At 66.0% G+C, this 55913-nt stretch carries 57 protein-coding genes and 1 pseudogene (1 of these 58 running past the window's edge); 41 read left to right on the forward strand and 17 right to left on the reverse strand.

The annotated features are described in order from the left end of the window. Positions 1–121: hypothetical protein (locus ACP69S_RS16945; protein ID WP_425999331.1), on the forward strand; the 121-nt coding region annotated here is incomplete at its 5' end. A gap of 734 nt (positions 122–855) precedes the next feature. Here ACP69S_RS16945 and ACP69S_RS16950 read toward each other — a convergent pair. Next, positions 856–2379, reverse strand: coding sequence for an aldehyde dehydrogenase family protein (locus tag ACP69S_RS16950; protein ID WP_425999220.1), 1524 nt, complete (start codon positions 2377–2379; stop codon positions 856–858). Positions 2380–2481: 102 nt separating this feature from the next. On the opposite strand from ACP69S_RS16950, the gene ACP69S_RS16955 reads away from it, so the two are divergent. From ACP69S_RS16955 to ACP69S_RS16970, 4 genes are read left to right on the forward strand one after another with little or no spacing between them, the layout of a single operon-like run. Further along, the gene (locus tag ACP69S_RS16955; RefSeq protein ID WP_425999222.1) at positions 2482–3390 is read left to right on the forward strand and encodes a polyprenyl synthetase family protein; all 909 of its coding nucleotides are present in this window, start codon (positions 2482–2484) and stop codon (positions 3388–3390) included. Continuing rightward, positions 3387–4331, forward strand: a complete 945-nt coding sequence (locus tag ACP69S_RS16960) for an ABC transporter ATP-binding protein (RefSeq protein WP_425999223.1) — start codon at positions 3387–3389, stop codon at positions 4329–4331. Before ACP69S_RS16955 ends, ACP69S_RS16960 begins: the two co-directional genes overlap by 4 nt. Continuing rightward, positions 4328–5536, forward strand: coding sequence for an ABC transporter permease (locus ACP69S_RS16965; RefSeq protein ID WP_425999225.1), 1209 nt, complete (start codon positions 4328–4330; stop codon positions 5534–5536). The genes ACP69S_RS16960 and ACP69S_RS16965 overlap by 4 nt, the downstream gene beginning before the upstream one ends. Positions 5537–5544: 8 nt before the next feature. Beyond that, complete coding sequence (locus ACP69S_RS16970) at positions 5545–6018, forward strand: sterol desaturase family protein (protein WP_425999227.1); 474 nt, start codon at positions 5545–5547, stop codon at positions 6016–6018. On the opposite strand, the gene ACP69S_RS16975 is transcribed toward ACP69S_RS16970, so the two are convergent. From ACP69S_RS16975 to crtY, 3 genes are read right to left on the reverse strand one after another with little or no spacing between them, the layout of a single operon-like run. After that, positions 6015–6944, reverse strand: a complete 930-nt coding sequence (locus ACP69S_RS16975) for a phytoene/squalene synthase family protein (protein ID WP_425999229.1) — start codon at positions 6942–6944, stop codon at positions 6015–6017. The two genes, ACP69S_RS16970 and ACP69S_RS16975, sit on opposite strands and share 4 nt — an antisense overlap. Further along, positions 6941–8443 carry a phytoene desaturase gene (locus ACP69S_RS16980; protein ID WP_425999231.1) on the reverse strand — a complete coding sequence of 501 codons (1503 nt, stop codon included), beginning with the start codon at positions 8441–8443 and terminating at the stop codon, positions 6941–6943. Before ACP69S_RS16980 ends, ACP69S_RS16975 begins: the two co-directional genes overlap by 4 nt. Continuing rightward, the gene (gene crtY / locus ACP69S_RS16985) at positions 8440–9627 is read right to left on the reverse strand and encodes a lycopene beta-cyclase CrtY (RefSeq protein WP_425999233.1); all 1188 of its coding nucleotides are present in this window, start codon (positions 9625–9627) and stop codon (positions 8440–8442) included. Before crtY ends, ACP69S_RS16980 begins: the two co-directional genes overlap by 4 nt. A 148-nt stretch (positions 9628–9775) precedes the next feature. Here crtY and folD point away from each other — a divergent pair, with 148 nt between their 5' ends. Genes folD through ACP69S_RS17000 form a run of 3 tightly spaced genes read left to right on the forward strand, consistent with a single transcriptional unit; the run spans position 9776 to position 12445 of the window. Beyond that, positions 9776–10672, forward strand: a complete 897-nt coding sequence (gene folD / locus ACP69S_RS16990) for a bifunctional methylenetetrahydrofolate dehydrogenase/methenyltetrahydrofolate cyclohydrolase FolD (protein ID WP_425999235.1) — start codon at positions 9776–9778, stop codon at positions 10670–10672. Further along, positions 10672–11028 (forward strand): c-type cytochrome, encoded by a 357-nt coding sequence (locus tag ACP69S_RS16995; RefSeq protein ID WP_425999236.1) that lies wholly within the window; start codon positions 10672–10674, stop codon positions 11026–11028. Before folD ends, ACP69S_RS16995 begins: the two co-directional genes overlap by 1 nt. A gap of 13 nt (positions 11029–11041) precedes the next feature. After that, the gene (locus tag ACP69S_RS17000; RefSeq protein ID WP_425999238.1) at positions 11042–12445 is read left to right on the forward strand and encodes a D-arabinono-1,4-lactone oxidase; all 1404 of its coding nucleotides are present in this window, start codon (positions 11042–11044) and stop codon (positions 12443–12445) included. Positions 12446–12451: 6 nt separating this feature from the next. Here the strand turns inward: ACP69S_RS17000 and ACP69S_RS17005 are convergent, their stop codons facing one another. From ACP69S_RS17005 to ACP69S_RS17015, 3 genes are all read right to left on the reverse strand, one after another. Further along, entirely contained in the window at positions 12452–12934 is a 483-nt protein-coding gene (locus ACP69S_RS17005; protein WP_425999240.1) for an Hpt domain-containing protein, read from the reverse strand. Between the two features lie 90 nt (positions 12935–13024). Continuing rightward, the gene (locus ACP69S_RS17010) at positions 13025–13807 is read right to left on the reverse strand and encodes an NAD kinase (protein ID WP_425999242.1); all 783 of its coding nucleotides are present in this window, start codon (positions 13805–13807) and stop codon (positions 13025–13027) included. Between the two features lie 32 nt (positions 13808–13839). Beyond that, the gene (locus tag ACP69S_RS17015; protein ID WP_425999333.1) at positions 13840–14925 is read right to left on the reverse strand and encodes a DUF2336 domain-containing protein; all 1086 of its coding nucleotides are present in this window, start codon (positions 14923–14925) and stop codon (positions 13840–13842) included. 168 nt (positions 14926–15093) lie between these two features. Here ACP69S_RS17015 and glpK point away from each other — a divergent pair, with 168 nt between their 5' ends. From glpK to ACP69S_RS17035, 4 genes and pseudogenes are all read left to right on the forward strand, one after another. After that, positions 15094–16587: a glycerol kinase GlpK gene (glpK, locus tag ACP69S_RS17020; RefSeq protein WP_425999244.1), complete on the forward strand. Its 1494-nt coding sequence runs from the start codon at positions 15094–15096 to the stop codon at positions 16585–16587. Between the two features lie 86 nt (positions 16588–16673). Next, on the forward strand, positions 16674–17711 hold the full coding sequence (locus ACP69S_RS17025; RefSeq protein ID WP_425999246.1) for an SMP-30/gluconolactonase/LRE family protein: 1038 nt from the start codon (positions 16674–16676) through the stop codon (positions 17709–17711). Next, positions 17621–18830, forward strand: a pseudogene (locus ACP69S_RS17030) (Gfo/Idh/MocA family protein). Before ACP69S_RS17025 ends, ACP69S_RS17030 begins: the two are co-directional and overlap by 91 nt. After that, positions 18827–19666 (forward strand): alpha/beta hydrolase, encoded by an 840-nt coding sequence (locus ACP69S_RS17035; protein ID WP_425999247.1) that lies wholly within the window; start codon positions 18827–18829, stop codon positions 19664–19666. The pseudogene ACP69S_RS17030 and the gene ACP69S_RS17035 overlap by 4 nt, the downstream one beginning before the upstream one ends. Here the strand turns inward: ACP69S_RS17035 and ACP69S_RS17040 are convergent. Next, the gene (locus ACP69S_RS17040; protein WP_425999334.1) at positions 19663–20340 is read right to left on the reverse strand and encodes a uracil-DNA glycosylase; all 678 of its coding nucleotides are present in this window, start codon (positions 20338–20340) and stop codon (positions 19663–19665) included. The two genes, ACP69S_RS17035 and ACP69S_RS17040, sit on opposite strands and share 4 nt — an antisense overlap. Continuing rightward, positions 20336–20935 carry an NYN domain-containing protein gene (locus tag ACP69S_RS17045; protein WP_425999248.1) on the reverse strand — a complete coding sequence of 200 codons (600 nt, stop codon included), beginning with the start codon at positions 20933–20935 and terminating at the stop codon, positions 20336–20338. Before ACP69S_RS17045 ends, ACP69S_RS17040 begins: the two co-directional genes overlap by 5 nt. 40 nt (positions 20936–20975) lie before the next feature. On the opposite strand from ACP69S_RS17045, the gene folK reads away from it, so the two are divergent. The 3 genes from folK (at position 20976) to ACP69S_RS17060 (ending at position 24297) form a co-directional block, all read left to right on the forward strand. Then, a complete protein-coding gene (gene folK, locus ACP69S_RS17050) occupies positions 20976–21464 on the forward strand; it encodes a 2-amino-4-hydroxy-6-hydroxymethyldihydropteridine diphosphokinase (protein ID WP_425999249.1) in 489 nt (162 codons plus the stop codon). A 137-nt stretch (positions 21465–21601) separates the two neighbouring features. Continuing rightward, the gene (rpoZ, locus tag ACP69S_RS17055) at positions 21602–21961 is read left to right on the forward strand and encodes a DNA-directed RNA polymerase subunit omega (protein ID WP_035049486.1); all 360 of its coding nucleotides are present in this window, start codon (positions 21602–21604) and stop codon (positions 21959–21961) included. A gap of 68 nt (positions 21962–22029) precedes the next feature. Further along, the gene (locus ACP69S_RS17060) at positions 22030–24297 is read left to right on the forward strand and encodes a RelA/SpoT family protein (RefSeq protein WP_425999335.1); all 2268 of its coding nucleotides are present in this window, start codon (positions 22030–22032) and stop codon (positions 24295–24297) included. 110 nt (positions 24298–24407) lie between these two features. On the opposite strand, the gene ACP69S_RS17065 is transcribed toward ACP69S_RS17060, so the two are convergent. Continuing rightward, positions 24408–24809 (reverse strand): NUDIX domain-containing protein, encoded by a 402-nt coding sequence (locus ACP69S_RS17065; RefSeq protein WP_425999252.1) that lies wholly within the window; start codon positions 24807–24809, stop codon positions 24408–24410. A 76-nt stretch (positions 24810–24885) separates the two neighbouring features. On the opposite strand from ACP69S_RS17065, the gene pyrE reads away from it, so the two are divergent. Continuing rightward, positions 24886–25473 (forward strand): orotate phosphoribosyltransferase, encoded by a 588-nt coding sequence (gene pyrE / locus ACP69S_RS17070; RefSeq protein ID WP_425999253.1) that lies wholly within the window; start codon positions 24886–24888, stop codon positions 25471–25473. 1 nt (position 25474) lies between these two features. Here pyrE and ACP69S_RS17075 read toward each other — a convergent pair whose 3' ends face one another. Further along, positions 25475–27094, reverse strand: coding sequence for an amidohydrolase (locus ACP69S_RS17075; protein WP_425999255.1), 1620 nt, complete (start codon positions 27092–27094; stop codon positions 25475–25477). A 206-nt stretch (positions 27095–27300) separates the two neighbouring features. On the opposite strand from ACP69S_RS17075, the gene ACP69S_RS17080 reads away from it, so the two are divergent. The 16 genes from ACP69S_RS17080 (at position 27301) to ACP69S_RS17155 (ending at position 43910) form a co-directional block, all read left to right on the forward strand. Continuing rightward, positions 27301–28059, forward strand: coding sequence for a pyridoxine 5'-phosphate synthase (locus tag ACP69S_RS17080; RefSeq protein WP_425999257.1), 759 nt, complete (start codon positions 27301–27303; stop codon positions 28057–28059). Next, positions 28056–28454, forward strand: a complete 399-nt coding sequence (gene acpS / locus ACP69S_RS17085; protein ID WP_425999259.1) for a holo-ACP synthase — start codon at positions 28056–28058, stop codon at positions 28452–28454. The genes ACP69S_RS17080 and acpS overlap by 4 nt, the downstream gene beginning before the upstream one ends. Before the next feature lie 144 nt (positions 28455–28598). Continuing rightward, a complete protein-coding gene (lepB, locus tag ACP69S_RS17090) occupies positions 28599–29450 on the forward strand; it encodes a signal peptidase I (RefSeq protein ID WP_425999261.1) in 852 nt (283 codons plus the stop codon). Positions 29451–29459: 9 nt separating this feature from the next. Then, entirely contained in the window at positions 29460–30155 is a 696-nt protein-coding gene (gene rnc / locus ACP69S_RS17095) for a ribonuclease III (protein ID WP_425999263.1), read from the forward strand. A gap of 42 nt (positions 30156–30197) precedes the next feature. Further along, on the forward strand, positions 30198–31175 hold the full coding sequence (gene era, locus ACP69S_RS17100) for a GTPase Era (protein WP_425999265.1): 978 nt from the start codon (positions 30198–30200) through the stop codon (positions 31173–31175). A gap of 97 nt (positions 31176–31272) precedes the next feature. Further along, positions 31273–32127, forward strand: a complete 855-nt coding sequence (locus ACP69S_RS17105; RefSeq protein WP_425999266.1) for an arylamine N-acetyltransferase family protein — start codon at positions 31273–31275, stop codon at positions 32125–32127. Beyond that, a complete protein-coding gene (recO, locus tag ACP69S_RS17110; protein ID WP_425999267.1) occupies positions 32128–32859 on the forward strand; it encodes a DNA repair protein RecO in 732 nt (243 codons plus the stop codon). A gap of 60 nt (positions 32860–32919) precedes the next feature. Next, complete coding sequence (locus ACP69S_RS17115; protein ID WP_425999269.1) at positions 32920–34509, forward strand: alkaline phosphatase D family protein; 1590 nt, start codon at positions 32920–32922, stop codon at positions 34507–34509. Positions 34510–34570: 61 nt separating this feature from the next. After that, positions 34571–36847, forward strand: coding sequence for a DNA topoisomerase IV subunit A (parC, locus tag ACP69S_RS17120; RefSeq protein WP_425999271.1), 2277 nt, complete (start codon positions 34571–34573; stop codon positions 36845–36847). After that, positions 36844–38184 (forward strand): serine hydrolase domain-containing protein, encoded by a 1341-nt coding sequence (locus ACP69S_RS17125; RefSeq protein ID WP_425999273.1) that lies wholly within the window; start codon positions 36844–36846, stop codon positions 38182–38184. Before parC ends, ACP69S_RS17125 begins: the two co-directional genes overlap by 4 nt. Before the next feature lie 60 nt (positions 38185–38244). Continuing rightward, positions 38245–39438: a saccharopine dehydrogenase family protein gene (locus ACP69S_RS17130; RefSeq protein WP_425999275.1), complete on the forward strand. Its 1194-nt coding sequence runs from the start codon at positions 38245–38247 to the stop codon at positions 39436–39438. Positions 39439–39472: 34 nt separating this feature from the next. Then, positions 39473–39763 (forward strand): DUF1330 domain-containing protein, encoded by a 291-nt coding sequence (locus ACP69S_RS17135; protein WP_425999277.1) that lies wholly within the window; start codon positions 39473–39475, stop codon positions 39761–39763. Between the two features lie 111 nt (positions 39764–39874). Beyond that, positions 39875–41197: a serine hydrolase domain-containing protein gene (locus ACP69S_RS17140; protein ID WP_425999279.1), complete on the forward strand. Its 1323-nt coding sequence runs from the start codon at positions 39875–39877 to the stop codon at positions 41195–41197. Positions 41198–41236: 39 nt separating this feature from the next. Then, positions 41237–42199, forward strand: coding sequence for a quinone oxidoreductase family protein (locus ACP69S_RS17145; protein ID WP_425999281.1), 963 nt, complete (start codon positions 41237–41239; stop codon positions 42197–42199). Next, a complete protein-coding gene (locus ACP69S_RS17150) occupies positions 42196–43131 on the forward strand; it encodes an NAD(P)H-dependent flavin oxidoreductase (RefSeq protein WP_425999283.1) in 936 nt (311 codons plus the stop codon). The genes ACP69S_RS17145 and ACP69S_RS17150 overlap by 4 nt, the downstream gene beginning before the upstream one ends. A gap of 11 nt (positions 43132–43142) precedes the next feature. Continuing rightward, complete coding sequence (locus ACP69S_RS17155; RefSeq protein WP_425999285.1) at positions 43143–43910, forward strand: SDR family NAD(P)-dependent oxidoreductase; 768 nt, start codon at positions 43143–43145, stop codon at positions 43908–43910. A gap of 3 nt (positions 43911–43913) precedes the next feature. On the opposite strand, the gene ACP69S_RS17160 is transcribed toward ACP69S_RS17155, so the two are convergent. Together ACP69S_RS17160 and ACP69S_RS17165 are read right to left on the reverse strand one after the other, a co-directional pair. Next, positions 43914–44756: an arginyltransferase gene (locus ACP69S_RS17160; protein ID WP_425999286.1), complete on the reverse strand. Its 843-nt coding sequence runs from the start codon at positions 44754–44756 to the stop codon at positions 43914–43916. Between the two features lie 100 nt (positions 44757–44856). Next, positions 44857–45756 (reverse strand): flagellar motor protein MotB, encoded by a 900-nt coding sequence (locus tag ACP69S_RS17165; RefSeq protein ID WP_425999288.1) that lies wholly within the window; start codon positions 45754–45756, stop codon positions 44857–44859. A 54-nt stretch (positions 45757–45810) separates the two neighbouring features. Between ACP69S_RS17165 and ACP69S_RS17170 the strand changes: the two genes are divergently transcribed. The 4 genes from ACP69S_RS17170 (at position 45811) to ACP69S_RS17185 (ending at position 49120) form a co-directional block, all read left to right on the forward strand. After that, a complete protein-coding gene (locus ACP69S_RS17170; protein WP_425999290.1) occupies positions 45811–46725 on the forward strand; it encodes an NAD(P)-dependent oxidoreductase in 915 nt (304 codons plus the stop codon). A gap of 3 nt (positions 46726–46728) precedes the next feature. Further along, positions 46729–47811 (forward strand): alpha/beta fold hydrolase, encoded by a 1083-nt coding sequence (locus ACP69S_RS17175; protein WP_425999292.1) that lies wholly within the window; start codon positions 46729–46731, stop codon positions 47809–47811. 89 nt (positions 47812–47900) lie between these two features. Beyond that, positions 47901–48686 carry a TIGR02587 family membrane protein gene (locus ACP69S_RS17180; RefSeq protein ID WP_425999293.1) on the forward strand — a complete coding sequence of 262 codons (786 nt, stop codon included), beginning with the start codon at positions 47901–47903 and terminating at the stop codon, positions 48684–48686. A gap of 2 nt (positions 48687–48688) precedes the next feature. Further along, positions 48689–49120, forward strand: a complete 432-nt coding sequence (locus tag ACP69S_RS17185; RefSeq protein ID WP_425999295.1) for a hypothetical protein — start codon at positions 48689–48691, stop codon at positions 49118–49120. Here ACP69S_RS17185 and ACP69S_RS17190 read toward each other — a convergent pair. The 4 genes from ACP69S_RS17190 to ACP69S_RS17205 form a co-directional block, all read right to left on the reverse strand. After that, the gene (locus ACP69S_RS17190) at positions 49102–49509 is read right to left on the reverse strand and encodes an NUDIX hydrolase (RefSeq protein WP_425999297.1); all 408 of its coding nucleotides are present in this window, start codon (positions 49507–49509) and stop codon (positions 49102–49104) included. The two genes, ACP69S_RS17185 and ACP69S_RS17190, sit on opposite strands and share 19 nt — an antisense overlap. Beyond that, the gene (hemB, locus tag ACP69S_RS17195) at positions 49509–50525 is read right to left on the reverse strand and encodes a porphobilinogen synthase (RefSeq protein WP_425999299.1); all 1017 of its coding nucleotides are present in this window, start codon (positions 50523–50525) and stop codon (positions 49509–49511) included. Before hemB ends, ACP69S_RS17190 begins: the two co-directional genes overlap by 1 nt. A gap of 64 nt (positions 50526–50589) precedes the next feature. Further along, positions 50590–51051, reverse strand: coding sequence for a DUF2147 domain-containing protein (locus tag ACP69S_RS17200; RefSeq protein ID WP_425999301.1), 462 nt, complete (start codon positions 51049–51051; stop codon positions 50590–50592). Between the two features lie 87 nt (positions 51052–51138). After that, complete coding sequence (locus tag ACP69S_RS17205; protein ID WP_425999303.1) at positions 51139–51561, reverse strand: DUF2147 domain-containing protein; 423 nt, start codon at positions 51559–51561, stop codon at positions 51139–51141. A gap of 246 nt (positions 51562–51807) precedes the next feature. On the opposite strand from ACP69S_RS17205, the gene ACP69S_RS17210 reads away from it, so the two are divergent. From ACP69S_RS17210 to hemA, 5 genes are all read left to right on the forward strand, one after another. Then, positions 51808–52947: an isobutyryl-CoA dehydrogenase gene (locus ACP69S_RS17210; protein ID WP_425999304.1), complete on the forward strand. Its 1140-nt coding sequence runs from the start codon at positions 51808–51810 to the stop codon at positions 52945–52947. Positions 52948–52984: 37 nt separating this feature from the next. After that, on the forward strand, positions 52985–53587 hold the full coding sequence (locus ACP69S_RS17215; protein WP_425999306.1) for a histidine phosphatase family protein: 603 nt from the start codon (positions 52985–52987) through the stop codon (positions 53585–53587). Further along, the gene (locus tag ACP69S_RS17220) at positions 53581–54636 is read left to right on the forward strand and encodes an enoyl-CoA hydratase/isomerase family protein (RefSeq protein ID WP_425999308.1); all 1056 of its coding nucleotides are present in this window, start codon (positions 53581–53583) and stop codon (positions 54634–54636) included. Before ACP69S_RS17215 ends, ACP69S_RS17220 begins: the two co-directional genes overlap by 7 nt. Positions 54637–54693: 57 nt before the next feature. Beyond that, complete coding sequence (locus ACP69S_RS17225; protein ID WP_425999309.1) at positions 54694–55500, forward strand: class I SAM-dependent methyltransferase; 807 nt, start codon at positions 54694–54696, stop codon at positions 55498–55500. A 286-nt stretch (positions 55501–55786) separates the two neighbouring features. Further along, positions 55787–55913 carry the start of a 5-aminolevulinate synthase gene (hemA, locus tag ACP69S_RS17230; protein ID WP_425999311.1) on the forward strand. It continues 1100 nt past the right edge of the window, so 127 of the gene's 1227 nt are visible here — the first part of the coding sequence; its start codon is at positions 55787–55789; its stop codon lies beyond the right edge, outside the window.

The following is a 55913-nucleotide window of genomic DNA, read 5'->3' on the forward strand; positions in this document are numbered from 1 at the left end:
CTATATCGACGACGTGATCATGCCCCACGGCACGCGGCGCCGGATCGTGCGGGGCCTCAAGAGCCTCAAGGGGAAAGAACTGTCGAACCCCTGGAAGAAGCACGACAACATCCCGCTATAGAGGCTGCATCCCCGCGAACGAGGATTGGCGGGGTTGACCGACACGGTCCCAACGGGCGACGAGGGGGCTCCACACCTGCCGATACAATCCCCGTCATCCCGGGTCTCGTCCCCGGGACCCATCGTTCCGCTGTTCAGCAAGGGTTTGATGATCCCCCGACCGTGCGACGGACCCATTGGTCCCGGGAACAAGTCCCGGGATGACGAAGTTTTGTTGGGAGTTTGAGCGTCACGCTCCGGGGGACCCAGACGGGCGTCCAGACAATCGACGCAGCCGGGCTCAAACCTCCCGTATTCTGTCCCCACCTCGTCGTTGGGAAGGGCGCATGGCCAGCGACCAAGCGACGGCGGGGTGTGATCGAGCGGGAAACGCTCTGTCCGATGGCGGGTGAAAGCCGCCAACCTCGTTGTCTCTGGCGGCGGTCGGCCGTGGAACACTAAAACGACGTGACCTCGAGGGTCGGCTGGGTGGCAGGCGGGCTGAAAGGTCCGCGTTCCGGGTGGGAGTCGCTCTCTCATTCGCCCGTCGGAGGCGTGGACGAGGAGGCGCTAACACCGCCGAGCCGGAAGCGCTTTCGCCAGAACGGTCACGCGGAGCGGACGGCTTCGTCGAAACGGTATTTTCTAACTCTCATCCGGACGTCGTCCGGACGCTCCGCGACCCTTTCCATCAACTCGGCATTTCCGCGCGAGGGCGCGAAGCTGTAGCTGCTCCCCCGAGGGGGAGGATCTTAATCAGAGATCGAACTTCACCCCCTGCGCCAGCGGCAGGGCCCCAGAGTAGTTCACCGTCGCGGTCTGCCGACGCATGTACTGCTTCCAGCTGTCGGACCCGCTCTCGCGACCGCCGCCGGTTTCCTTCTCGCCGCCGAACGCGCCACCGATCTCGGCGCCTGAGGGGCCGATATTGACGTTGGCGATGCCGCAGTCGCTGCCGGCGGCTGACAGGAAGGCCTCGGCCTCGCGGACGTCGTTGGTCATCACGCAGGAGGACAGGCCCTGAGGCACATCGTTCTGGATCGCCACGGCCTCGTCGAAATCGCGATAGGGCACGACGTGCAGCAGAGGCGCGAAGGTCTCTCGTTGCATGCCGGCGCTGGGGGCGGGCAGGCGGGCGAGGGCCGGGCGCACATAATAGGCCTCGGGGTGCTCGTCGATCAGCAGGCGCTCGCCGCCGCTGACGGTTCCGCCGTTGGACCGGGCCTGGTCCATGGCGGCGACGAAGGCCTCATAGGCGGCCTTGTCATGCAGCGGACCCAGCAGGACGCCGTCTTGGCGCGGATCGCCGACCGGCAGGCGGCTGAAAGCGCTCTCCACCGCGTCGGCGACTTTGTCGACCAGGGTCTCGTGAACGATCAGGCGGCGCAGGCTGGTGCAGCGCTGGCCGGCTGTACCCGCCGCGGAGAAAACGATGGCGCGGACGGCCAAAGAGAGGTCGGCGCTGGGGGTGACGATCATGGCGTTGTTGCCGCCGAGCTCGAGGATCGAGCGGCCAAAGCGGCCGGCGACGATGGGGGCGATAGCTTGGCCCATCCGGGTGGAACCCGTGGCGCTGACCAGCGGGATGGCCGGATCGCGCACCAGCCGCTCGCCGGCGTCGCGGCCGCCCAGGACGACCGAGCACAGGCCCTCGGGCGCGTCGCCGAAGCGAGCCAAGGCGCGTTCCAGGATCGCCAGGGTGGCGATGGCGGTCAGCGGCGTCTTCTCCGACGGCTTCCAGATCACCGGGTTGCCGCAAACGAGCGCCAGGGCCGCGTTCCAGGCCCAGACGGCGACCGGGAAGTTGAAAGCGCTGATCACCACGACGGGACCCAGCGGATGCCAGGTCTCGCGCATGGCGTGGCCGGGGCGTTCCGACGCGATGGTCAGGCCGTAAAGCTGGCGCGACAGGCCAACGGCGAAGTCGCAGATGTCGATCATCTCCTGAACCTCGCCGGCAGCCTCCGAAGCGATCTTACCGACCTCCAGGGTGACGATGGCGGCCAGTTGATCCTTGGCGGCGCGCAGCTCCTCGCCCAGCAGACGGACCAGCTCACCACGACGCGGGGCCGGCACACTGCGCCACTCGCGGAAGGCTTTCGCAGCGGCCGAAACCTTGGCGTCTATGGTCCTGGCGTCGTCATAGGCGACCTGGGTGAGGAGCGAGCCGTCGAGGGGGCAGCGCACGGCGACGCCGCCATCGGCGGGCAGGCCGGCGACGCCCAGGTCGGCCAGAACGGCGCGGGCATGGGCGGCGGGGGATTGGAAGGACTGGGTCATGACCGTGGAAAACGCCCACCCGGCCCTCGGGTCAAGTGCCGGCTGCTTGACGCCCCCGGCGGGCGCCTTCAAATGGGCCGGCCCACATCGGGGCGTCGGGGCATGTCGCGATCGCGTATGGACGATAACGCCGCCTATCTTCAGCGACTTGAGGCCTTGCGGGCCGGCGTCGACCGACGTCTGGCCGAGCTCGCGCCCAGGCCTGGGACGGCCCCGGAGCGGCTGGTCAAGGCGGTGCGATACGCCTTGCTGGCCCCCGGAAAACGCTTCCGACCGATGCTGACCCTTCTGACCGCCGCCCAGTTCGGCGCCGCCGAGGGCGTGGCGCTGGATACGGCCTGCGCTTTCGAGATGGTCCACGCCTCGTCGCTGATTCTCGATGACCTGCCCTCGATGGACGACGCCGGCCTGCGCCGGGGGCTGCCGACCATTCACCGCGCTTTCGATGAGGCCACCGCTGTGCTGGCGGGCGTTGGCCTGCTGAACCAGGCCTATGCTGTGGTCGCCGCCGATACCCAACTGGACAGTGAGCGACGGGCTGAAATCACCGGACGGATCGCCGACTCCATAGGCTTTCGCGGCCTGATCGCCGGCCAGGCTCGGGACCTGTTTGACCGCCACCAGCTGCGCGACCTGCCATCGCTGGACCGGCTGAACCATGAAAAGACGGGCGTCCTGATCATGGCCGCGGCCCAGTCCGGCGCCCGGATCGCCGGCGCTTCGGATGACGCCGTGGCGGCGGTGGGCGAGTTTGGACGTCGCATGGGCCTGGCCTTCCAGATCCGTGATGACCTGATCGACGCCGAAGGCTCGGTCGAGGGCGCCGGCAAGGATGTCGGCAAGGACGCCGGCATGATCACGGCTGTCTCCCTGCTGGGTGTCGCCGGGGCGCGGGCTGCTATGGAAGCCCACCTCGTGGCGGGCCGCGCGGCGCTCGAAACTGTCGGCGGCTGCGATCTCGTCGCCGGATATGTCGGCCGCCTCTTCACCGGACGCAAGGCGGCGGCGTGACCACCTCCCCCATTCTGACGGTAGCTGGCGTCGTTCACGCCTATGGAGACAAGACCGTGCTGCACGGCGTGGACTTGAGCCTGTCGCCCGGCGAGATTTACGCCCTGCTGGGTCCCAACGGGGCTGGCAAGACAACCCTGATCAAGACCATCTGCGGCCGCTTCCGGCCCGACAGCGGCTCTGTGCTGCTGAATGGCGAGGATCCGGCGCGGGTGCACGCGGCGCGGGCCAGCCTTGGCCTCGTACCGCAGGAGATCGCCCTCTACGCCCACCTGACCGTGGCCGAGAACTTGGCCGCCTTCGCCAGCCTGGCCCAGGTGCCGCGCAAGGCTGTGCCAGCCGCTGTCCAGCGGGCGATGGAACTGACGCGCACCGTTGATCGCGCCCATGTGCCGGTCCGTCACCTTTCGGGCGGTTATCAGCGCCGCGCCAATATCGCCGCCGCCATCGTGCATCGGCCGGCCCTGCTGATCCTCGACGAGCCGACGGTCGGCGTCGATATCGACGCCCGCGAGGCGCTGGACGCGGTGATCCGGGGGCTGCGCGACCTTGGCGTGGCGGTGCTGCTGACGACGCACGATCTGGAACAGGCCGGAGCGCTGGCCGACCGGGTGGGCTTCCTGCGTGAAGGCTCCTTGGTGCTCGAAGGCCAGCCCCGCACCCTGATCGCCAAGGCTTTCGGCCTCCAGATGGAGGTGCTGGTCGAGTTTTCCGGCGAGCCGGACGCCGCTGGCGAGATCTTGCTGGCAGCTGAAGGGTTGGTCAGGACCGCTCACCGCGCCAAGCTGTGGACCCGCCTCGACGCCGACGGCTACGCCGCCGCCGGACGGCTGGACAAGCGGCTGCGCAAGGCAGGACTGGTCCCGCGCGAAATTCGGGTGCGGGAGCCGTCGCTGCAGAACCTCTTCAGCCTAGTGGCCGAGCGGAAGCTGGCGGCATGATCCGGCTGGAAATGACGCTGGCCATGGTGCGGGTCATGCTGCTGGAGCTGTGGCGTGATCGCGCGGCTCTGGTAATGACCTTCCTGCTGCCGCCGCTGGTCTTCCTGATCTTCTCGTCGGTGTTCGCCGGGGCGACGGGCGAGGACATCAAGCCCAAGCTGGCGATCGTCGACATGGCGCGCACCGAAACCTCGGGACGGGTAGCCAGGGCCTTGCTGGCCAGTTCCGAGATCCGCGCCGAGGCCACCACGCCTGCCACGGTCGATGCGGTTCGGGCGCTGGTGAAATCCGGCCAGGCCGATGTGGGCCTGGTGATCCGCACCGATCCCGCCGCGCCCGGCCGTCCGTTCCTGATCATTTCCGATCCCGGCCGCGCCGTCGCCGCGCCCTTGACTCAGGCCCGGGTGCAACTGGCCATGGCCCGCGCCACGCCGGACGCCGCTTTGCGTCGCAGCGTCGATCAGCTGACCCCCGCGCTCGGCGCTCTGACGCCGAGCCAGAACGCGCGGCTCGACGCTGCTGCCGCCGCACTTAAAGCTAAGCCACCGACCGTAACCGGCGGTGATCTGTTCGACCGCGAGGACCTGCTGGGCGCCAGGAAAGGCGGGGCGACCATCGCCTATTACGCCGGCGCGGTGATGATCCTGTTCGCCCTGTTTTCGGCCATGCAGGGGTCGTTGGGCTTGATGGACGAGCGCCGCACGGGTGTCGCCGACCGGTTGCTGGCAGGCGTCGCCGGCATGGGGCCGGTGGTGACCGGAAAGTTCGTCTTCCTGGTCGCCCAGGGGATCGTCCAGGCCGTGGCGATTTTCGCCACCGCCCAGATCGTCTATGGCGTGGCGGTGGTCGAGCACTTCGGCCTGTGGGCGCCCACGACCCTAGCGACGGCCGTCTGCGCGGCGGGTCTGGCCCTGGGCCTCGTCTCGGTGTGCCGGACGCGGGAACAGGCCCAGATGCTGTCCACCTTCGTGATTCTGGTTCTGGCGGCGATCGGCGGCAGCATGGTGCCGCGCTTCCTGATGCCGGTCTGGCTGCAGACGGCGGGCTGGTTCACGCCTCACGCCTGGGTCATTGACGCATATCAAGGCTTGCTCTGGCGCGACGCTTCACTTTCGCAGGTGTATAAGGCTTGGGGCGTGCTGACCGCCGCCGGCCTGGCCGGCCTGGCGCTGGCCCAGACCCTGGCGCGACTGTCGCGTCGATAGGACCCTCGATGGCGACCCTGGCCTTTCATCTCGCGCTGTTCCTGGCGGCCTTCGCTTTCATGGAAGCCTTTGCCTGGGTCACCCATCGCTATGTGATGCACGGTTTCATGTGGGTCTGGCACAAGTCGCATCACGAGCCGCGCGAAGGCGCCTTCGAGCTCAATGACCTGTTCGCTGTGGTCTTCGCCGCGCCGGCCATCGTGGCCATCTATTTCGGGGCGAACGGCACGCCGTGGCTGTTGCCGGTGGGGCTGGGGATAACGGCCTATGGCTTTGTCTATTTCATCTTCCACGACGGCATGGTGCACCGACGCTTCAAGACACCGTTCGGCAAGTCGGCCTTCTGGAAGCGCGCGATTCAGGCGCACCGTATCCACCACGCTGTGCATACCAAGGAGGGCGCCGTGTCGTTCGGCTTCCTGGTTGCCCGGCCGGTGCGGGTGTTGAAGGCGCAGTTAAAGGCGCGAGGGGGCGAAGCCTAGATCTTTGACCACATGTCGGGGCGCGCCGGCGGCTTGATCGCCCGGTCCCAGACTGCCGATCGCAGGGCGATGAACCCGCCCTCAAGCGCTCGCCAGGCCTTCATGCGGCCGCTGACCACCACGCGCTCGTCCCAGGCTTTGTCGCCCTCGCGGACCACGTCCAGCCCGATCTGGCGATAGACCCCCCGCGCCGCGGCAATGGCCCAGGCGCAGCGGACGGGGAGGTCGCGCAGACCCCAGCGCGCCGAGGCGTAATAGGGCTCAGCGGCGTCGACCAACCGCTTGGCCATGATCGCCACCGCGCCGCGATGGGCAGGATCGGCGACCGCCGTCTCGGCCACGCCCAGTTCGGCCAGCCAGGCGCGGGGCAGATAAACCCGATCGTTGCGGGCGTCCTCGACGATGTCGCGAGCGATATTGGTCAGCTGGAAGGCCAGGCCAAGGTCCTGGGCGCGGCGCAGGGTAGGCAAGGCGTCAGGCTTCGTGCCCATGACCAGCGCCATCATCGTCCCGACCACGCCGGCCACGCCCCAGCAATAGTCCAGAAGTTCATCCAGCGTCTGATAACGGCGGCCTTCGACGTCCATGGCAAAGCCGTCGATCATGTCCAGGGCGTAGCGCTCAGGAATCTGACGACGCCGAGCCACGGTCTGAAATGCCGCGAACTGCGGATCGGCTGGCGGCTCGCTAGCCAGGGCGGCGCGGGTCTGGGCGTAGAGGGCGGCGAGACGGGCCGGCGCGTCTTCCACGGGGCTCATGCCGTGGCCCAGGGTCTGACCGTCGATCACGTCATCGCAGTGCCGGCACCAGGCGTAGAGCATCTCGGCGTCGGCGCGGGTCTCGGCGTCGAACAGGGCGGCGGCGGCGGCGAAGCTCTTGCTGCCCTTCTGGATCGCCTCGCGGCTTTGCGCCTCTAGGTCGCTCACGCGGTTTCCGTCTGGAAGTCGTCGATCATCAGCCCGGCCGTGGCCTTGGCCGAACCCACCACGCCCGGGATCCCCGCGCCCGGATGGGTGCCGGCCCCGACAAAATAGAGGTTGGGGATGACGTCGTCGCGATTGTGGGTGCGGAAAAAGGCGCTCTGGGTCAACAGCGGCTCCAGGGAGAAGGCCGCGCCGTTCCAGGCGTTGAGCTCGGTCGTGAAATCGTCCGGCGTGAAGATTCTGCTGGTTACCAAATCGCGCGACAGGTTGGGGATATAGCGCTCTTCCAGATAGTTCAGGATCCGGTCGCGATAGGCCGGGCCTTCCTTGGACCAGTCGATCTGGGCTGTCTCCAGGTTGGGCACGACCGACAGGACGTAGAAGCTGCTGCAGCCCGGAGGGGCCATGCCGGGATCGGTGGCGCAGGGCGAGTGCAGGTAGAGCGAGAAATCGTCGGCCAGGGCGCCCTTGTTATAGATCTCGCCGATCAGCTCCCGATAGCGCGGGCCGAAACAGATGGTGTGATGGCGGATCTCGGGGTGTTCCGCCTTGAGCCCAAAATAGATCACGAACAATGAGGGGCTCCAGCGCTTGCTCTCCAGCGCCTTGCCCACCTTCTTGCCGCGCGGATCATCGACCAGCAGCTCGCGATAGGTGTGCATCACGTCAGCGTTCGAGGCGACCGTGTCGAAGGCTTCGAAGCTTCCGTCGTGATTGATGATCCCAGTAACGCGGCCGTCTTTCGTCGTGATCTTCTGCACTGGCGCGTTGAGTCGGATCGTTCCGCCTAGGTCCTCCAGCAGACGAACGAGGCCACGGATCAGCGCGCCAGTGCCGCCGCGCGGGAACCAGACGCCACCGCGCCGCTCCAGAGCGTGGATCAGGGCATAGATCGACGAGGTGGCGAACGGGCTGCCGCCGACCAGCAGGCTATGGAACGACAGGGCCTGGCGGACGTGCTCGTCCTTCACGAAGGACGAAACCTTGTCATAGACGCTGCGCCAGGCCTGCAGCTTCATCAGGGCGGGGGCCGACGAGATCATGCTGCGGATGTCGAGGAAAGGAACGGCGCCCAGCTCGACATAGCCCTTCTGGTACAACTCTTCGGAATAGGCGTGGAAGCGGCGATAGCCCTCGACATCGGCCGGGTTGCGGGCGGCGATCTGCCGGTCGAGCTCGACTTGGTCGTTGACGTAGTCGAAAACGTCGCCGTCTTCCCAGACCAGACGGTAGAACGGATTGACCGGCATCAGCTCGACATAGTCCTCGATCTTGCGACCGCTGATCGTGAACAGCTCTTTCAGGCAGTCCGGATCGGTGATCACCGTCGGGCCAGCGTCGAAGATGAAGCCTTCGTCCTCCCAGACATAGGCTCGGCCGCCGGGCCTATCGCGCCCCTCGAACACGGTCACGTCGAAGCCGGAGGACTGCAGGCGGATAGCTAGGGAAAGGCCGCCGAAGCCGGAACCGATGACGGCCGCGCGAGGCTTGGGATGAGTCATGCAGTCTTGTCCTGGGTCACGGATTTTTCGGTCAGATAGCCAACCGCGAGGGAGATGGGAACCGGCGGCTTGCCGATCAATATGCGGGCCTTGTCCCAGAGGGTGAGCCGGGCCGCGTAGAAGCGCTGGATGAGCGGCGCGCGCAATCGATAGAAGCGCTCCAGCACCTTGTAGCGCTGATCGGGTTCGCAGGCCTTGAACAGCATGCGGTTCAGCAGCCGGAAGTACCGGCGCTTGCGCCACGCCGCCTTGGAATGGGCCTCGGCGCAGGCGCGGACATGGGCGCTGGTGATGTGGGGCAGGGCAGCGATCTGGTCGGCCAAGCGCGCTGCGTCGGGCAGGGAGTAGCCGGTGGTGGGCTGGAACAGGGCGGCGCGCAGGCCAACCTCCGCAACTTGGGCCCGGGCTTCGCGCCAATAGGCGTCGATGTCGCCGGCCAGGGCGATGGGCAGGACGCCGTGCTCCTCGCGCTCGACCTTGGCGATGGTCCAGCCCTGTTGGCTGGCATAGGCGGCGATGGCGGTCCGCAGGTCGGCGTGGTCGAGATCGGAGCCGTCGCTGTAGCGCGTATCCTCGATCAGCAGGCGAGTCGCATCGAGCGGCAAGGCATAGAGGAAGCGATAACCGTCCAACTGGGAGACAGTGGCGTCCATCACGATGGGGCGCGTCAGACCGTGGGGCTCAGTGAGACGCACGCCCTGGCCCAGGAACTTCTGCCAGCCCAGCACCAGGCTGCGACTGCGACGGGGGCCGCGTCCGTCGATCACGGCGGCGGCGGTGATCCGGCGACCGTCCGCCAAGGCGACCTGATGGGGCGACACCTCCGAGACTGTCGCGCCCAGCCAGACATCGGCGCCAAGGACGGCCATGACGGCTTCGTGCAGGCGCTGCGAGGTGATGGCCAGATAGGGCGTTTCCAGGACGCGTCGATGGGTGGGAAAGCGAACCTCATAGCCAGACCAGCGATGCACGATCAGTGGTTTCAGCCAACCGCCGATCGCGGGGCTGACATCGGTCTCGAAGTGGCACCAAGTGTGTTCGCCGCCGATTCGCTTGTCGCGCTCCAGCACAATCACTTTCAGGTCCGGACGCAGGGCCTTCAGGCGCAGGGCGATCAGGCCATTGGCCAGCCCGCCGCCCACCAGGACGACGTCTGCGCGTGAGGTGGAAGACGTTGGGGCCATGCTCCTGCGTCTAACATGATTGTGCTGCCGCCACGCCAGCGTTGCGCGCAGCAAAACGACCGGTTAGGCACGGCGAACTGGAGTGTGGCAGCCGAAGTGTGAGCAGTTTCGGCGCCCGCCACGCTCCACATGTTCTAGGGAGACGCCCATGTCCGCGGCCAGGATCATCGACGGCAAGGCATTCGCGGCCGATCTGCGCGAGCGGGTCGCCGAGGATGTGAAGGCTTTGAAGGCTGACCATGGCCTCACGCCGGGTCTGGCCGTGGTGCTGGTCGGCGAGGATCCCGCCAGCCAGGTCTATGTCCGCAACAAGGGTGAGCAGACCCTGGCGGCGGGCATGCATTCCGAAACCCATCGCCTGCCGGCCGATGTCAGCCAGGACGAGCTTCTGGCTCTTGTCGGCAAGCTCAACGCCGATCCGGCGATCCATGGCATTCTGGTGCAGTTCCCGGTGCCCGATCACCTCAAGCAGGCCGACATCGTCGCGGCCATCTCGCCGGACAAGGATGTCGACGGTCTGACCGTCACCAATGCCGGGCGCCTGGCCAGTGGCCTGCCGGCCCTGACGCCCTGCACGCCGCTGGGCTGCATGCTGCTGCTGAAGGATGTGCTGGGCGACCTGCGCGGCAAGACCGCCGTGGTTATCGGTCGCTCGAACCTGATGGGCAAGCCGATGGCCCAGATGCTGCTGGCCGCTGACTGCACCGTCACCATCGCCCATTCCCGCAGCGTCGATCTGCCCGGCATCGTGCGTCAGGCGGACATCGTCGTAGCCGCCGTAGGACGCGCCGAGATGGTCAGGGGCGACTGGATCAAGCCGGGCGCCGCGGTCATCGATGTCGGCATCAGCCGCTTCCCCTCGCGCGATACGGTCGCGGCGGCCGCGGGCAAGACCCGTCTGGTCGGCGATGTCGCCTTCGACGAGGTCAAGGCGGTAGCGGGGGCTATTACGCCAGTGCCGGGTGGCGTGGGGCCCATGACCATCGCCTGCCTGCTGGCCAATACGGTCACGGCCGCCAAGCGCCTGCACGGGATCGACGGTTGATGCGCGCCGCTCTGGTCCTGACGCTCGCCGCCTTGTCGCTGGCCGCGTGCGGCGAGAAGATTCCGCCAGCCCCTACGCCGGAACAGGCCCTGCTGCTGAAACCCGCCGATGCGCGCCTGGCCGAGCTCTATGAAACGTCGTGCAAGGCCTGCCACGCTATGCAGGATACGGGCGCGCCGCTGGTGCAGGATCGCGCCGCATGGGATCCGCGCTGGAAACAGGGTGAGGCCGCGCTGCTGGACCACACCATCCAGGGCTTCAAGGCCATGCCGGCATCCGGTCAATGTGTGGCTTGCGCGCCGTCCGATTTCCAGGGCCTGATACGATTCATGGCGGGGCGCGAAGATCCCGCATAGGTCGGGGAATCGCATGATCTCGAGACGAGGCGCTCTGGTCGCAGGCGGGACGGGAGCCGCCGTGGTCGCCACGGGCGGCGCGGGATATCTGGTCGCCACACATGAGAAGCCCGAGCCGGTGGCCCCCGCCTCGGTCAATGCCGACGGCAAGTTGCTGTGGCGCAACTGGTCGGGTGTGCAGACCGCCTATCCTTCGGCTCGTCTCGCGCCGAAGGATGAGGCCGAGCTGGCCCTGATGCTCAAGACCGCCGCCGCGCCGATCCGGCCGGTAGGGGCGGGGCACTCCTTCACCGCCCTTGCGCCGACAAGTGGGGCTCTGGTCTCACTGGAGAGCATGTCTGGCGTCGTTGGCTGGGAGGGCGACGAAGCTATTGTCCTGGCCGGCACGCGGCTTGGCGCGCTGGGCCCGGTCCTGGCCGCCAAGGGCCGGGCCATGGCCAATCTGCCCGACATCGACAAGCAGTCCCTGGCCGGAGCGATGGCGACGGCGACGCACGGCACGGGCGTGAAGCTCCAGGCCCTGCATGGCGACGTTACGGGCCTGCGGCTGGTGACGCCGAGTGGGCAGGTGATCGATTGCGACGCGAGCCGCGATGCCGACGTCTTCCAGGCCGCCAGGGTCTCGCTGGGCGCGTTGGGCGTGATCTCTCAAGTGCGGTTGAAGACCATTGCCAATCGCCGGGTGCGCCGCCGCGTTTGGATAGAGCCGTTCGGCGACGCTCTGGAGAAAGCCGAAGCGCGTTGGGCCGAGCATCGCAATTTCGAGTTCTACGCCGTGCCGTTCACCGGGCTGGCGGCCGGCATCAGCCACGACGAGACCGACGATCCGGCCAAGGCGCGAGGCCCCGATCAGGACACAGCCTTCCTCGACGCGCTGAAGGGCCTGCGGAATTTGCTGGGCTTCTCGACGCCGCTGCGCAAGGCGGCGGCCCGGGCGTTGCTGGCGGGCGCCAAGCCCGAGACCTCCGTCGACGAAGGCTGGAAACTGCTCTCGACCGAACGGCCGGTACGCTTCAACGAGATGGAGTTCCACCTGCCGATCGACGTCCAGCTCAAGGCGCTGGAGGAGGTGGTGGCGACCATCGAGAAGGAACGCCCCGATGTCTTCTTCCCGATCGAGGTGCGTCGCATCGCGGCCGACGAGGCCTGGCTGTCGCCCTTCCACGGTGGGCCGCGCGGGTCGATCGCCGTGCACACCCACTACAAGGACGATTTCTCGTTTCTGTACGACCTGGTCGAGCCGATCTTCCGCCGCTATGGCGGCAGGCCGCACTGGGGCAAGCTACACAATCTGCGCGGCCAGCACCTGGCGGCGCTCTATCCGCGCTGGGACGATTTCCTGAAGGTGCGGGCCGAACTCGATCCGGAGGGGCGGATGCTCAATCCCTATCTCAAGGGGCTGTTCGGGCTGCTCTGACGGGCCTCAGCCTGCCAGGTACTGGGTGACCCGGCCTTCGAGTTCTTCGGCCAGGGCCTTGCCCACCGGGTGGGTATCGACCTTGATGTCGCCTCGCACGGCCGCCTTGATGGCGTCGATGTGGCCATCGACCAGGAACATCGGCGCCGACAGTCGCGTCTCGGGCTCGTCGATCAGCTTGCACAGCGATGCGGCGATACGCGTGATCAGCGGGAATTCGTAAGTAGCGCCCAGGCCCTTCAGGTCGTGGGCGCGCAGATACAGGGTCTCGACCGTCGCGGCGTTCAGGCCTTGGGTCTTGACCTCCTGGCGGGCGGCCTCGAGCTTGGTGATTTCGTCTTGCAGCCACTGGGCGAAGTTGCCCGACAGGCTCTTGAGCGCAGCCTCGGCCTTGGCGATCGCTGCCATGTCGATGCCCCCGCGTCCGCCCACCTTGAGCTTCAGCATGTTCGGCACCTGGATCACCTCAGCGGTGGGCTTAGTCGTCAAGATCGCCTCCCCAGCGGCGGTATTTAGAGATCGCTACCATAGCAGGCGTTAACAACGAATGAGATGTCAGTTTCTGTGCGACGGAACGCCTCATGCCGAGAACTGCTCGGCGAGCACGCGCTCGTCAAGACTGCGGCCCGCGTCGAACAGCATCGCAAGGCTGGTGTCGCGATCTTCCGAAATGTGGACCTCCAGCACGTCGCGAACCTCGAAGTTGTCAGCGACGGCGCTGACCGGGCGTTTGTCGGCTTCGATGATCTCGAACGTGATGCGCGCCGTGCGCGGCAGCAGGGCCCCGCGCCAGCGGCGAGGGCGGAACGCGCTGATCGGCGTGAGGGCCAGGACTTGGCCGCCAATGGGAATGATCGGTCCATGAGCCGAGAGATTATAGGCTGTCGAGCCAGCCGGCGTAGCGATCAGGGCGCCGTCGCAGACCAGTTCGCTCATCCGCACCTTGCCGTCGATGGAGATCCGCAGCTTGGCGGTCTGACGGGTCTGGCGCAGCAGAGACACTTCGTTGATCGCCAGGGCGCGGTGGTTGCGGCGTTGCGAGTCGATGGCCGTCATGACCAGCGGATGGATGACGGCGCGCTCGGCGGCGTTGATCCGCTCCAGCAAGCCATCTTCGCTGTACTCGTTCATCAGGAACCCGACCGAGCCGCGGTTCATGCCGTAGATTGGCGTCTGGCTGGCGATGGCGCCGTGCAGGACCTCCAGCATGAAGCCGTCGCCGCCGAGGGCTATGATGACCTGGGCGGACTCTTCGCCCACATCGCCATAGCGGGCGATCAGGCGCTCGCGCGCTTCCTCGGCTTCGGGGCGGTCGCTGGCCTTGAACGTGAGGCGAGTCAGAAAGGGTTGCGGCTGGTACATCGCGCCCAAGAGGCGGGAAGCCCGCCGGCTTGTCAAACCGCGCCGACGGCCTGTCGGAAAGCCATTCCAGCGACGTCCGGCGTGAAGGGGCCAAAGGCGCTGCCGGCGCGTCTGGCGCCTTCGTCGCCGCCGCCCGGGCGGCCGCCGTTCAGTTGCCGCACATGTTCCAGGATGGTCGGAAACACGCTGCGATCGATGCCAACCGCCGAGCAGGCCAAGGCCAGAAGTTCCGGGCGATTGCTGTCGATGGCGCGGCGGATCTGGGCGGGGTCGAACTTTCCCAGCCGGGCCAGGGCCATCACGAACAGGGGCAAGCGGCCCTCGCGGAGTACGCGCAGCAGATAGCCTGGACGTAGCTGTCCGGCGGCGTCGAGCTTTTCGACGAGCGAGCGTTCCATCTCCTCGCGGTCTTCCTCGGACTCGATGACCCCGTCCTGGTCCGGATCTTCGCCGCGATGGGCGGCGCGGAGCGCTTCATCTACGGCGGCGGCCATGACGTCGGCGTCCAGATGGAAGCGAGCGGTGAGGGCTTCGCGCAGGGCGCGCCCGACCCACAAATAGAGTTGCTCGGCGAACTCGCTGGAGAGCATGGGATGGCGGGCCAACGGCGAGCGCAGAGCGACGACATCCTTGGCGCGACCGACCAGACGGCGCAGGCCGTCGGTCGAGATTTCGGCGGTCTCGTTGCTGGCCAGTGCCGTCAGAACAGCGGGTTCTTCACGCGCCAGTATGGCTTCGACGACCGAGGCCGCCAGACGGGGACGGCGCGCGACCTCGATCTGATGTTCCAGCGTCGCTTGAACCATCAACCGGATCAGGTCGTGATCCTGCAGCACCGGGCTGCGGGCGATGATCGGACGGGCGATCTCGATCTCGTCGAGCGCCAGAATATTGATCAGGGCCGAGGGCGCCCACGGCGCGTCGGCCAGGCGTTCGGACAGGCGCTGGCGAATGTCGCGCTCGGCTTCCACGACCAGGGTCATGAAGATGGAGTCGAGCAGGCGCTGGATGTCGGGGTCGGTCGGGGCGCCGGCGGTCTGGCCCGCTTCGCAAAGTTCGATGATGCCCGTAAGCAGCCGTTCGCGATCGCCCGGATCGCGGCTGCGCGCCAGTGTCAGAAGCTTGGCGGTTTGGACGGCTTGGATGACCAGCCTCCTCGAATCCCGAACTCGGTGAGGATGACCTTGCTTCCAGCAAATGAAAACATGCTTAAACGGAAGAGCCCACAAACGATAAGAATAGCGGCTAGTTGTCGCGGGTGAAGCGTAAGGACGGGAGGCGCGAAGATGGCTGAACAACTGATTCTGGCTTTGGATCAGGGTACGACCAGCACCCGGGCGATCCTGTTCGACGCGACTGGCGGGGCCTTGGCCGACGCCACACGCCCTTTGCGACAGAGCTATCCGGCCGATGGATGGGTGGAGCACGACCCCGAGGAGATCTTCGCCGCTTGCGTGGCTGTGCTGCGCGAAGCGATGGACAGCTCCGGCCGCGATATTGCCGATGTCGCCGCCATTGGCGTGACCAACCAGCGCGAGACCGTAGTGATCTGGGACAAGGCCACGGGCCGCCCGATCCATCCGGCCATCGTATGGCAGGACCGCCGCACGGCGGGCGCCTGTGATCGACTTCGCGAGGCCGGTCATGAGGCCCAGGTCACCGAGGTGACTGGCCTGCTGCTTGACCCCTATTTCTCGGGCACCAAGATCGCCTGGATCCTCGACCGCGTGCAGAGCGCCCGGGCGCGCGCCGAGGCGGGCGAACTGCTCTGCGGCACAATGGACAGCTGGGTGATCTGGCGTCTGACAGGCGGCGCCGTGCATGCCACCGACGCCACAAATGCTTCACGCACCTTGCTGTTCGACATCGAGGCCCAGGTGTGGTCGCAACCCATGCTCGACCTTCTGAAGGTGCCCGCCAGCCTCCTGCCCAAGGTGCTCGACTGCGCCGACGACTACGGCGTGACGACCATCAACATCCTTGGCCGTGAAGTTCAAATCCGCGGCGTGGCCGGCGACCAGCAGGCGGCGCTGATGGGGCAGGGCTGCATCCTGCCCGGCCAGATGAAAGCCACCTATGGCACCGGCTGCTTCATGTTGCTCAATACGGGCGAGACCCGTCCGGTTTCCCGCTCGCGCCTGCTGACCACCGTTGCGGCGCGCATCGGCGGCAAGACGACCTATGCGCTGGAGGGCTCGATCTTTGTCGCGGGTGCGGCGATCCAGTGGCTGGGCGAGGGACTTGGGATCACCGGCGGTCCTCGCTCTGCCGAAGCCCTGGCGCGCTCGGCCAAGCCCGATCATGGCGTCGTGGTGGTGCCAGCCTTCACCGGTCTTGGCGCGCCGTGGTGGGATGCCGGGGCACGCGGCGCGATCTTTGGTCTGACCCGCGACGCCGGCCTGCCCGAGATCGCGGCGGCTACCTATGATTCCTGCGCCCTGCAAAGCCGTGACCTGATCGAAGCCATGCGCGCCGACGCGCCCCACGCCTTTGGCGACGAGGCCCAACTGCGGATCGATGGCGGCATGTCGAAAAGCGCCTGGTTTTCCCAGCGGCTATCCGACCTGACTGGCATGCTGGTGCAGCGGGCCAGCTATCTGGAGACGACGGCCCTGGGCGCGGCCCTGTTCGCGGGACTGAGCGCGGGGGTCTATGGCTCGCTGGAGGAAGCGGCGTCGGCGCGGCCGGCGGCTGAGGCGTTGACGCCGTCGATGCCGTTGCACCAGCGTGAGGCGGCCTATGCGCGCTGGCTGGACGCGGCGCCGCGCGTCCGAACCTGAATTTTTGACGCCAGTGCATAACACGGGTCGCCAGCCGCGTGGCGGATTGCTATGACATCGCTGTCATAACATGAGGACTCAACCGCATGACGCCGACGCGCCGTTCCATCACCCTGGGGGCAAGCGCCGCCGTTCTTGCAGGAGGGTTCACAGTGCCCGCTCATGCCGCTCGGCCTACGGTGGGAAATATCCGCCGCCTTTCACCCACATTCGACGCGGTGGTCGCCCCGGACGCCAGGATCGAGCAACTGGCCGACGGCTTCGTCTGGTCTGAGGGGCCTGTCTGGGTGAAGGACGGCGGCTATCTCGTCTTCTCAGATGTGCCGGCTAACACCATGTACCGCTGGAGCGAGGCGAACGGCGCTAGCGTGTTCCTCAAGCCGTCAGGCTATGACGGCCCGCCGACCAAGGCTTTCCGCGAGCCCGGCTCCAACGGCCTGGCGCTGGACGCCACGGGCGCATTGCTGGTTTGCGACCATGGCAACCGGGCGATAACCAAGGTCGACTTGAAGACCCGCAAAAAGACGATCCTGCTCGACCGCTATCAGGGCAAGAAATTCAGCAGCCCCAATGACTTGGCTGTGGCCCGGAAGGGGGCAATGTCGGGCGCGATCTATTTCACCGATCCCCCCTACGGCCTGGAAGGCATGAACGCTTCGCCGCTCAAGGAGATGGCGTTCAATGGCGTCTATCTGCGCCGGCCCGATGGCTCGGTCGGGGTGGTCGACGACAAGCTGACCTTCCCTAACGGAGTGGCTCTGGCCCCCGATGAGAGGCGGCTTTATGTGGCGGTTTCCGATCCCGACGGCCCGGTGATCATGGCCTATGACCTGGGCAACGATGGCCTGCCGACGAAGCGTCAACTGTTCTTCGACGCGATGGCTCTGCACAAGGCGGGCGGGCCGGGCCTGCCTGACGGCATGTGCCTGGACACCGAAGGGCGTCTCTACGCCACGGGACCGGGCGGCGTGCTGGTGATCTCGCCAGCGGGTGAGCTTATCGGCGTGATCGACGCGGGCCGTCCCATCGCCAACTGCGCGTTCGGAGAGGACGGCCACACGCTGTTCCTGACCGCCGACGACATTCTGGCGCGGGTGCGCCTGAAGTCCACAGGCCTGATCTAGGAGGCTCTGATGGATCATCCAAGCAAGCGCGCGTTCCTGCAAAGCGGTCTGGCCGCAGGGCTTCTGGCCTCGGCGCCCTTGGACGCGCTGGCGCAAGCCAAGGCCGAAGGCCGCAAACTGGGCTACGCGATCCTGGGCCTAGGCTACTACGCCACCCAGATCATCATGCCGCGCTTCACCGAGTGCGAGCATTCGAAGATCACGGCCCTGGTCAGCGGCACGCCGGACAAGCTGAAGACCTTCGGCGACCAGTATGGCGTACCCCAGGCCAGTCGCTACAGCTACGAGACCTTCGACCGGATCATCGACAATCCGGCCGTCGACATCGTCTACATCATCACCCCAAACAGCCTGCACCGCACCTTCACCGAGCGGGCCGCCAAGGCCGGCAAGCATGTGATGTGCGAGAAGCCGATGGCGACATCGGTAGCTGACGGCGAGGCTATGATAGCCGCCTGCAAGGCCGCCGGCCGCAAGCTCATGATCGGCTATCGCAGTCGCTTTCAGGCCCATAATATCGAGGCCATCAAGCTGGCGCGTAGCGGCGTGCTCGGTCCCATTCGCACGGTCGTAGCTGACCATGGCTTCACCATCGGCGACCCCAGTCAGTGGCGGCTGAAGAAGGCGCTGTCCGGCGGCGGCAGCTTGGCTGACATCGGCATCTACAGCCTCAATGCCGCGCGATACCTGACGGGGGAGGAGCCCCTCGCGGTCAATGCCATCGAGTCCACCGACCGATCGGATATCCGGTTCAGGGAAGTGGAGGATGTCATCAACTTCCAGCTCCTGTTCCCCTCGGGCGCGACAGCCAACTGCGTCTCGGCCTATAGCTCCAACGTCAATCGCTACCGGGTCTCGGGTCCGAAGGGCTGGGCCGAGATCGAGCCCGCTACGGGCTATGGCGGTCAGGCGATGACGGTTCGCCTTGACGAAAGGACCGCGGCGCACGAACCGGCGCCGGTCCGCAAGAACCAGTTCTCGGGGCAGCTCGACCATTTCTCCGAATGCATCCTGACGGGCGCTGATCCGATTGTCGGCGGGGAAGAGGGGCTCAAGGACATGAGGGTCGTCGAGGCCATCTACCGGGCCGCCCGCGAAGGCCGGACGGTGCGACTGTGAGGGCGGTCGTTTTCGCACTGGCGATGCTTGCGCCAGGCTTCGCTTCGGCTCAGCAGCAGATCCCGCTCTGGCCCAAGGGCGCGCCGGGCTTCGAGAGCCGCAAGGATATCCCCGAGCAGGCGGCCGAGTACTGGGCCAAGAGCATCAACAACCCCTCGGTGACGGCCTATCTGCCGCCTAAGGACGAGGCCAATGGTGCGGCCCTGATCGTGCTGCCGGGCGGTGGGCATCGGATGCTGGTCATTCATCCCGAAGGCACGGACGTCGCCAAGGTGATGAACCCGATGGGCGTGGCGGTCTTCGTGCTGAAATACCGGCTCTTCCGCGAGGAAGGTTCGCCCTACGTCCTGGACCACGCCCGCCAGGACGCCGCGCGGGCGGTGCGCTACGTCCGCGCTCATGCCGCCGAGTTCGGAGTCGATCCCGCGCGCATCGGGCTGATGGGCTTTTCAGGCGGCGGCGAGGTGGTGAACCTTGAGGTCTATCAGGACGCGTCGAAGGATCCGAAGGTTGACGCCATCGATTCGGTCAGCGCGCGACCGGACTTCCAGGTTCTGATCTATCCGGGGCCACTGGGTGTTCCCGACCAGATCCCCGCAAATACACCGCCAGCCTTCATTCTGGCGGCCGATGACGACGAGTGCTGCTCGGCCCCGCCGGTCGAACTGCTCGCCAAGTTCCGGGCCGCGAAGGTCCCGGTCGAGTTCCACCTGTTCCAGACCGGAGGTCACGCCTTCAATATGGGCCTCCGCACCGACAAGGCCGCCATCAAGGTCTGGCCGGATCGCCTGCGCGACTGGATGGCCGACAATGGCTGGCTGTCGAGGCGGCCCTAGGCAGCCGCGTCGATATAGGCCTTCACCCGCGCAAACAGATCCTCGAACATCGGCGTCGTCAGGCGGCCGGTGTTCGTGTTGAGCCGCGAGCAGTGATAGCTGTTGAACACCCGATAGGGGCCAGCCTGGAATTCTGAGCCGTGGCCAGGAATGCCCGCCGACGCCTTCAGGCCCAAAGCCTTCAGCACGTTGCGCCGTGAGACGTCGCCCAGGGTGACGATGGCCTTCAGCTTCGGGAAGGCCTCGATCCGGTTCGTCAGGAACGGCCGGCAGGTATTCTCTTCACTGGTCTCGGGCTTGTTGCCGGGGGGCGCGCAGCGCACGGCGTTGGTCACCGCGCTGCCGATCAACCTCAAAGAGTCGTCGGCGCGCGCCTCGAACTTGCCGGTGGCGAAACCGAACTTGATCAGGGTGTCGTAGAGAAGGGTCCCGGCATAGTCGCCAGTGAACGGCCGGCCGGTGCGGTTGGCCCCCTTGCGACCTGGGGCCAGGCCAACGACCAGCAGCCGCGCATCTTTGTCGCCAAAAGACGGGGCGGGCCCGTTGAACCAGTCAGGATAGAGCTCCTGGTTTTCGCGGCGATAGGCCACCAGGCGCGGGCATAGCGGACAGCCGCGCGGCGGCTCGGCGGGCGAGGGGACAACCTCGCCCAGGATGTTGGAGCGCTGCTCAATATTCATCGTCGGCCTCGCGCTCGGCCTGGGTGCGGGCGTCGACCATCGGGCGCGGCGCCGGCGCGCGCTGCGGGCGGCCGATGATATTGGCCAGGTCGTTCAGGTCGACGAAGTCGTCGGCCTGGCGGCGCAGGTCGTCGCTGGTCATCGGCGGCTGGCTCTTCATGGTCGAGACCACGGTGACCCGCCGGCCCTTGCGTTGCACCGCCTCCACCACGGCCCGGAAGTCGCCGTCGCCCGAAAATAGCACCAGATGGTCGGCGGTTTCGGCGATCTGCAGCATGTCGACGGCGATCTCGACGTCCATGTCGCCGCGCCAGCGCTTGCGGCCCTGGCTGTCGGTAAACTCGCGGGCCGGCTTGGTCACCAGGGTGAAGCCGTTGTAGTCGAGCCAGTCGACCAGCGGCCGGATCGGCGAATAGTCGTCATTCTCGTTGATGGCGGTGTAATAATGGGCTCGGATCAGGACGCCGCGCTTTTTGAACTCGTCGAGCAGCTTGCGGTAGTCGATGTCGAAGCCCAGCGCCTTGGCAGCCGAATAGAGATTGGCCCCGTCAATGAACAGGGCCAAACGGTCGGTGGGATAGAAGGTCAACGCGGCGATTTCCTTGAAAAATACGGTCGATCGAAATGGCTTGGACGAGGCCGTAATCGTGGCCCTCGGCTGTAATCTGCCGGGAGCCTATACGAGTCGCGAAGCCTTGTTGGAAGCTGCGCTGGTGGCCTTTCCGTCAGAGGGCTTGGCAGTCATGATTCGGTCGTCCTGGTGGACCTCGGCGGCCTGGCCGGATGAGACCCTGCCCGCCTATTTGAATGGAGTGGCGGTGGTCGAGACCTCGCTGGATCCATTCGGGACCCTTGCCGCCCTCCACCGCGTCGAAGCCCGTTTTGGCCGGGCTCGCGGGGCGCCCAATGCACCCCGGACGCTCGATCTTGACCTGATAGCCTACGGCCAAAGCGTCGTTTCGGGCGGCTTGACCGTGCCGCATCCCCGCGCCCACGAGCGCCTGTTCGTCATGGGTCCACTGGCCGAGATCGCCCCGAATTGGTGTCACCCGGTGAGTGGCGAGACCGCGGCGCGACTGGCGGAAGTCGCGAGCGTGGGGCGCGACGCCAGGCCATGAACTTCGCGCTCTAGACTTCCCCACGCGAAGCGGGCATAAGCGCCCCCTCGCGAAAGATGGGCGACAACCTCAGCGGCGTTGCGTAACGCCGCTCGGACCCTTATTTTGCAGAGCATCACGGCTAGCCCGAGGAATTCATGGCCCGCGTCACCGTCGAAGATTGCGTCGAGAAGGTTCCGAACCGGTTCGCGCTTGTTCTGTTGTCCGCCCACCGGGCGCGCGGCATCTCGGCGGGCGCCGCCCTGCTGGTCGATCGGGATAACGACAAGAACCCCGTCGTCGCCCTGCGCGAGATCGCCGACGACGTCGTCGATCACGAAGGCCTCAAGGAACAGCTGATCAGCACGCTGCAACGCGTCGATGAGCACACTGAAGCCGAGGAAGAAGCCGAGACCCTGGCCCTGCTGGCTGATCCGAGCCACATGCAGATGAGCGAGCTGGAACTGGTTCGCGCCCTCCAGAGTGACCGTGACGGCGGTCAGGAGGAGCGGTACTGAGCCCCGACGGCGCAGACCCTCTGACCATCGAAGCGGCGCCTGCCGCCGCTACTTCCGAACGCGCGCCCATCGATCCCCCAACCGGGGTCGACTCGGGCGCGTCTTCGTTTCAGGCCTCCAGTGCGGCCTCGCCGCCGAAGCAGCGCCAGAAATTCCTTCGCCAGTATGAGCTGATCGAGCGGGTTCATTCCTATGACCCCACCGCCGACGAGGCGCTGCTGAACCGCGCCTATGTCTACGCCATGCGCATGCACGGCAGTCAGACCCGGGCCAGCGGCGACCCGTACTATGCCCACCCCATCGAGGTGGCGGGTATCCTGACCGAATACCGGCTCGACACCGCGACCATCGTGACGGCCCTGCTGCACGATGTGATCGAGGACACCCCGGTCACCCGCGAAGACATCGCGGGCCTGTTCGGCGACGAGATCGCCGAGCTGGTCGAGGGCGTCACCAAGCTTTCGAAGCTGGAACTGCAGGCCGAGCATTCGCGTCAGGCAGAGAACCTGCGCAAGTTCATTCTGGCGATCAGCAAGGACGTCCGCGTCCTGCTGGTGAAGCTGGCCGACCGCCTGCACAACATGCGGACGCTGCATTTCATCAAGGCTCAGGCCAAGCGCGAGCGCATCGCCCGCGAGACGCGCGACATCTACGCCCCCCTGGCCCGCAACATCGGCTGCCACCGCATCTGCACGGAGCTTGAGGAACTCAGCTTCGAGCATACGAATCCGGTCGCCCGCAACGCCATCATCCGCCGGCTGGAAACCCTGCGCGCCGAGCAGGGCGGGGCGGTGGCCCTGGTGTCGCAGGAGATCGCGGCGCGGCTCGAATCCGCTGGCGTCCCGGCGCGAGTTTTCGGCCGGGAAAAGTCGCCCTATTCGATCTGGCGCAAGCTGCAGCGCAAATCGATCGGCTTCTCGCAGATGTCGGACATTTACGCCTTCCGCGTGATCGTCGACAGCGAGGAAGACTGTTACCGCGCCCTTGGCGTCCTTCACCGGTCCTGGTCGAGCGTGCCCGACCGCTTCAAGGACTTCATCTCGACGCCCAAGCGCAACAATTACCGCTCGCTGCACACCACTGTGGTCGGCCCGCGCGGCATGCGCATCGAGATGCAGATCCGCACCGAGGCTATGGACCGCGTCAATGAAGAGGGCGTGGCCGCTCACTTCCGCTACAAGGACGCCTCCTACGGCCTCGACCTGGAGGGCATGGAAGCCGCTGGCGGCCGCGATCCGCTGGCCAACCTGCGTCAGCTGGTCCAGGTGCTGGAACATGGCGGCGACGCCGAGGAACTGGTCGAGCACGCCAAGCTTGAGATGTTCCTCGACCAGGTGTTCGTGTTCACCCCCAAGGGCAAGCTGGTGAGTTTGCCTAGCGGTGCGATGCCGCTCGACTTCGCCTATGCCGTCCATACCAGCGTTGGCGACACCTGCATCGGCGTGAAGATCAATGGTGAGCTGAAGCCGCTGCGCACCGGTCTCAACAACGGCGACGTGGTCGAGGTGATCCGGGGTTCCAAACCCGTGGTGCCGCCGGACTGGCGTTCGCTGACCGTGACCGGTCGCGCTCGCTCAGCCATCCGCCGCCACATCCGCCAGACCGAGAAGGAAGAGTTCCTGCGCCTGGGCAAGGCGTCTGTGGAGCAGATCTTCGAACGGGCCGGCAAGAAGTTAAAGGACGTGTCACTGCGTCCGATCCGAGAGCGGTTCGCGCTCGAGAGCGACGACGCGCTGTTCGACGCCGTAGGCCGCGGCCGGGTCTCACCGAGCCAGGTTCTGGAAACCGCTTTCCCCGGCATGAAGGACAGCGACATGGCCGCCGCCTCGGCCCGTCGCAAGATCGAGGGCGGCAAGGGCGCGCGACTCTATGTGGGCGGCGGCGGACTGACGCCGGGCGTTTCGTTGCACTTCGCCCATTGCTGCAGCCCGGTGCCGGGCGACCGCATCGTCGGCATCCTTCGCGAGGACGGGACTCAGGAGCAGGATGGAGGACTGGATGTCCACACCATCGACTGCCCCAAACTGGCCGACTATGAGGACCGGGAGGATCTCTGGCGCGACCTGAACTGGACGCCAGAGGCTGAGCGCGAGACCGTGTCACTGACCCGTCTGCACGCCACCATCCAGAACGCGCCCGGCGTATTGGGTCAGGTCTGCACGATCATCGGCGAGGCTGGCGGAAATATCGTCAATCTGCGCATGCACCATCGGCAGAGCGACTTCTTCGACACCGACATCGATGTCGAGGTGCGTGACGCCAAGCACCTGACCAACATCTCGGCTGCTCTGCGGGCCTGCCCTTCGGTCGAGACCGTGGACCGAACGCGGGGCTAGAGCATTTTCCGATAAGTGTGAAACGGTTATCGGATCGAAAAATGGTCTAAACATCTGATTTAGAGCCCTTTTCGCCCGACCCTGATGAAGCCATCAGGTCGGAAAGGGCTCTAGCAGGTCAGCGCGGCGATCGCGTCGACTGTGGCGGCGGTCAGAGGCGAGGGCAGGGCGTCCAGCGAAAACCAGCCCCATTCATGCAGCGCATGAGCTTCCTGGATCGCCGGAGCACCCTCGAAGCTTTCGGTTCGATAGGTGATCGCCACCCAGTGATAGTCGGGCGCGATCATGTCGGTGATGGCCAGAACCGGGCCGGCGACAATCTTGACGCCCAACTCCTCGGCGATTTCGCGTTCTGCGCAGGTCCGCGCCGCCTCGCCCCAGTCGAGCTTGCCGCCCGGGACGCCCCAATGGTCGGCTTCGGGATTCTTGAGCCGCTTGACCAGCAGCAGTCGCCCCTGATCGTCGAGGATGGCCGCGCCGCAGCCGATGCGGGGACGTTGGGGATCGCTCATGAGGTGATAGAGCCAAATCTGGCCCATCACGCAAGGCGATTGGCGGACTTGCCGCCGTGCGCTATAGGCGCCGCTCATGACCAATGATGACGTCCTCGACGAATTTCGCGCCGCAGGGGCCCTTCGCGAAGGCCACTTTGTGCTGTCCTCCGGCCTGCACAGTCCGGTCTTCCTGCAGAAGAACCTGGTGTTTATGCGGCCCGAGCGCTGCGAACGGCTGTGCAAGGCGTTGGCCGAGAAGATCATCGCCACGGTCGGCCAGCCCGATGTGGCGGTGTCGCCGGCCGTCGGCGGGATCATCCCCGGCTATGAGACCGCCCGTCACCTGAACGTCGCATCGATCTATGTCGAGCGCGAGGGTGGCGGCTTCAAGTTCCGGCGCGGCTTTCACCTCGAGCCCGGCCAGAAGGTCGTGATGGTCGAGGACATCGTCACCACCGGCCTGTCATCGCGCGAATGCATCGCGGCGATCCAGAAGGCCGGCGGCGACGTGATCGCCGCCGCCTGCATCGTCGATCGTTCGGGCGGCAAGGTCGATGTCGGCGTGCCGCTGGTCTCGCTGTGCAGCCTGGAAGTGCCGGCCTATCCCGCCGACGCCCTGCCGCCGGAGCTGGCCGCGATCCCCATCGAAGACCCAGGCAGCCGCCGGCTCAAGGCGCAGTAGATCACTTGGCTGGAGCAGGCGGCGTCAGCTGCTTGACCGGCCATTCGACGCCCAGCTGTTCCAGATAGGTCCCGTACTTGCTGGGATCATAGTAGAATTTGCTCATCGCTGGCCGGTAGGTCGCCATGATCCCGGCGTTGATCTGGGTCTGCGGCAAGTCGGTCGCCGACAGCATCGGCACGTACTTCTGGTCCTTGGTCTGAACATCCTTGAAGTAGGTGTTGGCCGAGGCCAGCAGCTTGGGCTGGGTCAGCAGGTCCAGAGCCGTCATCGCGACTACCTTTGAGCCCGCCGCCACGCCCTTGTGGGCGATGGGCGTGGCCATCGAGATGGCGTTCGCCCAGTGGTGGCCCGGCAGTTCGGGGATGTTGGACGGATAGTTGATCGTGATGGTCGGCATGATCCATGAGATGTCGCCGATGTCGTCCGACCCACCGCTTTCCGGCTTCGGATCGGGCGGCGACAGACCCTTGAGCTTGACGTCGAGCCCCGTCTGCTTGGGCGCGCCGATATTGGTCTGCACCGCCTTGGCGAAGGCCTGCTCGTCCGCCGTCCAGACCGGCAATCCGACTACTTCGATATTGGCCTGGGCGGCCTCGGCAATCGGTCGGTTGAAGTGCCGAGGCGCGGCCGTCCCGACGACCTGATGATCGACCTTGGTGTCGGTCATGTCGGCGGCGGCTTGTGCGATCTTGTTGCCGATGGCGTAGTTCTTCTTGATCGCGTCGAAGCTCTGTTCGCGGAAATAATACCAGACGCTGGCTTCCGACGGCACGACGTTGGGCTGGTCGCCGCCATCGACGATGACGTGGTGCGAGCGTTGCGTGGGGTTGAGATGCTCGCGGCGCATGTTCCAGCCGATGTTCATCAGCTCGACCGCGTCCAGCGCGCTTCGACCCCGCCAGGGCGCGCCGGCCGAGTGGGCGGATTCGCCGTGGAAATTGTACTTCACCGAGACCAGGCCAGTGCCCATCGGCTGGCCCCAGGTGGTCGCGAGGTTCGTGCCCACATGGGTGAAGATCGTCGCGTCCACGCCTTTGAAAACACCGTCGCGGACCATGTAGGCCTTGCCCGCCACCAGCTCCTCGGCAACGCCGGGCCACAGCATCAGGGTCCCGGCGATGTTCTCCTTGATCATCAGATCCTTCAGCGCCAAGGCCGCGACGACGTTGAGGGCCTGACCGGAATTGTGCCCCTCGCCATGACCGGGCGCGCCGGGCACCAGCGGCTCGTGCCACGGCACGCCGGGCTTTTGCGAAGCCTTGGGGATGCAGTCGATGTCGCTGCCGAAGGCGATGGTCGGTCCGCCTTCGCCGTGGGTCCAGGTCGCCGTCCAGGCGGTCGGAATGCCCGAAACGCCACGCTGGATGGTGAAGCCGTTCTCCTCGAGCACGCCGGTGATGTATTTTGAGGTCTCGACCTCCTGGAAGCCCAGCTCGCCGTACGAGAAGATCTGGTCGTTCATCACTTGGGAGAGTTTGGCTCGCGCTTCGACGCCGGCGACAGCCTGAGCCTTCAGGGCCTTGAGCTTGCCCGCCGACACCGGCGCGGCCAAGGCCGAACCGGCCGTGGTCGCCATCAGCAGAACCAGGCTCGCGGCCCGCGCGGTTTTCAGGATCATGTCTCGTCCCCCACAAGTTTCAGGGGACGGACCTTCGACGGCGTTGCGGCCGCTGTCCATGTCGTTTTCGACAAGCCCGGCCGGAACACGCCGAGCGCTGCTTTCAGGTCTCCACCTGTCGGCGCGAAGGCGATAGGATGGGGCGACGGCCAAGGATTGGCTGCCTCACCAGTGTCGAGGGCGGTAAAATTCGTAGCGAACATCAGATGATCGTCCGACTGGGCGTCAATATCGACCACGTGGCGACGATCCGAAACGCGCGGGGCTCCAGCTATCCTGAGCCCGTGCGCGCCGCTGAACTGGCCCTGGCGGCCGGCGCCGACGGCATCACGGCCCACCTGCGGGAGGATCGCCGGCACATTTCCGACGCCGACATCGCGGTCCTGACCGAACTGTGCCTCAAGCGCGGAAAGCCGCTGAACTTCGAGATGGCGGTTACCGACGAGATGGTCGGCATCGCCCTGCAAGCCAGGCCGCACGCCGCCTGCCTGGTGCCCGAGCGGCGGGAGGAGGTCACGACCGAGGGCGGCCTCGACGTCGTGCGCGGCCAGAACGCCATCACCGTCGCTACGACGCAGCTTCGTGAGGCTGGCAGCCGCGTGTCGCTGTTCATCGAGGCCGATCCGGCCCAGATTCGGGCGGCTCATGCCGTGGGGGCGCAGGTGATCGAGCTCCACACCGGCGCCTATTGCGACGCGGCCCGGGCCGGTGAGGTCGAACGCGCAAAAGCAATTCTCGAACGGCTGAAGACGGGCGCGGCCCTTGCCTCCAGCCTGGGACTGGAAGTCCACGCGGGTCACGGCATCGACTACGCCACGGTCAAGCCGATCGCCGCCATTCCGCAGATCGCCGAGCTCAATATCGGCCATTTCCTGATTGGCGAGGCGATTTTCGTGGGCCTGCCCCAGGCGATCCAGCGGATGAGAGTCTTGATGGACGCGGCTCGTCATGAGGCCGCCGCGTGATCATCGGCATCGGCTCGGATCTCTGCGACATCCGGCGGATCGAGAAGTCGCTGGAGCGCTTTGGCGACCGCTTCACGAACAAGGTCTTCACCGAGCTCGAGCGGGCGCGGTCGGAGCGCAAACCCGACCGCGCCAGCAGCTACGCCAAGCGTTTCGCCGCCAAGGAAGCCTGCTCCAAGGCCTTGGGCACTGGCCTGAAGCGTGGCGTGCATCTGGCTGGCATGGGGGTGATCAACCTGCCGTCGGGCAAGCCAACCATGGCCCTGACCGGCGGCGCGGCCGAGCGTTTGGCGCAGATGGTTCCCGCCGGCATGAAGGCGGTGGTGCATTTGTCGTTGACCGACGATCACCCCTACGCCCAGGCCTTCGTGATCATCGAGGCTCTTCCGGAATAACGACTTTTCCGATCCCTGCGGCGCCGCCCAACCGCCGCCATGAACCCGAGTTAACGGGCGTGACGCTTGCCCGTCGCGCAAAGCGCGTCTAGCTAAGCCTGACCGGTTCGCCGGAACCCCATTGATCGAGAGCCCAGCGCCCGCATGACCGACGCCGCCGACGACACCTCGCCGACCGAAAAGGGCGGCGCCGTCCAGGAGTTCATCGAGATCATCAAGACGGTGGCCTATGCCTTGGGCATCGCCCTGGTGCTGCGGGTTCTGCTGTTCCAGCCCTTCACCATTCCGTCGGGGTCGATGGAGCCGAACCTGCTGGAAGGCGACTACATCATCGTCAGCAAGTTCAGCTATGGCTGGAGCAAGCACTCGATCCCGTTTAGCCCGCCGATCCTCAACGGCCGGACCCTGGGCAAGACGCCCAAGCGCGGCGATATCATCGTCTTCAAGCTGCCGCGCGATAACCGCACCGACTACATCAAGCGCCTGATCGGCATGCCAGGCGACAAGGTCCAGGTGCGCGGCGGCGTCGTCAACATCAACGGCAAGCCCCTGGCGATGGCGGCGCAACAGCCTGCCCTGGTCGATATGGGCTACGGTTTTACCCAGCAGGTTCAGCGCTTCGAGGAGACCAATCCCGAAGGCCGCAAATACCAGACCCAAGACTACGGCCCCGACAGCCGCGGCGACAATACCGGCGTCTATACGGTGCCGGAGGGCTGTTATTTCTTCATGGGCGACAACCGCGACAACTCGGCCGATAGCCGGTTCGACCCGGGCGTCTCGCCGTTCAAGACCGGCGCTGGGACCTGCAAGTGGGACTATGAACTGGACCAGTATATCGGCGACGAGGTTGGGGTCGGCTTTGTTCCGGCCGAGAATCTGGTCGGCAAGGCCCAGATCATCCTGCTGTCCTGGAACCGCAACGCGGAGCTGTTCAAGCCCTGGACCTGGGTGATGGACGCCCGTCCCAGCCGCTTCTTCCGCGTCCTGAAGTGATAGCCAGCCATGGATAGGCGGGTCGCCGCCGTCGGCGACCTGGAGCGCCGCATCGGTTATGCATTCTCGGACCGGGCCTTGCTGGAACAGGCCCTGACGCATGCTAGCGTCGGCGACGGCGCCAAGAAGACCGCCGACAACGAGGTGCTGGAGTTCATCGGCGACCGCGTGCTGGGGCTGCTGGCCGCCGAGGCGCTGGCCGAGCGGTTCCCGCTGGCCAAGGAAGGCGAACTGGCCCCGCGCCTCAACGCCCTGGTCAGCGGCGAGACCTGCGCCCGCGTGGCCCGCGCCGCCGAGCTGGGTCCGGCTCTGCGCTTGTCGGCCTCGTCCAGCAAGATCGGCGGTCGCGAGACCGACTCCATCCTGGCCGGCGGCTGCGAAGCCCTGATGGCCGCGCTCTACCGCGATGGCGGGCTGGATGCGGCGCGCCGGGTGTTCCTGGACCTGTGGAGCGCCGAATTCGACCGCGCCGCGCAAGGCAAGCCGCGCGATCCCAAGACCGCTCTGCAGGAGTGGGCCCAGGGCAAGGGCAAGCCGCTACCAACCTATGCCGTCAAGGATCGCACCGGGCCTGATCATGCGCCGGTATTCACGGTGCAGGTGACAGTGGTCGGAGTCGATTCGGTGTTCGCCACCGGCCGCTCGCGTCAGGACGCCGAGAAGGCCGCCGCCAAGGCGCTGCTGGATCGGGAAGGCGCGGAATAGGGGCGTCTGCTTTTTGGCCCCGCTGTGCTACACGCACGCGCAATGACTGACACACCTCAAAACACCCCACTCGCCACCCCCCCTCAAACGACGAGGGCCGGTTTCGCCGCGATCATCGGCGCCCCGAACGCTGGCAAGTCCACCCTGGTCAACCGTATGGTCGGCGCCAAGGTCTCGATCGTCACCCAGAAGGTCCAGACGACGCGCTTTCCCGTGCGCGGCGTGGCCATGCACGGCGCGGCCCAGATCATCCTGGTCGACACCCCCGGCATCTTCAGCCCGCGGCGCCGGCTCGACCGCGCCATGGTTCGATCCGCCTGGAATGGCTCGGAACAGGCTGAAGTCACCGTGCACCTGATCGACGTCCAGGCCGAGCTGGCCTCGAACATCAACAAGGCCACGCCCGCCGAGCACCGCTCGGTGCAGGACGTCCAGACCATCATCGAGGGCCTGAAGACCGCCAATCGCCAAGTGATCCTGGCGCTGAACAAGATCGACGGCGTCAAGCGCGACACCCTGCTGAAAGTCACGCAGGAGCTGTTCGACACCGGCGTCTATTCCGAGGTCTTCATGATCAGCGCCGCCACCGGCGCCGGCGTCGACGACCTGATGGAGCGTCTGGCCGCCGCGATGCCAGAGAGCCCGTGGCTGTATCCGGAAGACCAGACCGCCGACCTGCCGGCCCGCCTGCTGGCCGCCGAGATCACCCGCGAGAAGATCTATCTGCGCGTCCACGAGGAGCTGCCCTACGCGGCTTCGGTCGAGACGACCGCCTTCGAGGAACGCGCCGACGGCAGCGCCCGCATCGAGCAGACCATCTATGTCGAACGCGATGGCCAGCGGGCCATCATCCTGGGTAAGGGCGGACAGACTCTGAAATGGATCGGCCAGGCCTCGCGCGAGGAGCTGTGCGACATCCTGGATCGCAAGGTGCACCTGTTCCTGCACGTGAAGGTCAAGGAAAACTGGGCCGAAGAGCGGGGGCTGTTCAGCGACATGGGCCTGGACTTCGACGTCTGATCCGGCGCCGCGCCTGCCCATGTGGCGGCGCGGCTCTTGACTTGATCGCTGTCAGGCTGTCCTAACGGGTGAGAACATACCGGGAATATCACGCCCAGTGAGCAAGATCGAAAACGCCTTTTCCCAAGCTGCTCCAGCGGTCGACCTCGACGCCTATTTCGCGCGGATCGGCTATGACGGCCCGCGCGAGCCGACCCTGGCCGTGCTGCGGGCCATCACCCAGAAGCACCCCGACGCGATCCCGTTCGAGAACCTCGACGTGCTGCTGGGCAAGCCTATCAGCTTGGTTCCGGCCGATGTGGACGCCAAGCTGCTGGCGGCGGGACGCGGCGGCTACTGTTATGAACAGAACGGTTTGCTGAAGCGCGTGCTGACCGCGCTGGGCTTTCAGGTCGAGGCCCTGATCGCCCGGATGATGTGGATGAAGCCCGCGGATGCGCCGTCGCGCGCCCGATCGCACATGGTGTTGCGGGTGACGATCGACGCCGAGCCTTGGCTGGTCGATGTCGGTTTCGCCGGCTGTGTGCTTACGGGACCCGTTCGCTTCGCGCTGGACGGGCAGCAAGCCACGCCGAACGGCTTGTTCCGCTCAGTGTGTATCGAGGAGGAATGGCGGATCGAAGCCGATCTGACTGGCGTTTGGACGCCGGTCTATCAGGTGTCGCCCCAGCCGATGGCCGATGTCGATTTCGAGCCGGTCAACTTCTACAGCTATGCCCACCCCACCTCGGTTCTGACCTCGACGCTGGTTGTAGGGCGCACGACGCCTGAGGCTCGGCATGTGCTGCGCGATAATCGCCTGACGGTGCGCCGGGTCGACGGCGCCGTTGAGCAACGCTGCCTGTCCACCGACGAACTGGAAGCGACCCTGCGCAATGTTATCGGCCTGCCGGTCGAGACCTCGTGGCGGCCGGTGCTGGAGAAGGTCGTGGCGTGGGGGACGCCGACCTAGATGGAGTGGGAGGACGACGCCCTTGTCCTGTCGGCTCGCATCCATGGCGAGACGGGCGCCATTGTCGAACTGCTGACCTTGGAGCGCGGCAAGTTCGTGGCCCATGTGGCGGGCGCCGCCTCGCGGCGGATGAAGCCGTTCCTGCAGCCGGGCTCGCGGGTGATCGCCCGCTACCGCGCCCGGATGTCCGATCAACTCGGGACGGCGACCCTGGAGCCGATGGGCGAGGGGGTGGCTTCGTTGTTCGACGACCCCCTGGCCCTGGCCGGACTATCCTCTGCGGCGTCGCTGGCCGCCGGAGCCTTGCCTGAGCGCGAGGCCCATCCGGGCGCCTTCCATGCGCTTGAAGCCCTGATCGGCGTGCTGCAGATCCCCGACATCTGGCCGGCGGTCTATGTGCGCTACGAGGCCGGGCTGTTGCAGGAGCTGGGCTTTGGCCTGGACCTCTCCAAATGCGCTGCCACCGGGACCTTCGATGATTTGATCTATGTCAGTCCGCGCACCGGCCGCGCCGTCAGCCGTGGGGCGGGCGAGCCCTACAAGGACAAGCTGTTGGCCCTGCCGCCGTTTCTGCTGTCGGCCCAGGGCGGGCTGGCGGAGGGCGACGTGAAGGCCGGGCTGGACATCACCGGCCATTTTCTCGAGCAGTTCGTGTTTGGCCCGCTGAACCGGCCGCTGCCGCCGACCCGCATGTGGCTCCTGGATCGGCTGGGTGAGGCCGGGCGACTCTAGGGCGCGAAACGATCCGTCACAAAGTCGCGATATCGGGCAAGCCTGTCCGAGGAGTCGCCGATGTCCATCCTGCTTGATCGCTACGCCCTGTCGCGTCGGCGCGCTTTAGCCGCTTTCGGAGGCGCGGCCTTCGCCGGCCTGTCGATCCCGCTCTACAGCGGACAGGCGCTGGCTCAGCCGGTGTTCTCCATCCATCCGTTCCAGCTCGGCGTCGCCTCGGGCGATCCGCAGCCGGACGGCTTCGTGATCTGGACCCGACTGGCCCCCGAACCGCTGGAGATCGGCCACGGCATGCCCAGCCAGCCGGTGGAAGTGTCGTGGGAAGTCGGAGCCGACGTCGGGTTCAAAACCATCGTCGCCAAGGGCGTCGCCATCGCCATGCCGGAGCTGGCTCACGCTGTGCATGTCGAGGTCGGCGGCCTCGAGGCGGGCCGCGACTACTGGTACCGCTTCGTGGCCGGCAAGGAACGTAGTCTCACAGGGCGAGCGCGCACGACTCCGGCCGTGGGTTCGACGGTAAACCGGGTCCGCTTCGCCGTCGCGGGCTGCCAGAACTACGAGCAGGGCTACTATACCGCCTATCGTCGCCTGGCCGAGGACAATCCCGACTTCGTGTTCTGCTATGGCGACTACATCTACGAAGGTCGCGGAAACCGCGTCTGGAACAGCGGCAAGGGGCCGGTGGAGAACGTCCGCCAGCACTTTGGCGGCGAGATCTACAGCCTCGACGACTACCGCCGCCGCTATGCCCAATACAAGATGGACGCCGACCTGCAGGCCGCTCATGCCGCCGCGCCGTGGTTCGTGGTGTGGGACGACCACGAGACTGACAATAATTGGGTCACGGATCTGGATCAGGATGGCGTTGAGCCCAAGCTGTTCAACCTGCGCCGGCAAGCGGCGGTCCAGGCCTATTTCGAGAACATGCCGCTGCGGCCCAGCAGCTTTCCGGTCGGTACGACCATCCAGCTCTATCGCCGCGCCAGCTTTGGCGGGCTGATGGACCTGAACCTGCTGGACACCCGTCAGTACCGCACCAACCAGCCGTGTGGCGACAAGTTCGGCTCGTGCGCCGAGATCGAGGCGGCCAAGGCCGAGGTTCTGGGCCTGAAGCAGGAGAAGTGGCTGATCGACGGCCTCTCCAGGTCCAAGGCGACCTGGAACGTGCTGGCCCAGCAGATCATGGTCATGGATCTGGACCGCCAGCCCGGCGAAGGGACGGCGGTCAATCCCGACTCGTGGGCTGGATATCGCACGCCGCGCGGCCGGTTGCTGAAGGCGATCCGTGATCGGAAGGTCTCCAACCCCATCGTGCTGACCGGCGACGAGCACCAGAACTATGCCGGTGAACTGCACCTGGACGGGGCCCGTCCCGAAGGCGCGCCGATCGGGACCGAATTTGTCGTCACCTCGATCTCGTCGAGCGGCGACGGCGTGGATCAGCGCGACGACATGGCCAAGATCCAGGCCGTCAATCCCCAGCTGAAGTTCAACAACAGCCAGCGCGGCTACGCCATTTGCGACGTCACGCCAGAACGCTGGACGACGGAGTTCAAGGTGCTTGACGCCATTACCCGCCGGGACGGCAAGCTGACGACACGCGCCAAGCTGGCGGTCGAGGCGGGAAATCCGCGTCTGGCCACCGTCTAAGCCGTCGAATCGGGCGGCGGGTTTCTGCTAGGGTGAGGTTCACGCGTAACGAATCTCCCCGATGAACAAACCTGTCCTTCCCCCCGGCGGTCCTGGCGACGGCGACCGCATTCTCGACGAGCCGCTGACAGAAGCCCTGTCGCGCCGCTATCTGGCCTATGCCCTGTCGACGATCAGTTCGCGGGCTCTGCCGGACGTGCGCGACGGTCTCAAGCCTGTGCACCGTCGCGTGCTCTACGCGATGAACAACATGCGCCTGAACCCCGAGGCTGCGGCGCGCAAGTGCGCCAAGGTGGTCGGCGAGGTGATGGGTAACTTCCACCCGCACGGCGACCAGTCGATCTATGACGCCCTGGTCCGTCTGGCCCAGGACTTCGCCCAGCGCATTCCGCTGGTCGAAGGCCAGGGCAATTTCGGCAATATCGACGGCGATAACGCCGCCGCCATGCGCTACACCGAATGCCGGATGACCACGGCCGCGACCTTGCTGCTGGACGGCATCGACGAGGATGCGGTCGATTTCCGGCCCACCTATGACGGCCAGGACGAAGAGCCGGTGGTTCTGCCGTCGGGCTTCCCCAACCTGTTGGCCAATGGCTCGTCGGGCATCGCGGTCGGCATGGCCACCTCGATCCCGCCGCACAACCCCGCCGAACTGATCGACGGCTGTCTGCTGCTGCTGAGCCGGCCCGAAGCGACGACGGCCGACCTGCTGGAGCGCATCCCGGGTCCCGACTTCCCGACCGGCGGCATCATCGTCGAGCCGCGCGACAGCCTGCTGGAAACCTACGAGACCGGCCGCGGCGGCGTGCGTGTCCGCGCCAGGTGGGAGAAGGAAGACACCGGTCGCGGGACCTATCAGATCGTTGTCACCGAGATCCCGTATCAGGTGAAGAAGTCGGATCTGGTCGAACAGCTGGCCGACCTGATCGAGAGCAAGAAGGCAGCCCTGCTGGGCGACGTGCGCGACGAGAGCGCCGAGGACATCCGGCTCGTTTTGGAGCCCAAGTCCAAGAACGTCGAGCCCGAAGTGCTGATGGAGAGCCTGTTCAAGCTCTCCGCGCTGGAGAGCCGCTTTCCGGTCAATATGAACGTGCTGGACGCGCGCGGGACCCCGGGTGTCATGGGCCTGAAGGCGGCGCTGATGGCGTTCCTGGCTCACCGCCGCGAGGTGCTGACCCGCCGGGCCAAGCACCGCCTGGGCAAGATCGAAGCGCGCCTGCACATTTTGGACGGCCTGCTGATCGCCTACCTCAATCTGGACGAGGTGATCCGCATCGTCCGCTACGAGGACGAGCCGAAACAGAAGCTGATCTCGACCTTCACGCTGTCGGACCTCCAGGCCGACGCCATCCTCAACACCCGCCTGCGCCAGTTGGCCAAGCTGGAGGAGATGGAAATCCGCCGTGAGCACGCCGAGCTGATGGAAGAACGCGACGGCATCATCGCCATGCTGGCCAGCGACGAGAAGCAGTGGAAGCTGGTCGGAACGGGCCTGCGGCAGGTGCGCGCCACCCTGTTGAAGATTAAGCACCCGCTGGACAAGCCCCGGATCAACGGCATCACTGGCCGCTCGGTCTTCGCCGACGCCCCGCTGATCGACGCCGAGGCGGCCATTGAGGCGCTGATCGTTCGCGAGCCGATCACCATCATCCTGTCGGATCGCGGCTGGATCCGCGCCGCCAAGGGCAAGGTGGAGGATCCTTCCGAGTTGAAGTTCAAGGAAGGCGACAAGCTGGGCTTCCTGGTCCCGGCCGAGACCACCGACAAGCTGCTGATCTTCTCCAGCGACGGTCGCTTTTTCACCATCGGCTGCGACAAGCTGCCGAGCGCGCGCGGCCATGGCGAGCCGCTGCGGATGATGATCGAGCTGGAGGACAAGGTGAAGATCCTTGACGTCTTCCCGTTCAAGGCCGGGCGCAAACGCATTCTGGCCTCGAAGCTGGGCTATGGCTTCTTGATGCCCGAGGAAGAAGCGCTCGCCAATCGCAAGGCCGGCAAGCAGGTCCTGACCGTCGACGCCGCCGGCGCGGCCTTCTGCCTGGAAGCCACCGGCGACCAGCTGGGCGTGATCGGCGACAACGGCAAGATCCTGATCTTCCCGCTGGAGGAACTGCCGGAAATGCCGCGCGGCAAGGGCGTCAAGCTCCAAGCCTATCGCGAGGGCGGCCTGCGCGACGCGCTGTCGTTCAACGCCGAGACCGGCGGCTACTGGATCGATGCCGCCGGCCGCAAGCGCGACTGGGCCGACTGGCAGACCTTCGCCGGCCGCCGCGCCAGCGCCGGCAAGGCGGCGCCCAAGGGCTTCCCGACCTCCAAGCGGTTCAAGCCGAAATGAATGGCGCGCGGTTGAGACAAAAGGCGATCGCGCTTGTCGCCGGGCTGCTTGGCTGCGCCGCCGCCGTCGGCGGGGCGTCGGCCGCTCCGTCGCTGCCGCGCGTCAAGCCCGAGGCGGTCGGCTTTTCGTCACCCAAGCTGAAGAAGCTCGACGAGACCATGCAGGCCATGGTCGACACGGGCCAGGTGGCCGGCGCCGTCACCTTGCTGGCCCGTCACGGCCAGATCGTCCAGGCCTCGACCTTCGGAAAACGTGGTCTGGAGGTCGGCGACCCGATGCCCGTCGACGCCATCTTCCGCATCCGCTCGGAGACCAAGCCGGTCACCGGCGTGGCGATGCTGATCCTCTATGACGAGGGCAAGTGGAGCCTGGACGATCCGGTCAGCAAATATGTGCCGGAATTCGCCAATCTGCGTGTCGCAAAGATGGACGCCGAGGGCCGGCCGGTGCTGACGCCCATCTCTCGCCCGCCGACCATGCGCGAGCTGATGACCCATACGGCGGGCTTCGCCTATGGCATCACCGACGACCCCTCCAGTTCCGCAGACCAGGCCTATTATCGGGCGGCCGTACTGCAGTCGGAATCGCTGGGCGAGCTGGTCAGCAAGGTCTCTACCCTGCCGATGTTCGCCGAGCCGGGCACCTTGTGGCGCTACAGCGTCGCCGCCGACATCCAGGGCTATATCGTCGAGAAGCTGTCGGGCCAGTCACTGCCGGCGTTCATGCAGACGCGGATCTTCACGCCGCTGGGCATGGGCGATACGGCCTTCTACGTGCCCCAGGAAAAGGTCGGCCGCCTGGCGGCGCTGTATGACGCTGACGCCACCGGCAAGCTGATCCCGGCGGTGGAGGGGTCTTGGCGCGATATCACCAAGCCGCCGGCGGCGCCGTCAGGCGGCGGCGGTCTGGTCTCCACCGCGCAAGACTTCGCGCGGTTCGCCCAGATGATCCTCAACGGCGGGGATCTCGATGGAGCCCGCATCCTGCAGCCCGAGACGGTTGCCCTGATGCGGCTGAACCAGTTGCCGGCCAGTTTCGCCGTCACCACCAACGGCACCGCTGGAGTGCTGCAGCCAAGCCAGAAGCCATTCCCGTTCGCCCTGGGCATGGGCTACGGCCTCGATGTCGCGGTGGCGGTGGATCCAGCGGCCTCCGGCGCGCCGGTCGGTCCCGGCACGATCAGCTGGGGCGGCAGCGCCGGCACCTGGTTCTGGATCGATCCGGCCAACGACCTGTTCTTCATCGGCATGATCCAGCGGCTGGGGGGTGTGGGGTCAGGCCTCGATGCCACGACGCGAACGCTGGTCTATCAGGCGTTGGAAAAGCCGGGACTTTAAACACCTGTTTGCACGCGCGAGGCGATGCCGTCATCCTCCTTCAAAATCAGGGAGGGGCGCATGAACCCGGCGGCAGAATTCGATATCATTGTCTATGGCGCAAGCGGCTTCACCGGCCGGCTGGTGGCCGAGTATCTGGCGGCGCGCTATGGCGTCAGCCGCAACTTGCGCTGGGCGATGGCCGGGCGCAGCCTCGAAAAACTGGCCGCCGTACGCGACGAGATCGGCGCCCAGATCGATATGGACATGGCCAAGACGCCACTGGTCACCGCTGATGCGGACGACGCCGAATCTCTGAAGGCCATGGTCGGTCGAACCAAGGCGGTGCTGACCACGGTCGGCCCCTACCAGCTCTATGGCGGGGCGCTGGTGGCGGCCTGCGCCGAGGCGGGGACAGACTATCTAGACCTGTGCGGCGAGCCAGCCTGGATGCGCCACATGATCGACGCTCACGAGGCGACAGCCAAACGCACCGGCGCGCGGATCGTTTTCTCCTGCGGCTTCGACTCCATCCCGTTCGAGTTGGGCGTCTGGTTCCTGCAGGAGGCGTCCAAGGCCAGGCTGGGCGGACCCGTCCCCCGCGTGAAGGGCCGGGTGCGGGGCATGAAGGGCGGTTTCTCGGGCGGCACGGCCGCCAGCCTGAAGGCGACCATGGCCGCCGCCGCGCGCGATCCGTCGATCGTCGCGCTTCTGAAGAACCCGTTCTCGCTGGTTCCCGGCTTCCACGGACCCGACCAGCCGTCGGGGAACAAGCCGATGCTGGACGAGGATCTGGGCTCGTGGGTCGCGCCGTTCGTGATGGCGGCCATCAACACGCGCAACGTTCACCGCTCCAACGCCCTGCTGGGCCACGCCTATGGCATCGACTTCGTTTATGACGAGATGATGCTGACCGGTCCCGGCGAACAGGGCGAGCAGGTCGCCATGATGATCGCCGCCTCGGGCGGCGGTTTGGGCGGCGAAGGCGGTCCAAAGCCGGGCGAGGGACCCAGTAAGGAAGAGCGCGAGACCGGCTTCTACGATGTGCTGTTCCTGGGCGTCGCCGCCGATGGCCGTCAGATCCGCGCCTCGGTGAAGGGCGACAAGGACCCCGGCTATGGCTCGACATCCAAGATGATCTCGGAGGCGGCGATCTGTCTGGTGGAGGAGGCGACCGATATCCCCGGCGGGATCTGGACGCCGGGCGCGGCGATGCAGGGCCGGTTGATCGCGCGACTGGAAGCCAATGCGGGCCTGAAGTTCGCGGTTGAGTAGGCGTTGTGGTGCATCGGCGGCATCAGGAGGGACGATGAAAGCCTATCTCGTACTCGACTTCTCGGTTCACGACCTTCCAGGCTTCATGCCCTACGTGTCCGAAATCCCGGCGTTTATCGAGAAGCATGGCGGGCGGTACATGGTTCGAGGCGAGCCGCCGAGCGTGATGGAAGGCGAATGGGCTCCGGAGCGCATGGTCATCCTGGAATTTCCTTCGCGGCGGGACGCGGAAGCGTTTCTGGACGACCCTGATGCTCAGGCGCTTTTCGCGATCCGCCATCGGACGACCGCCAGCAAGCTGGTGCTCGTGGATGGCTGTGAGTGAGGTCGTCACGGGTCAGGAAACACCCCACCGAAGCCCTTGAGAAATTCTGGCTGCGCAAGCGTCCGAATTCACCTTAAGGTCACTTCAAACAAACGTTCGGGGAATGGCGGAATGGCTTTGCGTCGTTGGGTTGGAACCGCTCTGGCGGTCGGACTTCTGGCGCTCGGCGCGCCGCTGCAGGCAGCTCCGAGGAGCAGTCCTGCTGTCACCCTCGCGCCTGCGTCTCCCGAGAGCGTCGGCTTTTCCAGCGAGCGCCTGAAGCGTCTCGACGCCCACATGCAGGCCCTGGTCGATCAAGGCCATCTGCCGGGTGTCACCACCATGGTCGCCCGCCACGGCAAGATCGTCAGCTTCCAGGTTCATGGCAAGAAGGGTTTCGACGGCCCGCCCATGAGCCGGGATACGGTTTTCCGCATCTATTCCCAGACCAAGCCCGTCACGGGCGTGGCGATGATGATCCTGTTCGAGGAGGGCAAGTGGCGCCTCGACGATCCGGTCAGCAAATATATCCCCGAATTCGCCAAGCTGCGCGTCTACAGGGGCCAAAACACGGACGGAAGCTTCATCACCGAGGCCGCCAACCGCCCGCCAACCATGCGCGAGCTGATGAGCCATTCGGGCGGCTTCGCCTATGGCCTGATCGCCGACAATCCGGTCGACAAGGCCTATGTCGATACAGGCGTGCTGGGCTCGAAATCGGCCAAGGAGTTCATCGACAAGGTCGCGGCCCTGCCGCTAATCGATCAGCCGGGCGGCCAGTGGAAGTACAGCGCCTCGGTCGATATCCAGGGCCATGTCGTCGAGAAGCTGTCGGGCATGTCGCTAGCCGACTTCATGCGCACACGGATTTTCGAGCCGCTGAAGATGGTCGACACCGGCTTCTGGCTGCCGGCCAAGAAGAACGACCGCCTGGCCTCGCTCTATGTCTGGGGCCCAAAGGTCCAGAAGCTGGTTCCGGCCGAAGGCTTCATGGTGCTGGACATCACCAAGCCGCCTGTGGTCGCGTCGGGCGGCGGCGGGCTGGTCTCGACCAGCGACGACTATGCCCGGTTCTCGCAGATGATCCTCAACGGCGGCGAGCTGAACGGCGCGCGCATCCTGTCGCCCGCCTCGATCAAGCTGATGGGTTCCAACCACCTGAACGACGACATCATGACCGGCAAGGACGGCTCGTTCCGCAACGGCCGGGGCCAGGGCTTTGGCCTGGACTTCATGGTCATCACCGACCCGGTGAAGGCCGGCGTCCTGGCGGGCGAGGGCACGATGAGCTGGGGCGGCGCGGCCGGCACATGGTTCTGGATCGACCCGGAGAACGACGTCTTCTTCTTGGGCATGATCCACGTGCTCAACAAGGACGGCGATCCGGCTTTGAGAAACCTCGACGATATCAGCCAGCAGCTAGTCTATCAGGCGCTGGTCGATCCTTTGAAATAGCTGAAGTTAAACAACAAGAAACGTCCCAGGGAGAGCGCCATGAAGGCCGCCGTCTATTATCAAACCGGTTCGCCGGACGTGCTGCACTATGAAGACGTCGCCGATCCGGCCTGCCACGCTTCGGGCGTGGTGATCCGGGTCGAGGCGGTCAGCATCGAGGGCGGCGACACGCTCAATCGTGGCGGCGGCCAGATGGCGGGCAGCCCGCATATCGTCGGCTATCAGGCGGCCGGCGAGATCGTCGAGGTCGGGGCCGACGTCACCCATATAAAGGTCGGCCAGAAGGTTGTCACCGTGAACGCCTTCGGCTCGCACGCCGAACTGCGCTCGGTGCCCGCCCGCAACGCCTGGCCGATCCCGGAAGGCTTCGACCTCCAGAAGGCCGCCGCCATACCCGTGCCGTTCGGCACCGCGCACGAGTGCCTGTTCGGCCACGGCCTGCTGAAGGCTGGCGAGACCGTGCTGATCCAGGCCGGCGCCAGTGCCCTGGGCATCGCCGCCATCCAGCTGGCCAAGCGGGCAGGGGCCACCGTGCTGGCCACAGCCTCCAGCGACGAGCGGCTGGACCGCCTGAAGGTCTTCGGCCTGGACCACGGCATCAACTACAGCCGTGACGACACGGTCGAGCAGGTGATGAAGCTCACCGGCGGAAAGGGTGTCGATCTGGTGGTCGATCCTGTCGGCGGCGCGACCCTGCAGGCGAGTCTGGGATCGCTGGGCTATCGCGGCCGGGTCTCGCTGGTCGGCAATGCCGGGCGCGAGCCGATGAAGGTCGATGTTTCGTCCTTGATGGGCGGCAACCGGCGCCTGTCGGGCGTGTTCCTGGGCGCTGAGATCATGACCGACCGCGTCCACGACATGATTCAGACCCTGATCGAGGAAGCCGCGCGCGGCGAGCTGCAGGTGATCATCGACAAGACCTTCCCGCTGTCGGAAGCCGCCGCCGCCCACGCCTATATCGAGAGCCGCCAGGCCGTAGGCCGCGTGCTGCTGATCCCATGAGCAATCGCGTGCTAGCCCATACGGGCGCCAAATATCCTATCGTCCAGGCCCCGATGGGCTGGATCGCCCGCTATCCTCTGGCCTCAGCCGTGTCGCGGGCCGGGGGGCTCGGGATCATCGAGACCTCGTCGGGCGAGACCGAAAACTGCAAGGCCGAGATCCGCAAGATGGCCGACAGCGGCCTGCCGTTTGGCGTGAACCTGCCGATCCTATTTCTGCGCGACGACTCGATGCTGAAGTTCGTCTGCGAGAGCGGTGTGAAGTTCGTAACGACCTCGGCCGGCAGTCCGGCCAAGTTCATCGGTCCGTTGAAGGATGCCGGGATTGTCGTCTATCACGCGGTCCCCACGGTCGATGCGGCGGTAAAATGCGCCGAGGCCGGGATCGACGGCCTGGTGGTCGAGGGCGCGGAAGGCGGCGGGTTCAAGAACCCCGAAGAGGTCTCGACCTTGGTTCTGCTGCAGGCGATCCGTGCTCGGGTCGACGTGCCACTGATCGCGGCCGGCGGCATCTGCGATGGACGCGGTATGGCGGCGGCCTTCGCCCTGGGGGCCGAAGCGATCCAGATGGGCACGCGCTTCGTCAGCTCGGCAGAGAGCCCGGTGCATGAGAACTACAAGGCCGCCATTACCGGCTCCAAGGAGACCGGGACCTGGGTGCTGAACAAGAAGGCCAGTCCCTGCATCCGCGCTCTGAAATCCGAGCGCACCAAGGCCATCTATGACGAAGGCCTGATGCCGCCCGACGCCCTGAAGGGCATTCTGGGCGTCTATTTTGGCGGCGACATGGAAGCCGCGCCCGCTTTGGCCGGCCAGACCGTCGGGCTGATCGACGAGGTCAAGACGGCTCAGCAGATCATCGACGAGACCGTCGCCCAGTTTCACGACATCACCGGACGCCTTGGCGCCCTGGCCGCCGCGCGCGGCTTCTGAAGGACACGACCATGCAGAATCTCTTTTCGCTTGAAGGCCGCGTCGCGGTCGTGACCGGCGGCTCGCGCGGTATCGGCGCGGTGATCGCCAAGGGTTTCCTGACCTACGGCGCCAAGCGCGTCTACATCACCGCCCGCAAGGCCGGCGCCTGCGACGCAGCCGCCGAGGAACTGAGCCAATACGGCGAGTGCGTCTCGCTGCCGGGCGACATCTCGACCATGGAAGGCATCGAAGGGTTGGCGTCGCGGATCAAGGAACGCGAGGACAAGCTCGACATACTGGTCAACAACGCCGGCGCGGCCTGGGGCGCGGCCTTCGACGAGTTTCCCGAGAGCGGTTGGGACAAGACCGTAGACCTCAACATGAAGACCCCGTTCTTCCTGACCCAGGCCCTGATCGCTCCGCTGCGTGCAGCCGCTCAGGACAGGGTGGCGAAGGTGATCAACATCTGCTCGATCGACGGCCAGTCGGTGACCAAGGACGAGACCTATCCCTATGGCGCGTCCAAGGCTGGCCTGCTGCACATGACCAAGCGCATGGCGCTGCGGTTGGCGGTCGACAACATCGCGGTCTCGGCCATCGCGCCCGGCGCCTTCGCCTCGGACATGAACAAGGTCGCCCGCGATCACGCCGACGCGGTGGCCAAGTCCATCCCGGCCGGCCGCATCGGGTCGGAGGAAGACATGGCGGGAACGGCCATCTATCTGGCTTCGCGGGCCGGGGACTATGTGATGGGCGGCGCCGTAACCGTGGACGGCGGCGTCAGCTTCGCGCGCTAGACCCTACAGATCGTGCAGGATGGCGGGCTGGGCGTCGCTCATGTCCAGCTCGTCATCGCCGACCTCGCGGGGAGACGTCAGAGCCTTGGGTGACCGCGCGCCGCGCTCGCGGGCCGACATCAGGGCCCAGCCGCCGGGCTTGAGGATTTCCAGCGGCGAGAAGCGCGCCTTGTAGGCCATCTTCTCGCTGCCCGGGACCCAATAGCCCAGATAGACATAGGGCAGGCCGGTCTGCTGCGCCTGGACCATGTGATCCAGAATGATGAACGATCCCAGGCTGCGCTTGACCAGATCCGGATCGTAGAAGCTGTAGACCAGCGACAGGCCGTCCGCGAGCACATCGACCAGCACGCAGGCGATCAGGTCGCCGGGACCACGATCCTGCGACTTGCGGCGATACTCGATCAGATGGGTGCGGACCGCGGTGTCCTCGACCATGGCGACATAGTCGGGCCAAGTCATCTCGGCCATGCCGCCGTCTGCGTGGCGGTTCAGCAGATAGCGGCGCAGAAGCTCGAACTGCTCCAGCGTCGCCTCGGACTCGACCAGATGACGCTCCAAGTCGTCGTTGCGCGACAGCACCTTCCGCTCGGAGCGCGAGAAGATGTAGTCGGCGACCGGCGCGCGGGCCGACTGGCAGGCGCGGCAGGTTTCGCAGGCCGGGCGGTAGGCGATGTTCTGGGAGCGACGGAAACCGACTTGGGTCAGGCTGTCATTGACGGTGGGACCGTCGGACAGGGGGAGGTGAGCAAATACCTTCCGCTCCTCCCGGCCCGGCAGATAGGGGCAAGGGGTCGGCGCCGTGAGGAAGAACCGAAGCTGTCGCGTCGGAAAATGCTGCGTCACGGAAGCGCCCGTCCCCTTTCAGCGGCCCTGGGCCGTCACGTGATTAGGCGGCAAGCCGGCCGTTTTCGCAAGCTTCGCCGAAGCCCGGCGCGGCATACGGTCACAGGCCATCCGGCAAGACCGGTTTCTCACGCAACAACACGATAGAAATGCGCCGGTTCCCGGCCAGGGTCGGGTCGTCGGCATAGAGGGGTTCGGAACTGGCCTTGCCCGAAACCTGATAGATGCGATCGTCATTGACGCCGGCGTTGCGCAGCACAAGGCGCGAGGCGTCGGCGCGGCTGGCCGAGAGGGACCAGTCGCTATCGCTCTTGCGGCCCAAGGCGTTGGCGCTGGTGTGGCCGGAGACGGTGACCCGGTTGGGCAACTGGTTGATGACCTTGGCGACAGCGCGCAGCAGGATCCTGGCCCGGTCGTTGGGCTCGCGCGAGTTCTCCTGGAACATCGAGCGGCCTTCCTGGTCGATCAGCTGGATGCGCAGGCCCTCGGGGGTCTGGTCGATCATGATCTGTTTGGAGAGCTCGGCCAGTTCCGGCATTTCCTGCAGCGACTGGCGCAGGGACTGGGCCGCCGAGGCGAAGCCATCCTGTTCCTTCTTGGCCAAGGCGTCGCGCAGGGCCTCTTCGCTGGCCGAATCGAGGCTGGCGGTGGTCGAGCTCTGGCCTTCCTTGTCGGTCTGGTCCGGGGCTTCCGGCGCCATCTGCTGGATGACCGACAGCTTGCCGTCGGCCTTGGCGCCGTCGTCGCCCAGAGACGTGCCGCCCAGGATGCCACCGGAACCGCTGGTGGTCGACGAGATGCTGGCGGGCGCGAAATAGTCGGCAATGCCCTGCTTTTGCTCGGGACTTGTGGAGTTCAGCAGCCACATCAGCAGGAAGAAGGCCATCATCGCGGTCACGAAATCGGCGTAGGCGACTTTCCACGCGCCGCCATGGTGGCCGCCGCCGACCACCTTCTTGACCTTCTTGATGATGATCGGCTGTTCGCCGCTGACGGCCATCGTGCTTAAGCCTGCTTAACCCAGTTCGACAGAAGTTGCCCTGCGGACGTTAAGATGGGGTTGCGAAGCGGGCGTGGGCGGGCGAAATCGCTGATCGTTCAAGGAGTGATCGGCATGAAGACGGCGTTTATCGGCCTGGGCGTGATGGGCTACCCGATGGCGGGCCATTTGAAGGCTGCCGGTCACGAGGTTTCGGTTTTCAATCGCAGTCCGGGCAAGGCTCACTGCTGGGCGGCCGAGCATGGTGGCCAAGCCTTCGAGACCATCGAGGAGGCCGTCGCCGGCTGCGAACTGGTCGCCCTGTGCGTGGGCAACGACGACGACGTGCGCGGCGTTGTGGCGCGGGCGCTTCCGGCCATGGCTGCTGGCGCAGTGATCGTCGATCACACCACCACCTCGGCGACCGTGGCCCGCGAGATGGCGGAACTCGTGGCGCAAAGCGGCTGCTTCTTCATCGACGCCCCGGTGTCGGGCGGGCAGGCGGGGGCCTTCAACGGCCAGCTGACCATCATGGCCGGCGGCGACGCGGCGGCCTATGCGAAGATCGAGCCGGTCATCGACGCCTATGCCAAGGCCAGCCGCCGGATGGGCGGGGTGGGCGCGGGCCAGCTGACCAAGATGTGCAACCAGATCGCCATCGCCGGCGTGGTCCAGGGCGTCGCCGAAGCTCTGCACTTCGCCAAGCAGGCGGGCCTGCCGACCAACGACGTGCTGGCGGCGATCTCCAAGGGCTCGGCGCAGTCCTGGCAGATGGAAAATCGCTGGGCGACGATGTCGGCGGGCAAGTTCGACTTCGGCTTCGCGGTCGACTGGATGCGCAAGGACCTGGGCATTGCGCTTGAAGAAGCCGGCCGCAATGGTGCGAACCTCGAGGGCACGGCGATGATCGACCAGTTCTACGCCGAGGTTCAGGCTATGGGCGGCAATCGCTGGGATACCTCCAGCCTCGTGGCGCGGTTGGAGAAGTAGATCATGTCGATGTGCCGCCTGACCCTGGTTCTCGCGGCGCTCGCCGCTTTCGCCTCGCCCGCGATGGCCGCTCCGGCCGTCGCGCCCAAGGAGGGCGACTTCGTCGTGCGGGACTTCAAGTTCCGCTCGGGCGAGGTGCTTTCAGAGTTGCGCCTGCACTACACCACCTTCGGCGAGCCCAGGCGCGACGCCAGCGGCCGGGTGACCAATGCGGTGATGGTGCTGCATGGCACCGGCGGCACGGGAAAGCAGTTCCTCAGCCCGCAGTTCGCCGACGAATTGCTGGTCCCGGGCGGTCTGCTGGATCCGGCCAAATATTACGTGATCCTTCCGGACGGCATCGGCCACGGCAAGTCGTCCAAGCCCAGCGACGGCCTGCGGGCGCGCTTTCCGCAGTACGACTATGACGACATGGTCGCCGCCCAGCATCTGCTGCTGACCCAGGGGCTGAAGGTTGATCGTCTGCGCCTGCTGATGGGAACTTCGATGGGCTGCATGCACGGCTTTGTGTGGGGCGAGACCTACCCGGACTTCGCTGACGCCTTGGCCCCGTTTGCCTGCCTGCCCAACGAAATCGCCGGCCGCAACCGCATCTGGCGCAAGCTGCTGATTGATGCGGTCAAGCAGGATCCGGCGTGGAAAGGCGGAGACTATGTCGCGCAACCGAAGGAGGGCCTTCGCACGGCGCTGGGGCTCCTGCTGGTGGCCGGTCTCTCGCCGCTGCCGACACAGGTCGCGGCCCCGACTCGCGAGACCGCCGACAAGGCCGTGGACGACTATTTCGCCGCGCGGATGCCGGCGCTGGACGCCAACGACCTGATCTATCAGGTGGCCGCCTCACGCACCTACGATCCGTCGCCCAGGCTGGAGGCGATCACCGCGCCGGTGTTGTGGATCAACTCGGCCGACGACTTCATCAACCCGCCCGAGTTGGGTATCGCGGAGGTTCAGGCCAAGCGGTTGAAGAACGGGAGCTTCGTGCTGCTGCCGACCAGCGAGAAGACCAAGGGTCACGGCAGTCATACCTGGACGGTGCTGTGGAAGGACCGGCTGGCTGCGTTTCTGAAGGCGACCGAACGCCCCTAGATCGGAACCGCCTGACGCCCGGGCCGTTGCCTGCTCGCGACGTTGCGGTCAGGTGAAGCTTGGAACAGAACGCTAGCTATGGACGAGCCTTGGCGCGAGCATACGGCGGCGCGCTGCTGTTCTCGTTTCCGCTGCTGATGACCATGGAGATGTGGTCGCTGGGCGTCTCGGTCGAACCCGTGCGGCTGTTGATCTTCCTGATCGTGTCAGCCCCGATCCTGCTGGGCCTGTCGTACTTCGCGGGATTTGAACCTACATTTCAGCTGAAGGACGAGGTGTTGGACGCTCTGGCGGCGTTTGGCGTCGGCTGCGTGCTATCGGCGATCCTGCTTTGGCTGTTCGGCGTTCTGGAACAGCATCCGACGCCGCGCCACGCCGTCGGCAAGATCGCTCTGTGCGCCATTCCCGCGGCGCTTGGAGCCTTGCTGGCCAGCAAGCAGATGGGCGAACGCGATGAGGCGGCCATGCGCCGGGCGGAAGGCTGCGGCCCCTGGGGAGATATTTTCCTGATGGCCGTAGGGGCCACGGCCTTGGCCTTCAACGTCGCACCGACCGAGGAGATGATCCTGATCGCCTACCAGATGGACGCGGGCCAGGCGCTGATCCTGATGTCGGTGTCGATCGGCCTGCTGCACGCCTTCGTCTACAGCCTGGGATTTCCTGGCGAGGCTCGCCGGCGGGAGGCGGGAGGTTTCCTGAGGACCTTCGTCAGCTTCACCGCGCCGGGCTACGGCGTTGCGCTGCTCTGCAGCCTCTATCTGCTGTGGACGTTCGGACGCACCGACGGAGTCGCTCTGCACGAGATCGCGGCCATGACGATCGTCCTGGGCTTCCCAGCCTCGCTTGGCGCGGCGACTGCGAGATTGGTGATCTGAACATGGCTCAACCCCGCAAGACCAGACCCGCCGCTGGCAGGACCGGCAAGCCCCTGCAGCCGGCCGAGGCAACGCCGCCGCTCGAATGGGCGTCGGCCGCCGTGGGGCTGGCGCTGGCGCTGACCGCCTTTGGCTTCGTGGCGCACGACGCCGTGTTCGGCGAGGATACGCCACCTGTGATCGAGGTCCGGCTGCTGGGCGTGACCGCCACGCCGCACGGCTATGTCGCCGAGGTGAGAGCGATCAATCATGGCGGCACACCGGCCGCTCAAGTCCAGATCGAGGGTGTCCTCGAAGGCGCGAGCGAGCCGTCGCAGGCGACCTTCGACTATATCCCGGAAGAATCCTCAGCAACGGGCGGGCTGGTCTTCGACACCGATCCGCGTCAAGGCAAGCTGACGCTGCGGGCCAAGGGCTACGTCGACGCCTCGTGACGTGCTCGCAGAGACTCGATGACCACACCCATCAACGGAGCCAGGCGGATATCCCCCGGCGCGGCGATGTCGATCCCGACCATTTCCTCGATCTCGGCGCGAACAGCGATCTCGCCCTCTACCGTCGCCAGGTAGGTTGCCGCACGGACGACATGGCCGGGCTCGTTGGCCGCCGGGGCCTCAAACCGACCCAGCAGTTCGGCTTCGACTAGTCGGCATCCCAGTTCCTTGTCGAGTTCGCGGGATAGGGCTGTCAGGTCGTCCTCGCCCGGCTCACGCGTTCCGCCGGGCTTCATGAAGATCGCCGTCCCGCGCTTGCGAACCGCCAGCATCCGGCCGACGTCGTCGCGAATGACGGCGGTGACGATGTCGATGACGTTGCCGGTCACTAGCCCAGCTTCTGCGCCGCCCACGGCGCGAAATAGCTGATGATCCCGGCGGCGCCGGCGCGCTTGAAGGCGGTCAGGCTTTCGAGGATGGCGCGTTCCTCGTCGATCCAGCCGTTCATGCCGGCGGCCTTGATCATCGCGTATTCGCCCGACACCTGGAAGGCGTAGGTGGGCATGCGGAACTCCTCGACCAAGCGGCGCAGGATATCCAGATACGGCATGCCCGGCTTGACCATGACCATGTCGGCGCCTTCGGCGATGTCGAGGGCGACTTCGCGGATAGCTTCCTCGGTGTTGGCCGGGTCCATCTGGTAGGTCTTCTTGTCGCCCAATCCTTGACCATTGGGACCTGCAGACAGCTTGGCCGAGCCAATGGCGTCGCGGTACGGACCATAGAAGGCCGAGGCATATTTGGCGGCGTAGGACATGATCAGCGTGTCCTGGAAATTGGCGCCCTCGAGCGCTGCACGAAGCGCCCCGATGCGGCCGTCCATCATGTCAGACGGGGCCAGGATATCGGCCCCGGCCTGCGCTTGCATCAGGCCCTGTTCGATCAGGCGCTCGATGGTCGGGTCGTTGAGGATCTTGCCGCCTTGGACCACGCCGTCGTGGCCGTGGTCGGTGAACGGGTCGAGCGCCACGTCGCACATGATGCCGACCTCGGGGGCGGCGTCCTTCATGGCCTTGACGGCGCGGGGAATGACGCCGTCCGGATCGGCGGCGATCGAGCCGGTAGCGTCCTTTCGGGCGCCGTCGATGTGCGGGAAGATGGCGATGGCCGGAATGCCCAGGCCGCGAGCCCGCACGGCGGCCTTTGCGGCTTCCTTGACGCTCAGGCGCTCGACGCCGGGCATGGAGGCGACAGGGATCACGCCTTCGCCCTCATGCACCACCATCGACCAGATCAGGTCGGACGGGCGCACCTCGGTCTCGCGAACGAGGCGGCGGGTCCAGTCGGCCTGACGGAGGCGGCGCAGGCGGGTGGCGGGGTAGGGGGCGAGCGGAGGCGTGGTCATGGTCTACGGTTTCGCGCGTGAGCCGGCGCGAGGCAAGACGGCTTTACCCTTAAGGACGGGACCCTTAAGGCGCAGAGCGCGACGCCATGACGGCGGCCCCATCGACCCGGGTCCAGATCTGCGACTTGCAGAAGATGCTGGCCAGCACGCAGCCCTTGGCGCGCAGGCGATCTGGGTCCAGCACCTGGGCCGTGCCGGAGAAGGTCATGTTGAGGTCGGGGACGAAGACCTTGCCCCGCCAGGCGCCGTTCTTTTCAGGCACGAAGTCGCGAAGTAATTGAAGGCCGACGAGATTGGGCGAGCCGCCCTTGCGGGCGTCGGCCTGAGCGGTTGAATTGGCCCAGACGACATAGCCACAGGTCGCCGCACCACAGTCCTTGATCTCGAGATGGACACTGTTCTTGGGATTGCGCCACACGCCGAAGACGGGCGGCTTGCCGGGCATAGCGTCCGCCCTGGCCGACAGCGCAGGCGCGAAGGCCACGGTCGCCGCCAGGGCAAGGATCGGAAGTTTCACACTACGCATCTGGGATGTCTCGGCGAACGGCGGTTGACCATATGCACCGGGACGGCCGGTAAGTGAAGACTGCGACGCCCGAGGAGCGAGCGGAACTCAGCTGGCGGCGTTGTCGATCCGGGTCCAGATCTGCGACTTGCAGAGTACCTTGCCCAGCACGCAGCCCTTGGCGCGCATGGTGCGGGAGTCGATGAATTCTGCAGTGCCCGACAGCGTGACCTTCAGGGTCGGCACAAAGACCTTGCCGCGCATCGCGCCATTGCCGATGGGTTCGAAGTCGCGCAGCAGCTGTTGGCCGATCAAGGTGTCGTAGCCGCTCTTGCGAGCGTCGGCCTGGGCCTTGGCGCTGGCATAGACGACGACTCCGCAGGTGCTGTTCCCGCAGCTCTTGATCTCGACCCGGACGTTGTCCTTGGGGTTGCGCCACACGCCATGACCCTCGCCGCCGGCATGGGCGGGGGCGGCCGCAAGACCGACGAGCGCGGCGAGCGCGGCGAAGAAAAGCTTGAACTTACGCATGACGAACGATGAAGCCCTCCGAGGGGCGTGATCTGATGTCAAAGCGCATGCTTATCAAGGGGGTGTGGCATTGGGGACGTTACACAACGTGTAACAGTGGATTTCAGGTTACAGTGCCCTCCGGCCGATCACGGCGTGCCCGAAAGCTGGCTGTCGCGCAGCCGTTGACATTACGGTCGCCAAGCGGCAGGTCCGAAGGTAACGAAAGGCGAGGGCGGTTCTGCCCCGCAAGGGAGGATATCGCGCATGGATTTCGCGCTCAGCGACGACCAGATCGCCATCCAAGACGCCGCACGCGCCTTTGCCGAGGGACAGCTTGCCCCGCATTCCGCCGAGTGGGACGAGAAGAAGCACTTCCCCGTCGACGTGCTGCGCCAGGCCGCCGAGCTCGGTTTCGCCGGCATCTACGTGCAGGAGGACGTCGGCGGCACTGGCCTGTCGCGCCTCGACGCCTCGATCATTTTCGAGGCCCTGTCGTATGGCGACGTATCTACTGCTGCCTTTTTGACCATTCACAACATGGCCTCGTGGATGATCGACCGCTTCGGTTCGGACGAGTTGCGCCAGCGCTACCTGCCGCGCCTGACGACGATGGAGCTGATCGCCAGCTATTGCCTGACCGAGCCGGGCGCGGGTTCGGACGCGGCCAATATGCGCACCAGCGCCAGGTCGGACGGTGATCATTATGTGCTGAACGGCGGCAAGGCCTTCATCTCGGGCGGCGGCGTTTCAGACGTCTATGTGGTGATGGCGCGCACTGGCGGGGATGGCGCCAAGGGCGTCTCGGCCTTCGTGGTCGAGAAGGGAACGCCCGGCCTCACCTTCGGAGCCAATGAGCGCAAGATGGGCTGGAACTCTCAGCCGACGGCGGCGGTGAACTTCGACGACTGCCGTGTGCCGGTCGCCAACCGCATCGGCCAGGAAGGCGAGGGCTTCCGCTTCGCCATGATGGGCCTGGACGGCGGACGGTTGAACATCGCCTCATGCTCGCTGGGCGGGGCGCAGTTCGCGATGGATACGGCCAAGGCCTATTTGGAGACCCGCAACCAGTTCGGAAAGCCGCTGAAGGACTTCCAGGCCCTGCAGTTCAAGCTCGCCGACATGGCCACCGAGCTGGAGGCAGCCCGCCTGATGGTGCGTAGCGCCGCGAATGCGCTGGACAACAAGGACCCGCAGGCCACCAAGCTGTGCGCCATGGCCAAGCGCTTCGCCACCGACGCCGGCTTCCAGGTGGCGAACGACGCGCTGCAACTGCACGGCGGCTATGGCTATCTGCAGGACTATCCTCTGGAACGCATCGTGCGCGACCTGCGGGTGCACCAGATCCTGGAAGGCGCCAACGAGATCATGCGCGTGATCATAGCGCGCGAGATGTTTCGGCAGTAGAGCCTCGCCCTAGCGCTTCGCCGACCCAGGACCCGACGTGATCTTTCTTTGCCGCCACGGCCAGACCGAGTGGAACCGCGAACGCCGCTTGCAGGGGCAGACGGAGGCCGACCTGACGCCTCTGGGCCGGTTGCAGGCCGCGGCCATGGCCGACCTGCTGCATGACCTGATTGCTCGGGAGCCATCGGCCGATTGGCGGATCGTCGCCAGCCCCCTGCGGCGGGCGCGCGACACCGCCCGGGCAATCGCTGACCGTCTCGGTCGAGAGGTCGAGTTCGATGAGCGGCTGATGGAGCTGACAGTCGGCGAGTGGGAAGGGCGTCTCTACGCCGATGTGCACCGCGAAAATCCCGAGGCCATTAAGGGTCCCGAGTGGTTCTTCACCGCTCCGGGTGGCGAGACCTATGAACAGGTCATGGCCCGGGTGTCCGACTGGCTGACCGAACAAACCGCCGAGCCCGAGCGGCGGCTGATCGTCGTCAGTCACGGCATTGCCGGCCGGCTGTTGCGCGGCGCCTATGCTGGACTGTCCCGCGAAGACACCCTGGCCCAGGACGTGCCGCAGGACGCCCTCTACCGCCTGAGCGCGGGCCAGATTGATCGCCTGGACTGCGAACCCGTCGAGGAACCGGCATGCTGAACGACACCGCCGAAATCATTGTCCGCGTTCACAAGAACGTCGGCCGGATCACGCTCAACCGGCCAAAGGCGCTGCATGCCCTGACGCTGGGCATGTGCGAGACGATGATCGAGACCCTTCTGGAATGGCAGGCCGATCCCGAGATCGATCTGGTGATGATCGATCACACCGGGGAGCGCGGCTTCTGCGCCGGCGGCGACATCCGGATGCTGGCCGAGAGCGGGGCGGGCGACGGCGTCGCGGCGCGCCAGTTCTTCCGCACCGAGTACCAGCTCAATCACCTGATGTTCCACTATGACCGCCCCATCGTGGCGATCATGGACGGGGTGGTGATGGGCGGCGGCGTCGGCATCTCGATGCCGGCCCATTACCGGATCGCCACCGAGCGCACCACCTTCGCCATGCCCGAGACCGGCATCGGCCTGTTCCCGGACGTCGGCGGCGGCTGGTACCTGCCGCGCCTGCCCGGCAAGGCGGGCCTGTGGCTGGCCCTGACCGGCGCGCGAATCAAGGGCGCGGACTGCCTGCGCCTGGGAATAGCCACCCATTTCGTGGAGTTTGGCGCCATCGAGGGATTGAAGAAGGCGATCATCGCCGATCACCGCCGTATCGACGACATATTGAAGATGTTCCGTGCCGACGCCGGCAAGGCGCCGCTGGCCAGCATCGAGCAAGACCTCAACCGCCTGTTCGTCGGCGAGAGCGTCGAGCAGATCTTTGAGTTTCTGGAGCTGGACAGCAGCGACTGGGGCAAGGCTCAGCTGGCCGTCCTGAAAACCAAGTCGCCGCAGACCTTGAAGGTGGCTTTCCGGCAGTTGGAGCTGGGCGCGGCTGCCGAGGACTTCGCCGCGCACATGGCTATGGAGTACCGGATCGGCGCCCGTGTGGTTCAAAGGCACGACTTCATAGAGGGCGTGCGCGCTGTGATCGTCGATAAGGACAGTGCGCCCAAGTGGTCGCCCGCCACGCTGGAAGGTGTGACCGAAGCGATGCTCGACGAAATTTTCGCGCCGCTTCCGAACGAAGACGAATGGACGCCGCTGACGTAACGGCCGCCGTGCGCTAACGTGCGCCAAAGAACAACACTACCGGTCGGAAGGAATGCCATGCGTAAGCCGCTTCTCAGTCTCGTCGCCGTGCTCGGTCTCGCCGCGTGCGCCACGACGCCCATGGGACCGCCGCCTCCGCCCCCGCCGTCTTCGGGCCCTGTCTCCATGGCCCTTCCGGCCAATATCGCCGCTTCGATCTCGGATCCGACGCGCCCGGCCGCCGATATGGTCCGCGACGCCGACCGCCTGCCGGGCGATGTCCTGGCGTTCGCAGGCGTGCGCACCGGCGCGAAGGTCGCCGACCTGATTCCCGGCGGCGGCTATTTCACCCGCATCTTCGCCAAGGCCGTCGGCCCTAGGGGCCACGTCTACGCCTATGTGCCCGATGAGCTGACCAAGCTGGCCAAGCGCGAGCCGGCGGTGAACGCCATCGCCCGCGATCCCGCCTATCGGAACGTCACGGTGCTGCTGGACACGCTCCCGAATTTCTCGGCTCCCGAGAAGCTGGACCTGGTGTTTACCGCCCAGAACTATCACGACATGCACGCCAAGTTCATGGGACCCGCCGACTTGGGCGCCGTGAACCGGTCCATCTTCCGTTCGCTGAAGCCGGGCGGCGTCTATCTGGTCATCGATCACTCGGCCCAGCCGGGTTCGGGCCTGCGTGACGCCGAGACCCTGCACCGCATCGACGGGGCGGTGGTGAGGTCGGAAGTCACGGCCGCCGGCTTCGTCTTTGAGGGCGAGAGCCGTGTGCTGCGCGACCCCGCCGACAAGCGCACCGCCAGCGTTTTCGACCCCTCGATTCGCGGCAAGACCGACCAGTTCGTTTATAAGTTCCGTAAGCCGGCCAGCGCTCGGTAAGGTCGCCGCCAGCCCGGTTCAACGACGCGAGGCGCGCCCGCAAGGCGCGGCTCGCGGTTCCAGGGGCAGTAGACGCGCGCCGTCTTCATCGCCAGGACCAGCCGGGTTGAAAATGCGAACTTGTCTCAACAAGTCGCCTCTAAGCCTTTGCGACAAAGGGCCTATTTCTAAAGCGTAAGTAATGGTCCCTATGTGGACAATTACGGCTCGCGCGTGCGAAACGCGAGTATCGAATAGGGACCGACACTCTGGCGGAACCTCCGTCCGGCGATCGAGCAACGAGACCATGGATTACAAAGCCGCGTTCCAGGCCGCGATTGGCCAGATCCGTGACGAAGGCCGCTACCGGGTGTTCGCCGACCTGAAGCGCCATCGCGGCGCTTTTCCGCGCGCGACCTGGACCCGCCCCGACG

The sequence above is a fragment of the Caulobacter sp. DWR1-3-2b1 genome (assembly GCF_049895765.1).
Classification (GTDB): domain Bacteria; phylum Pseudomonadota; class Alphaproteobacteria; order Caulobacterales; family Caulobacteraceae; genus Caulobacter.

Bases quoted from the DNA above. Each gene is read 5' to 3' on its own strand.
- ACP69S_RS16950 (WP_425999220.1), bottom strand. From the start codon at position 2,379: ATGACCCAGTCCTTCCAATCCCCCGCCGCCCATGCCCGCGCCGTTCTG.
- ACP69S_RS16955 (WP_425999222.1), top strand. From the start codon at position 2,482: ATGTCGCGATCGCGTATGGACGATAACGCCGCCTATCTTCAGCGACTT.
- ACP69S_RS16965 (WP_425999225.1), top strand. From the start codon at position 4,328: ATGATCCGGCTGGAAATGACGCTGGCCATGGTGCGGGTCATGCTGCTG.
- ACP69S_RS16970 (WP_425999227.1), top strand. From the start codon at position 5,545: ATGGCGACCCTGGCCTTTCATCTCGCGCTGTTCCTGGCGGCCTTCGCT.
- ACP69S_RS16980 (WP_425999231.1), bottom strand. From the start codon at position 8,443: ATGACTCATCCCAAGCCTCGCGCGGCCGTCATCGGTTCCGGCTTCGGC.
- crtY (WP_425999233.1), bottom strand. From the start codon at position 9,627: ATGGCCCCAACGTCTTCCACCTCACGCGCAGACGTCGTCCTGGTGGGC.
- folD (WP_425999235.1), top strand. From the start codon at position 9,776: ATGTCCGCGGCCAGGATCATCGACGGCAAGGCATTCGCGGCCGATCTG.
- ACP69S_RS16995 (WP_425999236.1), top strand. From the start codon at position 10,672: ATGCGCGCCGCTCTGGTCCTGACGCTCGCCGCCTTGTCGCTGGCCGCG.
- ACP69S_RS17000 (WP_425999238.1), top strand. From the start codon at position 11,042: ATGATCTCGAGACGAGGCGCTCTGGTCGCAGGCGGGACGGGAGCCGCC.
- ACP69S_RS17010 (WP_425999242.1), bottom strand. From the start codon at position 13,807: ATGTACCAGCCGCAACCCTTTCTGACTCGCCTCACGTTCAAGGCCAGC.
- glpK (WP_425999244.1), top strand. From the start codon at position 15,094: ATGGCTGAACAACTGATTCTGGCTTTGGATCAGGGTACGACCAGCACC.
- ACP69S_RS17025 (WP_425999246.1), top strand. From the start codon at position 16,674: ATGACGCCGACGCGCCGTTCCATCACCCTGGGGGCAAGCGCCGCCGTT.
- rpoZ (WP_035049486.1), top strand. From the start codon at position 21,602: ATGGCCCGCGTCACCGTCGAAGATTGCGTCGAGAAGGTTCCGAACCGG.
- ACP69S_RS17065 (WP_425999252.1), bottom strand. From the start codon at position 24,809: ATGAGCGATCCCCAACGTCCCCGCATCGGCTGCGGCGCGGCCATCCTC.
- pyrE (WP_425999253.1), top strand. From the start codon at position 24,886: ATGACCAATGATGACGTCCTCGACGAATTTCGCGCCGCAGGGGCCCTT.
- ACP69S_RS17075 (WP_425999255.1), bottom strand. From the start codon at position 27,094: ATGATCCTGAAAACCGCGCGGGCCGCGAGCCTGGTTCTGCTGATGGCG.
- ACP69S_RS17080 (WP_425999257.1), top strand. From the start codon at position 27,301: ATGATCGTCCGACTGGGCGTCAATATCGACCACGTGGCGACGATCCGA.
- lepB (WP_425999261.1), top strand. From the start codon at position 28,599: ATGACCGACGCCGCCGACGACACCTCGCCGACCGAAAAGGGCGGCGCC.
- rnc (WP_425999263.1), top strand. From the start codon at position 29,460: ATGGATAGGCGGGTCGCCGCCGTCGGCGACCTGGAGCGCCGCATCGGT.
- era (WP_425999265.1), top strand. From the start codon at position 30,198: ATGACTGACACACCTCAAAACACCCCACTCGCCACCCCCCCTCAAACG.
- recO (WP_425999267.1), top strand. From the start codon at position 32,128: ATGGAGTGGGAGGACGACGCCCTTGTCCTGTCGGCTCGCATCCATGGC.
- ACP69S_RS17115 (WP_425999269.1), top strand. From the start codon at position 32,920: ATGTCCATCCTGCTTGATCGCTACGCCCTGTCGCGTCGGCGCGCTTTA.
- parC (WP_425999271.1), top strand. From the start codon at position 34,571: ATGAACAAACCTGTCCTTCCCCCCGGCGGTCCTGGCGACGGCGACCGC.
- ACP69S_RS17125 (WP_425999273.1), top strand. From the start codon at position 36,844: ATGAATGGCGCGCGGTTGAGACAAAAGGCGATCGCGCTTGTCGCCGGG.
- ACP69S_RS17130 (WP_425999275.1), top strand. From the start codon at position 38,245: ATGAACCCGGCGGCAGAATTCGATATCATTGTCTATGGCGCAAGCGGC.
- ACP69S_RS17135 (WP_425999277.1), top strand. From the start codon at position 39,473: ATGAAAGCCTATCTCGTACTCGACTTCTCGGTTCACGACCTTCCAGGC.
- ACP69S_RS17140 (WP_425999279.1), top strand. From the start codon at position 39,875: ATGGCTTTGCGTCGTTGGGTTGGAACCGCTCTGGCGGTCGGACTTCTG.
- ACP69S_RS17145 (WP_425999281.1), top strand. From the start codon at position 41,237: ATGAAGGCCGCCGTCTATTATCAAACCGGTTCGCCGGACGTGCTGCAC.
- ACP69S_RS17150 (WP_425999283.1), top strand. From the start codon at position 42,196: ATGAGCAATCGCGTGCTAGCCCATACGGGCGCCAAATATCCTATCGTC.
- ACP69S_RS17155 (WP_425999285.1), top strand. From the start codon at position 43,143: ATGCAGAATCTCTTTTCGCTTGAAGGCCGCGTCGCGGTCGTGACCGGC.
- ACP69S_RS17165 (WP_425999288.1), bottom strand. From the start codon at position 45,756: ATGGCCGTCAGCGGCGAACAGCCGATCATCATCAAGAAGGTCAAGAAG.
- ACP69S_RS17170 (WP_425999290.1), top strand. From the start codon at position 45,811: ATGGGGTTGCGAAGCGGGCGTGGGCGGGCGAAATCGCTGATCGTTCAA.
- ACP69S_RS17175 (WP_425999292.1), top strand. From the start codon at position 46,729: ATGTCGATGTGCCGCCTGACCCTGGTTCTCGCGGCGCTCGCCGCTTTC.
- ACP69S_RS17185 (WP_425999295.1), top strand. From the start codon at position 48,689: ATGGCTCAACCCCGCAAGACCAGACCCGCCGCTGGCAGGACCGGCAAG.
- hemB (WP_425999299.1), bottom strand. From the start codon at position 50,525: ATGACCACGCCTCCGCTCGCCCCCTACCCCGCCACCCGCCTGCGCCGC.
- ACP69S_RS17200 (WP_425999301.1), bottom strand. From the start codon at position 51,051: ATGCGTAGTGTGAAACTTCCGATCCTTGCCCTGGCGGCGACCGTGGCC.
- ACP69S_RS17205 (WP_425999303.1), bottom strand. From the start codon at position 51,561: ATGCGTAAGTTCAAGCTTTTCTTCGCCGCGCTCGCCGCGCTCGTCGGT.
- ACP69S_RS17210 (WP_425999304.1), top strand. From the start codon at position 51,808: ATGGATTTCGCGCTCAGCGACGACCAGATCGCCATCCAAGACGCCGCA.
- ACP69S_RS17220 (WP_425999308.1), top strand. From the start codon at position 53,581: ATGCTGAACGACACCGCCGAAATCATTGTCCGCGTTCACAAGAACGTC.
- ACP69S_RS17225 (WP_425999309.1), top strand. From the start codon at position 54,694: ATGCGTAAGCCGCTTCTCAGTCTCGTCGCCGTGCTCGGTCTCGCCGCG.